54 protein-coding genes and 2 tRNA genes (2 of these 56 only partly in view) are annotated in these 56,231 nt (G+C 65.3%); 26 read left to right on the top strand and 30 right to left on the bottom strand.

All coding sequences use genetic code 11. The annotated features are described in order from the left end of the window. On the bottom strand, positions 1-1,444 hold the 5' portion of the coding sequence (locus KQ307_RS08175) for a YifB family Mg chelatase-like AAA ATPase (protein ID WP_259727616.1). It extends 104 nt beyond the left edge of the window; the window shows 1,444 of its 1,548 coding nt (coding positions 1-1,444); it begins with the start codon at positions 1,442-1,444; its stop codon lies beyond the left edge, outside the window. Positions 1,445-1,501: 57 nt separating this feature from the next. Here KQ307_RS08175 and KQ307_RS08170 point away from each other — a divergent pair, with 57 nt between their 5' ends. Genes KQ307_RS08170 through KQ307_RS08160 form a run of 3 tightly spaced genes read left to right on the top strand, consistent with a single transcriptional unit; the run spans position 1,502 to position 4,120 of the window. Further along, positions 1,502-1,840, top strand: coding sequence for a histidine triad nucleotide-binding protein (locus KQ307_RS08170; protein WP_259703147.1), 339 nt, complete (start codon positions 1,502-1,504; stop codon positions 1,838-1,840). A gap of 58 nt (positions 1,841-1,898) precedes the next feature. Then, on the top strand, positions 1,899-3,905 hold the full coding sequence (locus KQ307_RS08165; RefSeq protein ID WP_259727615.1) for an ABC transporter ATP-binding protein/permease: 2,007 nt from the start codon (positions 1,899-1,901) through the stop codon (positions 3,903-3,905). Continuing rightward, a complete protein-coding gene (locus tag KQ307_RS08160) occupies positions 3,902-4,120 on the top strand; it encodes a chlorophyll a/b-binding protein (RefSeq protein WP_259703145.1) in 219 nt (72 codons plus the stop codon). Before KQ307_RS08165 ends, KQ307_RS08160 begins: the two co-directional genes overlap by 4 nt. Before the next feature lie 20 nt (positions 4,121-4,140). Here the strand turns inward: KQ307_RS08160 and KQ307_RS08155 are convergent, their stop codons facing one another. The 5 genes from KQ307_RS08155 to psbX all read right to left on the bottom strand — a co-directional run bounded on the left by KQ307_RS08155 (position 4,141) and on the right by psbX (position 7,930). Continuing rightward, on the bottom strand, positions 4,141-5,595 hold the full coding sequence (locus KQ307_RS08155; RefSeq protein ID WP_259727614.1) for a DUF2079 domain-containing protein: 1,455 nt from the start codon (positions 5,593-5,595) through the stop codon (positions 4,141-4,143). A 70-nt stretch (positions 5,596-5,665) separates the two neighbouring features. Then, on the bottom strand, positions 5,666-6,148 hold the full coding sequence (locus KQ307_RS08150; protein ID WP_259727613.1) for a hypothetical protein: 483 nt from the start codon (positions 6,146-6,148) through the stop codon (positions 5,666-5,668). Next, on the bottom strand, positions 6,145-6,690 hold the full coding sequence (locus tag KQ307_RS08145; protein ID WP_311133735.1) for a Tol biopolymer transporter periplasmic protein: 546 nt from the start codon (positions 6,688-6,690) through the stop codon (positions 6,145-6,147). The genes KQ307_RS08150 and KQ307_RS08145 overlap by 4 nt, the downstream gene beginning before the upstream one ends. A gap of 34 nt (positions 6,691-6,724) precedes the next feature. Continuing rightward, complete coding sequence (locus KQ307_RS08140; RefSeq protein ID WP_259727612.1) at positions 6,725-7,699, bottom strand: Ycf66 family protein; 975 nt, start codon at positions 7,697-7,699, stop codon at positions 6,725-6,727. A 108-nt stretch (positions 7,700-7,807) separates the two neighbouring features. Continuing rightward, entirely contained in the window at positions 7,808-7,930 is a 123-nt protein-coding gene (gene psbX, locus KQ307_RS08135) for a photosystem II reaction center X protein (protein ID WP_259703141.1), read from the bottom strand. 76 nt (positions 7,931-8,006) lie between these two features. Here psbX and KQ307_RS08130 point away from each other — a divergent pair, with 76 nt between their 5' ends. Beyond that, the gene (locus KQ307_RS08130; protein WP_259727611.1) at positions 8,007-8,333 is read left to right on the top strand and encodes a YggT family protein; all 327 of its coding nucleotides are present in this window, start codon (positions 8,007-8,009) and stop codon (positions 8,331-8,333) included. Positions 8,334-8,335: 2 nt separating this feature from the next. Here KQ307_RS08130 and accC read toward each other — a convergent pair whose 3' ends face one another. Next, the gene (accC, locus tag KQ307_RS08125) at positions 8,336-9,685 is read right to left on the bottom strand and encodes an acetyl-CoA carboxylase biotin carboxylase subunit (protein ID WP_259727610.1); all 1,350 of its coding nucleotides are present in this window, start codon (positions 9,683-9,685) and stop codon (positions 8,336-8,338) included. 141 nt (positions 9,686-9,826) lie between these two features. Between accC and KQ307_RS08120 the strand changes: the two genes are divergently transcribed. From KQ307_RS08120 to msrB, 3 genes are all read left to right on the top strand, one after another. Next, a tRNA-Leu gene (locus KQ307_RS08120) sits at positions 9,827-9,908 on the top strand. Between the two features lie 120 nt (positions 9,909-10,028). Continuing rightward, on the top strand, positions 10,029-11,297 hold the full coding sequence (locus KQ307_RS08115) for a glycosyl transferase (RefSeq protein WP_259727609.1): 1,269 nt from the start codon (positions 10,029-10,031) through the stop codon (positions 11,295-11,297). 32 nt (positions 11,298-11,329) lie between these two features. Further along, positions 11,330-11,758, top strand: a complete 429-nt coding sequence (gene msrB / locus KQ307_RS08110) for a peptide-methionine (R)-S-oxide reductase MsrB (protein WP_259703137.1) — start codon at positions 11,330-11,332, stop codon at positions 11,756-11,758. A 12-nt stretch (positions 11,759-11,770) separates the two neighbouring features. On the opposite strand, the gene KQ307_RS08105 is transcribed toward msrB, so the two are convergent. Together KQ307_RS08105 and smc are read right to left on the bottom strand one after the other, a co-directional pair. Continuing rightward, positions 11,771-12,961, bottom strand: a complete 1,191-nt coding sequence (locus KQ307_RS08105) for a PRC-barrel domain-containing protein (RefSeq protein WP_259727608.1) — start codon at positions 12,959-12,961, stop codon at positions 11,771-11,773. Positions 12,962-13,022: 61 nt separating this feature from the next. Further along, entirely contained in the window at positions 13,023-16,634 is a 3,612-nt protein-coding gene (smc, locus tag KQ307_RS08100) for a chromosome segregation protein SMC (RefSeq protein WP_259727607.1), read from the bottom strand. Positions 16,635-16,711: 77 nt separating this feature from the next. On the opposite strand from smc, the gene KQ307_RS08095 reads away from it, so the two are divergent. After that, complete coding sequence (locus tag KQ307_RS08095; RefSeq protein WP_259727606.1) at positions 16,712-17,146, top strand: DUF883 C-terminal domain-containing protein; 435 nt, start codon at positions 16,712-16,714, stop codon at positions 17,144-17,146. Next, positions 17,143-17,541, top strand: coding sequence for a phage holin family protein (locus tag KQ307_RS08090; protein WP_259703133.1), 399 nt, complete (start codon positions 17,143-17,145; stop codon positions 17,539-17,541). The genes KQ307_RS08095 and KQ307_RS08090 overlap by 4 nt, the downstream gene beginning before the upstream one ends. 16 nt (positions 17,542-17,557) lie before the next feature. On the opposite strand, the gene KQ307_RS08085 is transcribed toward KQ307_RS08090, so the two are convergent. The 4 genes from KQ307_RS08085 to KQ307_RS08065 form a co-directional block, all read right to left on the bottom strand. Further along, positions 17,558-18,331, bottom strand: coding sequence for a Coq4 family protein (locus tag KQ307_RS08085; RefSeq protein WP_259703132.1), 774 nt, complete (start codon positions 18,329-18,331; stop codon positions 17,558-17,560). Positions 18,332-18,383: 52 nt separating this feature from the next. Beyond that, on the bottom strand, positions 18,384-20,018 hold the full coding sequence (locus KQ307_RS08080; RefSeq protein ID WP_259727605.1) for an alpha-amylase: 1,635 nt from the start codon (positions 20,016-20,018) through the stop codon (positions 18,384-18,386). A gap of 60 nt (positions 20,019-20,078) precedes the next feature. Further along, positions 20,079-21,242, bottom strand: a complete 1,164-nt coding sequence (locus KQ307_RS08075; protein ID WP_259727649.1) for a class I SAM-dependent RNA methyltransferase — start codon at positions 21,240-21,242, stop codon at positions 20,079-20,081. Positions 21,243-21,626: 384 nt separating this feature from the next. Further along, the gene (locus KQ307_RS08065; protein WP_259703129.1) at positions 21,627-21,782 is read right to left on the bottom strand and encodes a hypothetical protein; all 156 of its coding nucleotides are present in this window, start codon (positions 21,780-21,782) and stop codon (positions 21,627-21,629) included. 48 nt (positions 21,783-21,830) lie between these two features. Between KQ307_RS08065 and KQ307_RS08060 the strand changes: the two genes are divergently transcribed. Continuing rightward, entirely contained in the window at positions 21,831-22,499 is a 669-nt protein-coding gene (locus tag KQ307_RS08060; RefSeq protein WP_259727604.1) for a Coq4 family protein, read from the top strand. Between the two features lie 21 nt (positions 22,500-22,520). Here the strand turns inward: KQ307_RS08060 and KQ307_RS08055 are convergent, their stop codons facing one another. Then, positions 22,521-22,976 (bottom strand): thioredoxin, encoded by a 456-nt coding sequence (locus tag KQ307_RS08055; protein WP_259703127.1) that lies wholly within the window; start codon positions 22,974-22,976, stop codon positions 22,521-22,523. Positions 22,977-23,113: 137 nt separating this feature from the next. Between KQ307_RS08055 and KQ307_RS08050 the strand changes: the two genes are divergently transcribed. The 5 genes from KQ307_RS08050 (at position 23,114) to KQ307_RS08030 (ending at position 29,294) form a co-directional block, all read left to right on the top strand. Continuing rightward, positions 23,114-24,118: a J domain-containing protein gene (locus KQ307_RS08050; RefSeq protein WP_259727603.1), complete on the top strand. Its 1,005-nt coding sequence runs from the start codon at positions 23,114-23,116 to the stop codon at positions 24,116-24,118. 91 nt (positions 24,119-24,209) lie between these two features. Beyond that, positions 24,210-25,289, top strand: coding sequence for a hypothetical protein (locus tag KQ307_RS08045; protein WP_259727602.1), 1,080 nt, complete (start codon positions 24,210-24,212; stop codon positions 25,287-25,289). Positions 25,290-25,368: 79 nt separating this feature from the next. After that, complete coding sequence (gene hemB / locus KQ307_RS08040) at positions 25,369-26,370, top strand: porphobilinogen synthase (RefSeq protein WP_259727601.1); 1,002 nt, start codon at positions 25,369-25,371, stop codon at positions 26,368-26,370. Between the two features lie 75 nt (positions 26,371-26,445). Next, positions 26,446-26,874: a VOC family protein gene (locus tag KQ307_RS08035; RefSeq protein ID WP_259727600.1), complete on the top strand. Its 429-nt coding sequence runs from the start codon at positions 26,446-26,448 to the stop codon at positions 26,872-26,874. Next, complete coding sequence (locus KQ307_RS08030) at positions 26,871-29,294, top strand: endonuclease MutS2 (RefSeq protein WP_259727599.1); 2,424 nt, start codon at positions 26,871-26,873, stop codon at positions 29,292-29,294. Before KQ307_RS08035 ends, KQ307_RS08030 begins: the two co-directional genes overlap by 4 nt. 9 nt (positions 29,295-29,303) lie before the next feature. Here KQ307_RS08030 and KQ307_RS08025 read toward each other — a convergent pair whose 3' ends face one another. Continuing rightward, entirely contained in the window at positions 29,304-30,563 is a 1,260-nt protein-coding gene (locus KQ307_RS08025; RefSeq protein WP_311133736.1) for an ABC transporter ATP-binding protein, read from the bottom strand. 66 nt (positions 30,564-30,629) lie between these two features. Here KQ307_RS08025 and cgtA point away from each other — a divergent pair, with 66 nt between their 5' ends. Then, complete coding sequence (gene cgtA, locus KQ307_RS08020; RefSeq protein ID WP_259703309.1) at positions 30,630-31,622, top strand: Obg family GTPase CgtA; 993 nt, start codon at positions 30,630-30,632, stop codon at positions 31,620-31,622. 51 nt (positions 31,623-31,673) lie between these two features. Here cgtA and KQ307_RS08015 read toward each other — a convergent pair whose 3' ends face one another. The 4 genes from KQ307_RS08015 to KQ307_RS08000 all read right to left on the bottom strand — a co-directional run bounded on the left by KQ307_RS08015 (position 31,674) and on the right by KQ307_RS08000 (position 35,659). Continuing rightward, complete coding sequence (locus tag KQ307_RS08015) at positions 31,674-31,892, bottom strand: Calvin cycle protein CP12 (protein ID WP_259703121.1); 219 nt, start codon at positions 31,890-31,892, stop codon at positions 31,674-31,676. An 89-nt stretch (positions 31,893-31,981) separates the two neighbouring features. Next, positions 31,982-33,988, bottom strand: coding sequence for a ribosomal protection-like ABC-F family protein (abc-f, locus tag KQ307_RS08010; RefSeq protein ID WP_259727598.1), 2,007 nt, complete (start codon positions 33,986-33,988; stop codon positions 31,982-31,984). Then, a complete protein-coding gene (locus KQ307_RS08005) occupies positions 33,985-34,659 on the bottom strand; it encodes a DUF2301 domain-containing membrane protein (RefSeq protein WP_259727597.1) in 675 nt (224 codons plus the stop codon). The genes abc-f and KQ307_RS08005 overlap by 4 nt, the downstream gene beginning before the upstream one ends. 31 nt (positions 34,660-34,690) lie before the next feature. Next, positions 34,691-35,659, bottom strand: a complete 969-nt coding sequence (locus KQ307_RS08000) for a glutathione S-transferase C-terminal domain-containing protein (RefSeq protein ID WP_259727647.1) — start codon at positions 35,657-35,659, stop codon at positions 34,691-34,693. Positions 35,660-35,741: 82 nt separating this feature from the next. On the opposite strand from KQ307_RS08000, the gene KQ307_RS07995 reads away from it, so the two are divergent. Then, positions 35,742-36,707 carry an aspartoacylase gene (locus KQ307_RS07995; RefSeq protein ID WP_259727596.1) on the top strand — a complete coding sequence of 322 codons (966 nt, stop codon included), beginning with the start codon at positions 35,742-35,744 and terminating at the stop codon, positions 36,705-36,707. On the opposite strand, the gene KQ307_RS07990 is transcribed toward KQ307_RS07995, so the two are convergent. Continuing rightward, entirely contained in the window at positions 36,667-37,092 is a 426-nt protein-coding gene (locus KQ307_RS07990) for a hypothetical protein (RefSeq protein ID WP_259703117.1), read from the bottom strand. The two genes, KQ307_RS07995 and KQ307_RS07990, sit on opposite strands and share 41 nt — an antisense overlap. A gap of 38 nt (positions 37,093-37,130) precedes the next feature. Next, a complete protein-coding gene (locus KQ307_RS07985) occupies positions 37,131-37,487 on the bottom strand; it encodes a carbohydrate porin (RefSeq protein WP_259703116.1) in 357 nt (118 codons plus the stop codon). A 377-nt stretch (positions 37,488-37,864) separates the two neighbouring features. Between KQ307_RS07985 and KQ307_RS07980 the strand changes: the two genes are divergently transcribed. Further along, on the top strand, positions 37,865-38,527 hold the full coding sequence (locus KQ307_RS07980; RefSeq protein ID WP_259727595.1) for a trans-aconitate 2-methyltransferase: 663 nt from the start codon (positions 37,865-37,867) through the stop codon (positions 38,525-38,527). A 37-nt stretch (positions 38,528-38,564) separates the two neighbouring features. Here KQ307_RS07980 and KQ307_RS07975 read toward each other — a convergent pair whose 3' ends face one another. Next, on the bottom strand, positions 38,565-39,062 hold the full coding sequence (locus tag KQ307_RS07975) for a DUF1643 domain-containing protein (RefSeq protein ID WP_259727594.1): 498 nt from the start codon (positions 39,060-39,062) through the stop codon (positions 38,565-38,567). A 230-nt stretch (positions 39,063-39,292) separates the two neighbouring features. Beyond that, a tRNA-Thr gene (locus tag KQ307_RS07970) sits at positions 39,293-39,364 on the bottom strand. Positions 39,365-39,411: 47 nt separating this feature from the next. Between KQ307_RS07970 and KQ307_RS07965 the strand changes: the two genes are divergently transcribed. Further along, the gene (locus tag KQ307_RS07965; RefSeq protein ID WP_259727593.1) at positions 39,412-39,669 is read left to right on the top strand and encodes a DUF3493 domain-containing protein; all 258 of its coding nucleotides are present in this window, start codon (positions 39,412-39,414) and stop codon (positions 39,667-39,669) included. On the opposite strand, the gene KQ307_RS07960 is transcribed toward KQ307_RS07965, so the two are convergent. The 6 genes from KQ307_RS07960 to KQ307_RS07935 form a co-directional block, all read right to left on the bottom strand. Further along, complete coding sequence (locus KQ307_RS07960; RefSeq protein WP_259727592.1) at positions 39,586-40,251, bottom strand: low-complexity tail membrane protein; 666 nt, start codon at positions 40,249-40,251, stop codon at positions 39,586-39,588. The two genes, KQ307_RS07965 and KQ307_RS07960, sit on opposite strands and share 84 nt — an antisense overlap. Positions 40,252-40,255: 4 nt before the next feature. Further along, the gene (gene infB / locus KQ307_RS07955; protein ID WP_259727591.1) at positions 40,256-43,546 is read right to left on the bottom strand and encodes a translation initiation factor IF-2; all 3,291 of its coding nucleotides are present in this window, start codon (positions 43,544-43,546) and stop codon (positions 40,256-40,258) included. 63 nt (positions 43,547-43,609) lie between these two features. Next, positions 43,610-43,888 (bottom strand): YlxR family protein, encoded by a 279-nt coding sequence (locus KQ307_RS07950; RefSeq protein WP_259727590.1) that lies wholly within the window; start codon positions 43,886-43,888, stop codon positions 43,610-43,612. Next, positions 43,885-45,246, bottom strand: coding sequence for a transcription termination factor NusA (gene nusA, locus KQ307_RS07945; protein ID WP_259703108.1), 1,362 nt, complete (start codon positions 45,244-45,246; stop codon positions 43,885-43,887). Before nusA ends, KQ307_RS07950 begins: the two co-directional genes overlap by 4 nt. Before the next feature lie 93 nt (positions 45,247-45,339). Beyond that, positions 45,340-45,807, bottom strand: coding sequence for a ribosome assembly cofactor RimP (locus KQ307_RS07940; RefSeq protein WP_259727589.1), 468 nt, complete (start codon positions 45,805-45,807; stop codon positions 45,340-45,342). 194 nt (positions 45,808-46,001) lie between these two features. Continuing rightward, the gene (locus KQ307_RS07935; protein ID WP_259703106.1) at positions 46,002-46,295 is read right to left on the bottom strand and encodes a hypothetical protein; all 294 of its coding nucleotides are present in this window, start codon (positions 46,293-46,295) and stop codon (positions 46,002-46,004) included. 59 nt (positions 46,296-46,354) lie between these two features. On the opposite strand from KQ307_RS07935, the gene KQ307_RS07930 reads away from it, so the two are divergent. The 3 genes from KQ307_RS07930 (at position 46,355) to rpiA (ending at position 49,203) form a co-directional block, all read left to right on the top strand. Beyond that, the gene (locus KQ307_RS07930; protein ID WP_259727588.1) at positions 46,355-47,188 is read left to right on the top strand and encodes a metallophosphoesterase; all 834 of its coding nucleotides are present in this window, start codon (positions 46,355-46,357) and stop codon (positions 47,186-47,188) included. A 56-nt stretch (positions 47,189-47,244) separates the two neighbouring features. Further along, the gene (locus tag KQ307_RS07925; RefSeq protein WP_259727587.1) at positions 47,245-48,420 is read left to right on the top strand and encodes a trypsin-like peptidase domain-containing protein; all 1,176 of its coding nucleotides are present in this window, start codon (positions 47,245-47,247) and stop codon (positions 48,418-48,420) included. 69 nt (positions 48,421-48,489) lie between these two features. Continuing rightward, entirely contained in the window at positions 48,490-49,203 is a 714-nt protein-coding gene (gene rpiA / locus KQ307_RS07920) for a ribose-5-phosphate isomerase RpiA (protein WP_259727586.1), read from the top strand. On the opposite strand, the gene hisD is transcribed toward rpiA, so the two are convergent. Beyond that, complete coding sequence (hisD, locus tag KQ307_RS07915) at positions 49,133-50,503, bottom strand: histidinol dehydrogenase (RefSeq protein ID WP_259727585.1); 1,371 nt, start codon at positions 50,501-50,503, stop codon at positions 49,133-49,135. The genes rpiA and hisD overlap by 71 nt on opposite strands. Positions 50,504-50,607: 104 nt before the next feature. On the opposite strand from hisD, the gene rpsT reads away from it, so the two are divergent. From rpsT to KQ307_RS07895, 4 genes are all read left to right on the top strand, one after another. After that, the gene (rpsT, locus tag KQ307_RS07910; RefSeq protein ID WP_259703307.1) at positions 50,608-50,913 is read left to right on the top strand and encodes a 30S ribosomal protein S20; all 306 of its coding nucleotides are present in this window, start codon (positions 50,608-50,610) and stop codon (positions 50,911-50,913) included. 37 nt (positions 50,914-50,950) lie between these two features. Next, on the top strand, positions 50,951-51,805 hold the full coding sequence (locus KQ307_RS07905) for a TatD family hydrolase (RefSeq protein WP_259703101.1): 855 nt from the start codon (positions 50,951-50,953) through the stop codon (positions 51,803-51,805). Positions 51,806-52,134: 329 nt separating this feature from the next. Beyond that, complete coding sequence (gene rpoB / locus KQ307_RS07900; protein ID WP_259703100.1) at positions 52,135-55,425, top strand: DNA-directed RNA polymerase subunit beta; 3,291 nt, start codon at positions 52,135-52,137, stop codon at positions 55,423-55,425. 52 nt (positions 55,426-55,477) lie between these two features. Further along, a protein-coding gene (locus tag KQ307_RS07895; RefSeq protein WP_259703099.1) for a DNA-directed RNA polymerase subunit gamma crosses the window boundary here: on the top strand, positions 55,478-56,231 show its start. The gene runs 1,151 nt beyond the window's last position; only the first 754 of its 1,905 coding nucleotides appear in the window; its start codon is at positions 55,478-55,480; its stop codon lies beyond the right edge, outside the window.

Raw genomic sequence — 56,231 nt, 5'->3', positions numbered from 1 at the left:
CGATGCTGCGTGCCACTCTCAGCAATCGCTCCGCTGAGCGGGCACTCAGCCGCCTCGCCTGAATCGCCTGACGCCAGAGGGCCAGTCCATCCGCCGACAGGCGGCAGTAGCTGTTCAGTGCGCCGCTGGCCAGCACGGCGTTGGCGCAGCCGCCGGGATTGCGCGCCATCATCCGCTGCCGGGCTGCGGCAACCCTGCCTGCCACCACCTCCGTACGGCACGGCGAAGCTGCCGAAGCAGGAGCGAACCGCTCCAGCAGATCGTCGGCCTCCAGCCGCCGCATCACCACCTGCAGATCGATGCGATCCAGCAGAGGGCCCGACAACCGCGACCAGTAGCGCTGACGCAGGGCTTCACCACACTGGCAGGCCCGCTGGGGATCCCCGAACCAGCCGCAGGGGCAGGGGTTGGTGGCGGCCACCAGGGTCACCCGGCAGGGGAAGCGGCTGCGGTCCCGGCTGCGGCTGATCCACACCTCCCCTTCCTCCAGGGGTTGACGGAGCTGATCGAGCACCTCGCGGCGGAACTCAGTCAACTCATCGAGAAACAACACGCCGTTGTGGGCCAGCGACAGCTCTCCTGGCCTGGGAATCGCACCGCCACCGATCAGGGCGGAGCCCGTGCAGCTGTGGTGCGGCGTTCGGAACGGACGCTGCTGAAGCAGGGCCGTGCTCGGCCCGAGCAGACCCGCCACCGAGTGCACCTGGGTGGTTTCGAGGGCTTCGGCGTGGAGAAGCGGTGGCAGCAAACCGGCCAGACGCCTGGCCAGCATCGTTTTTCCGCTGCCGGGCGGCCCCACCAGCAGGAGGTGATGGTTGCCAGCCGCAGCGATCTCAAGGGCTCGACGGCCATGGGCCTGCCCCCGCACATCGGCCAGCTCAAGCGGTGTGACAGCGGTGGCGGCCGTGATCGGGCGACAGGGGCTGGCCTGCTGGGGGTTCACCAGCAGCTCACTGACCTGGGCCAGCCGATCGGCGGGCCAGACCGCCAGCCCCTCGATCAACATCGCTTCGGCCCCATTGGCGGCGGGCACCACCAGAGCCCTGGCACCGCCGCGCCGGGCCGCCAGGGCCAGGGCCAGCACGCCGCGCACGGGCCGCAGGCTGCCATCGAGGCCCAGCTCTCCGGCACTCCAGACCCCTTCCAGCCGCTGCGGGGCCAGCTGACCACTGGCGAGCAGCAGGCCGAGGGCGATCGGCAGGTCGAAGGCAGGCCCTTCCTTGCGCAGATCGGCGGGCGCCAGGCTGATCACCACCCGGGTGAGCGGCATGCGGAAGCCGCTGTTGCGCAAGGCGGCGCGCACCCGCTCGCGGGATTCGCGGCCGGCCGCATCAGCCAGGCCGACGATCTGCAGTCCGGGCAAACCCGGGGCGATGTCCACCTCCACGCTCACCTCGGAGGCCTCAAGGCCCCGGAGAGTGGCGCTGCTGCACCGTGCCAACATCAGACCAACCGCCCGGGGACAGATCACCAGTTCCCCGCCTGTCCCACCCCACAGCCAGTGACCACAACGATCTTCGGGCGCATCCTGCAGGGGGAGATTCCCTGCGATCAGGTCTATGCCGACGATCTCTGCCTGGCCTTCCGGGATGTCCAACCCCAGGCGCCCGTGCATGTGCTGGTCATCCCACGCCAGCCCCTGATCAACCTGGCCGACGCCGCCGAACCCGATCAGGCCCTGCTGGGCCATCTCCTGCTGGTGGCCGCCAAGGTGGCCCGCCTGGAGGGGTTGAGCGCCTGGCGCACGGTGATCAACACAGGAGCCGAAGCCGGCCAGAGCGTCTTTCATCTGCACCTGCACGTGATCGGTGGCCGTCCTCTCAGCTGGCCGCCCGGGTAGCCCGAGCACTCACCACCTGGCCGCCCAACGGCGACAATGGCGCCAGATGGATCGGTTCATGGGTGTTCTTAAGGGGTTCCGCGATCAGCTCGGCAAGCTGCAACGTCTGGCCCAGCCCTATTTCCTGCCCCTGGAGGAGAGCAGCTCCTGGCAGTTTCTTCTGCTGGTTGTCTCCACCCTGGCCGTGGTGGTGGGCTTCACCCTGCTGCTGCTGACGGCGGCGGTGGCGATCAGCGGCAGCCTGATTCCCGAACTGCGTGACCGCTTTCTCCCCGGGGTGCCCGAGCAGGTTGCCGCGCTCTGGAGCGGTCCGATCGGTGTGGTGATCATGGCCCTGTTCGCCGGTGGCCTGGTGGCGTTCGGCAGCCTGCGGAGCAAGTTGCGCCAGGGCCGCTGGCTCCCCTGGCTGCTGATGGGGGTGATCACGCTGCTGATCCTGGTGATCAACGGCATCAACGTGGGGATCAGCTTCATCGCCCGGAATGTCGACAACGCCCTAGTGGCCTACGACCAGGACGGCTTCTGGAAGATCGTGGCGATCTACGCCTTCTGCCTGGTGCTCGCCCTGCCGATCCGGGCGATCCAGAGCTACCTGATTCCGAAACTCGGCCTGCTCTGGCGTCAGTGGCTGAGCACCCGCCTGTTGGGCCGATACCTCTCGAACCGGGCCTATTACATCCTCAATCCCAACGACGAATCGATCGAAGAGATCGACAACCCGGACCAACGGATCTCCCAGGACACGGCCAGCTTCACCAGCACCAGTCTGAGTGTGACCGTCGAGATTCTGGCGGCACTGCTCACCTTCGTGAGCTTCGTGATCGTGCTTTGGACAATCAGCGTGAATCTCGCGCTGCTTCTGCTGGTTTATTCCGTTGGGGGAACAGCTTTGATCGTGTTTGCCAGCCGCAAGCTGGTGGCACTGAACTATCAGCAACTCAAGCTGGAAGCGGATTTTCGCTACGGGCTGGTCCACATCCGTGACAACGCTGAGTCGATCGCGTTCTATCGCGGTGAAAATCAGGAGGGCAAGGAAGCTGAGCGGCGGCTCGGTGGGGCGATCCTCAACTACGACCGACTGATCATCTGGGAAGCCCTGATCCAGGTGATCCAGCGCTCCTACGACTATTTCTCCCGCTTCCTCCCCTGGCTGGTGATTGCTCCGGTCTACTTCGCCAAGGAGGTGGATTTCGGCGTGTTCGGACAGGCCAGCATCGCATTCTCCCAGGTGCTGTTTTCAGTCAGCTACATTGTCAACAACATCGACAGACTGGCCGCCTTCTCCGCCAGCATCAGTCGCCTGGAAGGATTTCAGGTGAAGGTGGATGAAATCAATGCCGAATCCGAAGGCCTCAAGGAAGCCTTCAAAGGTAAGTTCAGCGTCGATGAAGCAAGCGAGGCTGATGCCCACGACAGCATTCAGGTGATCCATGCCGACCTGGTACCGCCCCGGAGCAGCCGCCGCCTGATTCATGACCTCAGCCTGGAGGTGGCCGCCAACCAGCGACTCCTGGTTGTTGGACCCAGTGGTTGCGGCAAGACCTCCTTCCTGCGACTGGTCAGTGGGCTCTGGCCACCGGCGGCTGGTGAGATCAAGCGCCCTCCCCTGAACGAACTGCTGTTCATTCCACAGAAGCCCTACATGATCCTGGGCAGCCTCAGGGAACAGCTCTGTTATCCCCTGCAGCCAGAGCGATTCAGCGATGCCCAGCTCCGCAACGTGCTCGAGGAGGTGAAACTGGCAGAGTTGGTGAGCCGTTACCCTGACCTCGCGATCAAGCAGGATTGGCAGCGAATCCTTTCACTGGGAGAACAGCAACGCCTCGCCTTCGCCAGGCTGCTTCTCAACTCGCCCCGTTTCGTGGTGCTCGATGAGGCCACCAGCGCCCTGGATGTCAACACCGAAAAGCACCTCTATACCCTGCTCACCGAACGCGAAATCGCCTTTGTGAGCGTCGGCCACCGCCCCACCCTCGCCGCCTTCCACGACACGGTGCTTGAACTCGACGGCATCGGTGGCTGGCACCTGCTGCCGGCTGCCGGCTATGACTTCTCCCGAACATGAAACCAGTGAAAACCCCTGCCGGCTCCAATGATCCAGCGGCCAGCAGCGAACCGGAACAGGTTCGAGCCAAGCTCCCCCAGGATCAGCCCTTCGGCTGGAGCGCCTACGCCGAGCGGATCAACGGCCGGTTCGCCATGCTGGGCTTCACAGCCGTGCTGGTGATTGAAGTGCTCAGCCGCGACACCTTCCTGCATTGGGCGGGTCTGGTGCCTTGAGCGCAGGGAAGCAGGAAGTTTCAGGAAAACACATCCACTGATTTCATCAGCGAAGGCGACCATGGCAAGGGCTTGACCGTACGGAAAAGCAAGAATTCCGATGAGGAGTAAATCCGTTCAAACAGTTGATCTTCCCCCAGCCTTTCCCTGAGAATCCGATCCTTCCTGGAGCGGCCGTTGATCAAAATATACTCATAATGCCGCATGAAATTCGTTGACATGAACACTTCGCCTTCACTGTGAATCCGTTTGCCGATCACCTTCCGATGGGAAAGATGTGGTGCGAGGTTGATGGGAGCCAAGGTCGCCGCATCCGGAGGAATCATCTGCAAAACCTGCTGAGCTTCAGCGACCCGCTCGAAAGGGGCGTGATCAGTCATGATCCGGATGTATTTTGTCAACGCAAGAACACAGACCAGCGCCCACAGGATCAAACGGTTGGCCCTGATTCGGGGAAATCCATAGGTCCGCGAGGAGATGGCAAACAAGAGGATGAACGGGACGATCGCCAAGCTGTAGTGAAGCATCAGCCCCTTGTGATTGGGATGATCACTGAAAAGATTCAGCAACAAAGCTGGAGTGGCACCGATCAGCTCAGGCAGGGCCTTGATATGGCTGGTGAGCAGAATCGGAAGAACCAGAAGGAAAAGATAGAATGCATTCTCGATGGAGAGCAGGTGTCGGATCAAAACCCACGGATTAAACAGAATGGTATGAATAACCTCCGATCTGGTGTTGCCCAGGTAGCTGAAGAATCTTCCCACCCAATCGTGCTTCGCAACCCCACCGCCAAGCATCGGCGTGAACACCATCACGATGAAGGCGAAGTAAGCGGCGGACATGACAGCAACAGGAATTCCAATCCTGTAGTCACGCTTGGCCAGAAAATACACACCAAGACCTACGCAGGTCAACGCAAGTGCTTGCTTGCAAGCCAGAATCACACCTACTGAACAAAGCACGATCCATAGACTGCCCCTTCGCTGCGCATAAATCGCCATCAAAATAAAGGGAATGGCAATGATTTCTGGATGGAAATCAGAGACGCTGGCATTGATGACCACTGGATACATGAAGTAAATCCAGGCCATCAATCTTGCGTCGGCATTGCCCAACTGATAATCCTTGGCGATCAGATACACGATCGGTCCACCGGCTGCCAGGCTCAGCGCCTGCACTGCGAACAGCCAGACCACCGATGGGAATAGCCTATAGAGCAGACTCAGAGGGTAAAAGATAAAGGAGGCATGGTCGCCCAGAATATGAAATCCCAGATAGGAGGATATCGGGGGCTCGCCTCTGCTGATCAGATAAATCGCCTGATCAAAGATTCCGAGATCAAAGGCACTGGAAGAAAGGGTGAAATGCCTCCAGGTGGCACTCAGAAAAAAAACAATAAAAAGAGCCAGTGAAACCAGCCACAGATAGCGCGGTACACGCTGATCGGAAGCAGCGGCAGGATCAGCTGAATGCATGGGCTTCATCCGGTGGGGTTCGTCGATTTCACTTCAACCGTCGGGCCTTATGTCTTTGGCTGAGTCCGGCTCAGGGCAGATCAAGAAGATCCACCTGCCAGAGTCCGCCGCGGCTCACCTGCACCGCCAGCAGTCGTCCGTCCCCACTGAGGCTCACCTGATTCGGCACACCGGCTGGCTCCAGCGGCAGCGATTGCAGCCCCTGAATCGAGCGACGGTAGAGGGCCAGTTCAGTACGGCCGTCCCGCTGACGCACCAGGGCGAGACGCTCGCCGCTCCGATCGACACTGACGCTGATCGGCTTGGCATCGGGGCGGTTCAGACCTGGCAACGGCACCGGACGGTTCTGGCGGAGATCCACCAGCACCACCTGCTCACGGCCCTGCCGGCCACTGATCATGGCAAGCCACTCGCCGCTCAGGGAAGGTTCACGACCGACGCCGGCCTGCTCAAGGGCCCGGTTGATCGGCTCGAGTGGACGCAACGAGACCGGGCTGCAACCGAGCAGGCTGAGCGGCAGCAGAACGGCGATCAGGAATGGCCCTGGCTTCATCGCGGCTGGATCGGCAGTCCAGGCGCCAGATCCGCTTCGAGCTGGCCGCCGAGGTCAAACAGTTCCACCCGCCGAACCCCGTCCCTGGTCAGTTGAACGGCAAGGCGACGACCATCTGGAGCCAGGCTGAGTCGCTGGGGCTCCTGTCCTCCCGGCAGGAGCAGCGGGTGGGGGCGACCGGTGGCACGGTCTTCGATCATCGCCAGACGACGCTCGCCACGCTGAACGATCAAGGCCAGGTACCGACCATTCCAGCTCAGGGAGGGGGAGCTGTGGGGTTGCTGACCGTTGAGGGTGCGCAGGGGCAGCACCTTGCCGCTCAGTCGCTCCTGGAGCAGAACACTGCTGCGGCCATTGCGCTCCACCAGGCTGGCCAGGAGCCGACCATCGCCGCTCAGGGCCGGATCTTCCCGACCTTCCATTCCAAAACCAGACGGTGGTGCCGGGCGACGGCTGACCCCTAGCCAGGAGTTGCAACCGGCCAGGCTCAGGGCGAGCAGCGGCATGGCGATGATCGAGGTGAGCACTGCTGCTCTGACCAAGGCTGGGCCAGCGGCAGCAGCCGGGCATGCCTGCTCAGTTGTCGAAGCGGGAACTGTTGTCGCGGGGGGCGACCCGCCCGGACGCCTGGGCTGTGGAAGGAGCCTGACCAGGGGAAGCAGCACGGCCGGGCGAGGCTGGACGGATCGGAGCGTAATCGGCGTCACTGACGACGCTGCTGGCATCCTGGCCGGACCGGCCATCAAGGCGACTGGAGGTGCTGCTGCCGGATCGGATCGGAGTTCCCTGGGGAACTCCGGATCGGCCGGGAGGGTCGGTGGGATCGGATGGGCGCCGGCTGGAGCGAGGCAGGGAATCGGGGCTGGCGGCCGGCCGGCTGCTGCGGCGGGTGTCCGGGGCGCCATCCCGGTCGCGACGACGGTCACCGAAGGCTGTGGACGAAGGGGAGCTGCTCCCACCGGCGCTGAAGCGGGAGCGGGGCGTCGCTGCAGGACTTGAACCGGGCCTGGGCGCTGAAGCTGTTGCCGGGTCGTCATTCCAGTCTCCCGGGTCGACGGGACGACGGCTGGCGGCCCGCTCGGGAATCGCGGTGCGGGCCGGTTGACGGGGACGGTAGAAGTCGTCGTCTTCGGGGGGGACGGTTTCGCGGGAGCGGATCCGGCGCCTCAGGGGCTGGGGTTCATCGAGCCGGTCGGTATCACCAGCCCAGTCATTGCCACCCATCCGGCCACGCTCGGGAAGCGGTTCGTCGTCGTCGAAATAGGAGGAACGGCGGGCCTGCTCGGTGGTGACGCCCCTGAGCCTCACACTCTCGTAGGCGAAGAAGACGGTGGTGCCCGCCAGCAGGAACTGGCCAAACTGCAGGATCGGATCGAGGCGCCAGCCCTGGAAGAACAGGATGCCGCCGCAGAGCAAACCGATGGCGGCGAAGAAAACGTCGTAGTCGCGGGCGAGGGCTGGCTTGAAGCTCCTCATGAAATAGAGGAAAGCACCACCGACGGCCAGAACGATGCCGACGATGCTCGCCCAGTTCAGGCTGGCATTAACCACGTCTGGAATTCCTCAGTCAGAAGGCCTGGTGATGGTCTCGGTGACGAGAACCTTCCCTGCAGCTTAGGGACCTGGCACGAAGCTGCCAGCGGCTGGCGATGCCGGGTTTCAGAGCTTGCGATCGACCTGATCGGTCTGGCTGATCAGGATCAGGGCCAGGGTGATCGGAACCACCACGATCACGGCGCCCCAACCGAGGCTGCTCAGGAAGTTCGCGAGGGATGGGGTCATGGCGCTGAAGATCCAGATCCGATCCTAGACATCGGCCGCCGCTTCCTACGCTGGAGATTCTCTTGCTTAGGGCTTTGTGACGGCCGCTCCCGCACTGCTGCACCTCCTGCCCGGCCTGAATCAGCTGCTGGGCCTGCTGCTGGCGGCCTGGACGCTGTTGTTCCTGTTCCGGATCGTGCTGAGTTGGTATCCCCAGATCGACCTGAGCCAAGGGGTGATGCGGCTGATCGGCGCTCCAACGGAACCTTTGCTGGGGTTGACGCGCCGGTGGGTGCAGCCGATCGGCGGAGTCGATGTCACCCCGGTGATCTGGGTGGGGCTGATCAGTCTGCTGCGGGAACTGCTGGTGGGGCAGCAGGGGCTGCTCTGCCAGCTGGCCCTGCGCAGCACTGCTGTGGCCTGAAGCTAGGAGCCGAGCATTTCCTGCTCGACGAACCTGGTGTGCACCTCGCCCCGCTGGAATTCAGGCCGCTCCAGCAAGGCGAGATGAAACTCGATCGTGGTGGGAATCCCAGTGATGGCGCACTCGGTGAGGGCTCGGCGCATCCGCTTGAGGGCGGCATCGCGATCCTTTCCCCAGACGATCAGCTTGCCGATCAGAGAGTCGTAGAAGGGGGGAATCTCATAGCCGGTGTAGACGTGGCTGTCCACCCGGACCCCCGGGCCGCCCGGAGGCAACCAGCCGGTGATCCTGCCCGGCACCGGTCGGAAATTGTGCTGGGGATCCTCGGCATTGATGCGGCACTCGATCGCATGACCGCAGAGCTGGATCTCCTCCTGGCGAAGGCTGAGCGGTTCGCCCCCGGCGATCCGCAGCTGTTCGGCGATCAGATCGATGCCGGTCACCATTTCGGTGACGGGATGCTCCACCTGGATGCGGGTGTTCATCTCCATGAAGAAGAAGTTGCCGCTCTTGTCGAGAAGGAACTCCACCGTGCCAGCTCCTTCGTAGCTGATGCTGCGGGCTGCGGCAATCGCCGCCTCGCCCATGCGACGGCGCAGCTCCGGATCCAGGGCCGGGCTGGGCGCCTCCTCCAGCAGCTTCTGATGGCGTCGCTGGATCGAGCAGTCCCGCTCCCCGAGGTGGACCACGTTGCCGTGCCGATCGGCCAGCACCTGGATCTCGATGTGGCGAGGGCGGTCGATGAACTTCTCGATGTACAGACCCGGGTTGCCGAAGGCCGCTTCCGCCTCCCCCTGAGCCGCCTTGAAGAGTCCCTCAAGCTGATCGGCGCTGTGAACGAGGCGCATGCCCCTGCCACCACCGCCGGCGGTGGCCTTGATCATCACCGGGTAACCCATGGTGGCGGCCAGCTCAGCGGCATGGGCAGCCTGCTCGAGCAGCCCTTCACTGCCGGCGATCGTCGGCACTCCCACCCGTTGCATGGTGCTCTTGGCGGTTGCCTTATCGCCCATGGCCCGGATCGACTCGGCTGAGGGACCGACGAAGGTGAGGCCGTGGGCCACACAGATCTCGGCGAAGCGATCGTTCTCGGCCAGGAAGCCGTAGCCGGGATGAATGGCATCCGCGCCCCGGGAGATCGCCGCGGCAATGATGTTGGGAATGTTGAGGTAGCTCTTGCTGCTCGGAGCCTCACCGATGCAGACGGCCTCGTCAGCCAGCTGCACGTGCAGAGCGTTGCGATCCACCGTGCTGTAGACGGCCACCGTGGCAATGCCGATCTCGCGGCAGGTGCGCAGGATGCGCAGGGCGATTTCGCCACGGTTGGCGATCAGCAGCTTGCCGATGGGCATCCGTGCGGAATCCAGGCCGCTGCGGACTGTATCAGTGATGACCCTGGGGCCTGAGCGGCGTCAACGTTCCTGGCGGAAGGGGGGCGGGGCGGGTGATCGGTATATTGGCCAGCCGGAGGGAGCTGCGCTCCTGAAGGCCACGCGGATGTGGTGGAATTGGTAGACACGCACGTTTGAGGGGCGTGTGGCTTCGGCCTTGCGAGTTCAAGTCTCGCCATCCGCATTTCTCTTTTCCGGTCCTTCGGTCTGCTCAAGCTGGCTGAGTCATCAGCCCCATTGATCCGCACTCCGTCTGGCTCGCCACCCCGTTTGCCCCGCCACTCCGTTTGAGCAGACCGTCAGCTTGACCAGGCCGCCAGCCTCCGCCGCGATCCTGCTGGTTTGCAACGGCCCAGGCGAGCTCACCACCTGGGTCAGGCCGCTGGCCGAATGTCTTCACCGTCAACGTCCCTTGCGACCCCTGGTGGCTGAGGCCAGCACCAGCCTCAACCTGATTCTGGTGCCGTGCCCGAATGCCACCGGCGCCGAGGCCCAGGTTGCCGAGCAACTCGGTCTGTTCGAGCGCATCAGTCCGGCGCGGCGCTTCTGGTCGCTGCTCCGGAATCCCCGCCGACTGGGGCCCTGGCCAGCCCGGGGGGTGGTGGTGTTTCTGGGCGGGGATCAGTTCTGGACGGTGCTGCTCTCGGCCCGGCTGGGCTACCGCCATCTCACCTACGCCGAGTGGGTGGCCCGCTGGCCTCGCTGGAATGACCGGATCGCCGCGATGGGACCGGAAGCAGCGGGACGCCTCCCCTCGCGTTGGCGGTCACGCTGCACCGTGGTGGGAGATCTGATGGCCGACCTCTCGGCGGCGGCCCGTCAGGAGGATCCCCTGCCAGCCGGGGACTGGGTCGCCCTGCTGCCTGGCTCGAAGGGCGCCAAACTGCGCGTCGGCGTGCCGTTCCTGCTCGAAACAGCCGACCGTCTGGCAGCCCTGCGGCCCGGCTGCCACTTCCTTCTGCCGGTGGCTCCGACCACCTCGGTGACGGAGCTGCTCCGCTATGGCGGTCCCGCCAACCCCCTCCAGGCGCACTACGGCAGCGGCATCCCCCACCTGGCACCGGTCGATGCAGACGGGCGGCGCTGGATCAGAACCGGACTGGGCACACCGATCCTGCTGATCGAGCAGCATCCGGCCCACGCAGCCCTGAGCCAGTGCGCCCTGGCGCTCACCACGGTGGGAGCCAACACGGCCGAACTCGGGGCCCTGGCGGTGCCGATGATCGTCCTGGTGCCCACCCAGCATCTGCAGGTCATGCAGGCCTGGGATGGCTGGCTGGGGCTGGTGGCACGCCTGCCGTTGCTGCGCTGGCTGCTCGGCGTGGCTCTGACGGCATGGCGGATGCGGCAACGGGGCTTTCTGGCCTGGCCGAACATCAGTGCCGGCCGCAGCGTGGTGCCGGAGCGGGTCGGCTCGATCTGGCCGGAGCAGATCGCCGCAGAGGCCGCCGACTGGCTGTCCCGCCCTGAGCGGCTGGCAGGCCAGCGCGAGGATCTGCGCAGCCTGCGGGGTCAGCCGGGGGCCGTGGCGGCCTTGGCGGGGATGGTGCGGGAACTGCTGCCTGAGGCTTAGCGTGAGATTTCCCCTCCATTTGCCTTCGCTCCATGGCCAGCCCCGATTCCGTACCCAGCGAGCCAACGCTGGCCGCGCCGCCGCTGGCTGAACCCGACTGGCGCTCCAGGCTGACCCCCGAGCAGTACGAGGTGGCCCGCTGTGGCGGCACCGAGCGGGCTTTCACCGGGATCTACTGGAACAACAAGCAGGCCGGCCAGTATCGCTGCGTGTGCTGTGGCTCCGAACTGTTCAGCTCCACCGCCAAGTTCGAGTCAGGCACGGGCTGGCCCAGCTTCTTCGACGGGGTCGATCCGGCCGCGATCACCACGGTGGAGGACCGCAGCCACGGCATGGTGCGCACCGAAATCCGCTGTGCCCGCTGCGAAGCCCATCTCGGCCACCTGTTCACCGACGGGCCCTCCCCCACCGGCCTGCGCTATTGCGTCAACTCGGCATCACTCGACTTCAACCCTGCCTGAGGCCGCCGGCACTCACCAGGGATCCTCGAAGCCGGAACGCTCCGGCCGATCAACGGGAAAGGTTGCCGGCTGAGCTTCAGGCCCGTCGTAGGGCCCTTGATAAGGCTCTTGATAGGGCTCTGGATCGACATCGAGCGGCTCCTCCTGCCGATCAAGCGGGGGACGACGCTGGAGGGAGCGTGGCTGGACGGACCTTGGCAGTGGCCGCTCCGATGCAGCAGGAGTGGCCCTGAACGGCGGCGGATCGAGATCTTCGAAACGGCGATCTTCGTAGCGGCGGTCTTCGTAGCGAGCGTCCTCGTAGCGGCGATCCTGCCTTGAGCGCTCTTCGCTCTCTCCTGGTCCGGATCGGCCTGGCTCCCGCCCGCCCCGAACCGGTTCAGCCTGATCGTCCTGGTCATCGAGGTAGCGGCGTTGGCGCATGGGCTCCTGGCGCCGGCGATCCAGTTCGACGTACTCCAGTTCTTCGTCGCGCTGGGGCTCGAGGGCGCGACTGGTGGCTGGCTGGATGCGGCGCTGCTCCTGGGCGGTGGGCTGGCCCGATGTCAGCTGGTTCTCGACGGGGACCATCGGCTGGCGAAAGCGGTCCCGTTCCTCCTGTTCCCAGCTCGGTCCACCGATGCCGAGCTTTTCGAGCAGGCCGCTGCCGAGCTGCTTGAGTTTCTCTTCAGCGCCCTCGTACACGATGATCCGATCCGGGCCGCTGCTGACGATCTCCTCGACCGCGAGTTCCCAGGTGCTCAGCACACCCTCACCGAGCAGGGGCACCCCAAGGGCGCCGAGCACCAGCGTGGTGAGTTCACCGGTCTCGATGTCGAAGCTGAACCCAAGCACCCGGCCGAGCTGCTCGCCCGATTCCGAGACCACCTGGCTGTTGATCACCTTGCTGTAGCGCTCGGGATTGAAGCTCTGGGTGAGTGAATCGACCGAATCCACCAGGATCACATCGCCCACCTGGCGGATCCGATCGAGCGGCATCCAGCGGGGCAGACCTGGAAGAAAGCGGGTGAGTGGGTTATCCCGCAGGCCGAGGGCCATCACTTCGCGACGGTCGATGTCCACGACCACCTCGCCGACCACCCCGAGCCTCCGGCCGGTGTCGCGGGTGATCACCTGGGTGCCCATCAGCTCGGATCGCAACCAGAGCCTGTCGCTGGGTACGGCCCTGGCTGGATCGGTCGAAGGAGGGATGGAGGAGGTCAATGGCCTGATCCCGCGTGGTGTCGGCGAAGCGGATGTTGTTGGGGTCATTGTGACCCACGGCTCAGGCGGCGGTGGGCAGGCCGACCACCTGGGTGTGGGAGCCTCGGGCCTGGGTCACGCCGATCGTGCGGGTGGCGGCGGCGATCATCGGCCGGCGGTGACTGACCACCAGAAACTGAGCCTGGTCAGCCTGGCTGGCGATCAGGGCTGCCAGCCGCTCGACATTGACACCATCCAGGAAGCTGTCCACCTCATCGAGGGCATAAAAAGGGGATGGGCGGAAGCGCTGCAGGGCGAACAGGAAACTCAGGGCCGTCAGCGACTTCTCTCCACCGGACATCGAGGCCAGCCGCCGCACCTCCTTGCCCTTCGGATGGGCGACGAGGGTGAGGCCACCCTCCAGGGGTTGATCCGGGTTCTCCAGCTGGAGGTGGCCCTCCCCATCTGAAAGGCCGGCGAAGATCTCGCGGAAATGGCCATCAACCGCCTGGAAGGCTTCGAGGAAGGCCTCCTGACGCAGGGTCGCCACGGTTTCGATCCGCAGCAGCAACTCTTCCCGCTCCTTGCTCAGCACATCAAGGCGACCTTCAAGTTCGGCAATGCGCTGCTCAAGCTGGTCAAGCTCCTCGAGGGCCAGCATGTTGACCGGCTCCAGGGCCTCCATGCGCTGCTGGAGGCGGCGCAACTCCTGGTCGAGGCCGTCCAGAGCAAGCTCCCGCACAGAGGCGGGGATCTCAGGCAGCGGGTCGGGCAGTTCCCGGGCCATCGCCTCAAGTCGAAGGATGAGGCTGCGCTCCTGCTCGGCGATGGCCAGCAATTCCTCACCGAGCCGCTGCAACTGCCAGTCGTGCTGCTGGAGAGCCTGGCGCTGGGCAGCGAGCTGGGCTTCGGCTGCATCCCTGGCCCGGCGGCGCTCGCCGAAGCGTTCCTGCAGGTCCTGCTGCTGGATCTCCAGGCCCTTGCGGCGTTCCTGCTCCTGCTGCTGCTGCTGTCGCCACTGCGCGTGGGCCTCGGCCAGGGCAGCCACGGACTGCTGCAGACGCTGTTCCTCAATGGCAACGGAAGCCATCTGGTCGGCGAATCGCTCGGTTGCCAGGGCCCGCTCACGTCGGGCCGCAAGAAGAGCGTCGCGGTGCAGACGCGCCTCACTGAGCCGAAGATCGGCTGTTTCGAGATCCTGCTGCAAGCCCTGCCAGCGGCCGCGATCAGCGGACGACTGGGCGCCGGCCTCCTCGGCTTCGAGGGCCGCCAGTTGCTGCTCCAGGGGATTGATCAGGCTGGCCAGCACCACCAGGCGCTCCTGATCAACCAACAGGGCGGCCTGGAGCTGAGCCAATCGATGCTGCAGCTGCTGCTGGCGCTCCAACTGGGGGCCGAGGGACCGCTGGGCGGCGCCCAGCTCCGCCGCCAGGGCGGCCTGGCGCTGCTGGCGCTGGTTCAGCGCGGGGCGCAGCTGCTCCAGTTGCCGTCCCAGATCAGCTTCCCGCCGCCGCGAGGCCACCAGGCTTTCGCCGAGCTCCAGCAACCGCCGCCGCAATGGCTCCGCCTCGTCCTGTTCGCCACCGCTGCCGAAACCGAGCTGACCGGCGCGGGGCTGCAGGCTGCCGCCGGTCATGGCGCCGCTGCGCTCGAGCAGTTCGCCTTCGAGGGTGACGGCGCGGCAACGACCCAGCTCCCGACGGGCGCTGGCCAGATCCTCAAACACCAGGGTGTCCCCGAAGACGTGGCCGAACACATCCCCATAGACCGGCTCAAAACGGATCAGCTCCACGGCCCGACCGACCAGACCACCACCGCTGCCGGCCGGTCCTCCCCGACCCCGCTCCAGGGCGGCCCCGCCCCGGCCAGGGCCACCGCCCCGGATCTTGTTGAGCGGCAGGAAGGTGAGTCGTCCGGCCCGGCGGGTCTTGAGCAGCTCAATCGCCCGGGCGGCGATGCGATCGTCATCGACCACCACCTGGGAGAGCCGGCCACCGGCCGCCACCTCCAGGGCCAGCCGCAGCCGCTCCTCCACCTCACCGAGCTGGGCGACCGGGCCGTGGATCCCCTCCAGTCCTGATTCCAGCAGCAACCGCAGAGCGCCGGTTCCCCGGCTTTCCTGCAAGGTGTCGCGGCGGCTCTCGATCCGGGCGATCTCCCGTTCCAAACCGACCTGCTCCTGCTCCAGCCGCGTGCGGGTGCGTTGCTGAAGAGCAAGGGCGTCGCTCAGCTCCTGAATCTGCCGGATGTCGCCTTGCAGCTGGAGCTCCAGGGCCTGAGCCTCGGCCTGCAACGCCTGCTGTCCCTGCTGAGACGCCTGGTCGGTGCTGCCGCCATGGGCCAGCTCAGCGCCGAGTTCGACGAGCCGGTCGTGCTCCTGCCGCAATCGCTCCCCACATTGCTGCTGCTCGGCCAGCAGGGGGGTGAGCTGGGCCTGCAGGGCCTGGCGACGCTGGCTGCGTTGCTTCTGCTCCTCCAGCCAACTGCTGGAGCGGCCCGCCACCTCACCCAGCCGGCGACGGGAGAGTTCCACCGCCCCTTCAGCGCTGCGGCAGGCGCGTTCGGCCTGCTCCAGCGCCTCGCCCCCATCCCCCTCGCGGCCTGAGGCCAGTTGCTGGCAGCGCAAGTCCTCCTTCTGCTGCTGGAGCCCGTGGCGCCGCGACTGCAACTGCTCGGCCTCCTGCTGATGGCGCTCGGACTGACGGGCCAGCTCCCGACCACTGGCCTCAAGGCCAGCCAGCTCGGCCTGCACGGCCAGCAGGCTGTCTTCACCCAGGGCCTTGACCTCCGCCTGGAGCAAGGCCAGTCGTGCGGCTCCCTCCTGGAGCGCCGATTCCGCGACGGTCAGGGCGGCCCGATCGGTTTCCTGCTGCCGGGTGAGAGCCAGGCGACGACTGCCCAGCTCGCTGTGCTGCCGCTGGGCGAGCTCAAAGCTCAGGACCTGATGCTGAAGACGACCCTCCAGCAGCCGCTGGCGCAGGTCCTGGTAGGTGCGGGCTTTGGCGCAATCACGCTCGAGCTTCAGGCGACTGGCCAGCAATTCCTGCTCGACGATGCGGCAGCGCTCCTGCCGCTCCTGCACCTCGTCGAGCTTGGCGCGGGACTGCTCGATGCGGGAATCGAACAGGGCAACGCCAGCCAGTTCATCGATCAGGCCACGCCGATCGCGGGAACCCATCGAAACGATCCGGGTGACATCGCCCTGCATGACGACATTGCTGCCCTCCGGGTCCACCCGCAACCGCCGCAGCTGGCCCTGCACCTGCTGAAGGTTGCAGGCGACGCCATCGGCGCTGAACGAACTGCTGTAGGTGCCGCCCGGGGCCAGCCGCAGCCGCCGCGTCACGCTCCACTCCCTCTGACCGGGCTGGATCCACGGCCCCTCCGCTGGAGCTTCCAGGCCCTCCTCAGCGGGGTCGGGTCGCCAGTCGGCGAGATCGAAGCGGACCGTGACGACCATTTCGGCCGCCTTGCCCTGGCGCACCACGGCGCTGTTGATCAGGTCGGGCAACCGCTCCGCCCGCATGCCCCGGCTGGTGGCCAGACCCAGGCAGAACAGAACCCCATCGAGAATATTGCTCTTGCCGGAGCCGTTCGGTCCGGTGACGACCGTGAAGGAGGGCTCCAGCTGGATCGCCATCGATCCGCCGAACGACTTGAAATGAGTGAGCTCGACCTGATTGATGTGAACCAACAGGCCCGCGCGCCGAGCAGATCAAATTTAGCGGATGTGGCCAGAAGCTCAACCCCTTCCCTAACTTGTGAATCAACATGCCGAACCAGCCCGCCATGGAACCGGATCCATCCACCATCAACCACGAACGCTTTCGTGAGCGGTTCGAGGCCCTGTTGCCCACCATCCAGCGTGAGTGGCCCCAGGTGGCCCGCGAAACCCTCGAAGCCACCCGTGGCAGCTTCGATGACGTGGTCGCTGTGATCGCCGAGCAAACCGGTCGCACCGCCACCGGGGTTCAACACCAGCTCGGGGAGCTGCTTCAGGTGGCCACCAAGCAGACCCGCCACCTGGCCGACCAGATCGGGCCGCTGGAAGAACAACTGGAGCATCTGCTCGATGAGCTCAACAGCAGCCTGAGGCCCCGGATCGAGAAGCCGGTGCGCGAACGGCCGCTGCTCGCCCTCGGTGTGGCGGCAGGAGTGGGGATGATTGCCGGCCTGCTGCTGGCTTCGGGGCGGCGCTCGGCATGAGCAACGAGCGCGACCGGGCTGGAGGAGGCGGCGCCACGCGAATGGCAGCGAGCCGGGTGAGCGCCCTGGTCAGCTCGGTGATGGATCTGCACGTACGGATCGCCTTGCAGGAGGCTGACAGTGAAAAACGGCGCCTGATCAGTGGCGGGTTGCTGCTGGGAGGGGGCCTCACCTTTCTGATGCTGGCCACCGTGCTCGGCCAGCTGGCCCTGGTGCTCTGGTTGCATCTGGGCTTTGGCTGGGGCTGGATCAGGGCCGTGCTGACTGTGGTGGCCGGCGATCTCGTGCTGGCAGGGCTGTTCCTGCGGATCGGTGGCCAACTGATGAAGGGTCCCTATCTGCCCCAGACCACCGCAGGCCTCAGCAAAACCACCCGGGCGATTCTGGGGCGCTGAATCGGAAAGCCTCGCCTCAGGCGGCCAACGCCGCGGTGATCGTGGGGTTGCTGTACCAGCTCATCGGGCCTTCCTTCACCGCGACGATGCCGAGCTCCCTGCGGAGCTCCTCCAGGTCCTGCCCCATGCGGTCCTCCCAGAGCACGGGGAACAGAGGTTGGGCCTGCTCAGCCATCTCCAGACCCCTGAGAATCATCCCGAGGGTGTATCGGGCTGTCCGGGCCTGATGCTCGACTGCCTCGATCTGATCCAAGGGAACGTCTGATTTCAACCAGGTCAACAGCAGGATCACCAGATCAAGGAAGCCAAGGCCTGGGTGATTGAACTGGCCCACACTGATACTCACCACACCGATCTCACCACGACCATCAAGGCTGAAACCACTGATGATGTGGTGGATGTCATGGGTGGCAAACACGCGGTAATTGATGTAATCGGCGTCAGTTTCAAGGTTGTTGTAAAAGGTTGGTTCCGGGAAGAAATTGATGTCATAGCCCAGGCAGCCAAGCGCCGTGGCATAGGTGTGGCCGAGAGTTCCTCTGGGGAGTTTCCTGAGGGCATCAGCGTCATACGGACCACAGAGCCGCCGCTGCTTGATCAGCTCGGCGGCGGCGGGATTGCGATTCAGCAGGGTGGTGCAGAGCTTCATCGGGCTGGAGCTGCGCAGGCGATGCGAAAGCAGGAAAACATTGCCCGCATCAGCTCCGCCGCCAACAGCAAGGTCTGTCAGCTCCAGAAACTCCTTCAGATTGGCCTGGGTGGCAATGGAATCGAGGTAGCGGAAACCCATGGGATCGAAAAGGCGGCAAGAATACGGTTCAGCTTCGGCTCAGTTCTGCGGCTCAGTTCTGCGGCAGGCCAGCCGCTTCCACCCAGACGGACACGGAGCCGCCCAGGCAGTGAAACTCGGCCCAGCCGTGTTCATTGGTGGTGATCAACTCGGTGCGATGGCCGGTGAGATCACGGAATTCGGTGAACGCTTTCCCCACTTCCATCCATCGGCTGCCTGCCGGGCCAGCGCTGAGCAGAACTGCCATGGCGCCGGGATGCTCAACACTGCCGAGCCGGGTCCAGCCGATCCTGTGGACGTGATCAAAATAATCGTACTGATCACCATAGGCGAACTGATTCCGAGCAAGCAACAGCTTGTCGAGAATGCTGCGGTGACTGTCCATCCAGATCTCATGGACATTCCCATCCTTGCCTTTGTCGATGTAGTGGGCTCCGTAGTAATCAGGATGGAAGATGCAGGGATAGCCTTCCCGGCGCAGCAGGATGATCGCGTAGGCGAGTGGTTTGAACCAGCTTTCCACCACCGATTCAAGTGCCTGCAAGGGCTGGGTGTCGTGGTTCTCAACGATGGTGACCGCCAGGAGCGGCATCTCCTTCATCAAGGTGCCATCAAGGATGGTGCGCATATCAAACGCTTCGCCACGGCGGCTGGCCTGGTGAAAATTGTTGTGTAGCGGGGCATCAAAGAGGCTGAGCTTGCCGCCTGTGTTGGCTGCGTACCAACTGAGGGTGGCGAGGTTGTAGGTCCAGTACTCCCCGACCACGAACAGATCCCGCTGGGCGTGATCTTCCAGGTGTTGCACCCATTCACCAAAGAAATCACTGCTGATGTGCTTGATCGCATCCAGACGGAAACCATCCACCCCCACATGATCAAGCATCCATTCGCCCCAGTGCTTCAGCTCAACACGCACTTCGGGATGATTGATGTCGAGATCGCAACCCATCAGGTAGTCATAGTTGCCGCTTTCAAGATCCACATTGCCATCGAAGTCTTTGTCTTTCATTCGCCAGATTGCTTTTGTACCTGGATCCAAACTGTTATAATCCACCGCATCAAAATGCCACCAGTGCCAGTCCATGCCGGAGTGAAGCCCGTTACGGGCAGGAAAATTGAAGCCAGTCCAGGAGCGGATCGTACGGGCCTCTCCCATGGCCTCGTAACGATTGGAGGGGTTGAAGGGGATGGCGTCGAAATCTTCTTCGAAATCAGCTGCCATCTTGTGATTCAGCACGGCATCGGCATAAACCTGAATGCCGCTGTCATGGCAGGCCTTGATGGCAGCCATCAATTCAGCCTTGGTTCCATACTTGGTGGCCACAGTTCCCTTCTGATCGAACTCGCCGAGGTCGAAGAGGTCGTAGGTGCCATAGCCCACGTCATTGGCGCCACCGATGCCCTTGTTGGCAGGCGGCAGCCAGAGGCCGGTGATGCCCAGCGCCGTCAGGGCGGGAACTTCGCTGAGCAATCGGCTCCAGTGCTGTCCATCGGCGGGGGTGTACCAATGAAACCACTGCATCATCGTGCCGTTGTATTCCCCAACGCCCTTCTTGGCGAGCAGATCCTCGGTGTGGGTGTCGAGCCATCCCCGCAGCAGGGCGATGGCAGCCTCCGCCGTATCTGTGCCTGGATCCCTTTCCGCTTCGAGCACCAGATCTCGCAGCTCGGTGAAGATGGGGTCCATGGGGGAAGGAATAACCGCTGGCATCTTATCGGTGTTCTGGCAAGCCGGGTTAACCGCAGGTCAACGGATCTCGTATTTCAACCAACGGCAATCGATGCCACCGTTGCTCACCGGAATACGACGACTGGCTTTCATCCGCAGAGCGCCGGTGCGCTCTGCGTTACCACTCAACAGCCAGAGCGTCCAGCCCGAGCAGCGCGCCTTGACCATGGCACCGAGATCGAAGTAAAGCTGATCCAGATCTTCCCCGGCGCCGAGCCGCTCGCCGTAGGGCGGATTGCAGACGAGAACACCTGGTTGCGGGGGTGGTACGAAGTCACGGCAGTCGCCATGGCGCAGCTCCAGCCAGGGGGCCACACCGGCCGCTTCTGCATTGGCGACGGCCTGCGCGTACACCAGCGCCTCCCGTTCCATCCCGATGATCGGCGCGAGCGGAGTGCCGGCCGCAGAAGCATCGCGAGCCAGGGCGGCCGCTGCCGCCCACTCCCGCTCCCAGAGCGCCGCATCGAAATCAGGCCAGCGCCGCAGGGCAAGTTCGCGGCCCGCCAACCCGGGTGCAAAGCCCAGGGCCATGCAGGCGGCCTCGATCAGCAGGGTGCCGGAGCCGCAGAGAGGATCGGCCAGGGGCACGGTTCCATCCCAGCCCGTGAAACCGATCAGGCCGGCCGCCAGGTTTTCCTTGAGCGGAGCCAGACCGACGGCGGCCCGCCAGCCGCGGCGGTGCAGGCTGCCGGCCGAGCCATCGGCGCTCAGCACCGCCTCACTGCCGCGTCCAGCGCTGGCCAGATGCAGGTGCAGACAAAGGTCGGGATCCTCCAGATCGATCGAGGAGCGCTCACCCCAGCGCTGCCGCTGCCAGTCAACCAGGGCATTCTTCACCTGAAGGGCGGTGAAGTGGCTGTGGTTCAGCCCCGGGACGGTGCCGCTCACCTCAACACGGAAGCTGCGCTGGGGCGGCAGCCAGCACCCCCAGTCAGCGGCCCGTTGCACGCCGGCGTAGAGGTCGCCTGGGCTGCTGCACGGGAAGCGATCCAGTTCCCGCAGGATCCGAAACGGCAGCCGGGCCTGCAGATGCAGGCGGTACAGACCCGCGCTGTCGGTGCGGAATGCCACCGCCCGGCGCAGGGGCTGCACCGCCACTGCCCCCAGGGTGTCCAGCTCGGCGGCACCGAGCTCCTCAAGCCCTGGTGGCACGACGGCGATGCAGGCGAACGGGGCACTCATGGGGTTGGGCCGGGGCCGGCGGCAGAGTTCGGGAATGACCACCCTGCCCGGTGGCCCAGCCAACGCCGTTCTGGTGCCACAATGATCAGGTCCGTCCTTGGGCGGACTAGGTGGCTCACACCAGTGCTTCGGACAGCGGTTCGATTCCGCTCAGCTCCACTTCACTCTTCTTCAGGGTGATCATCCAGGGGCTGCAATGGTTTCGACGGGGTAAGAGGAGGGTGACTGAAGCCTGCTCGGTAAGAGCAAATCCGTAACAGCGAACAACATCGTTGCTTTCTCCCGTCAGCCCGCCCCTGTGGCCGCCTGACTCCTTAGGGAGATGGGGTAAGTCAGCCTTATCACCCAATTGACTCACGGGGGCTGGAAGGCCCCCATCTTTGTTCAGAACTTGCGCAACTCCCGGCGCGGATCCCGCTGGGTTCCACCGAGGCCGGAAACGATCTGCACACCCAGCCCGAGCATCAGCACGGCCAGGGCCAGCAGCAGCCAGAGTTTGTGGCGGGAAGGAGCCAAAGCAAGCGTCTGATCGGGATCCATGCTCCCCCGGATCGGTGAGGATCGAACCGTGCTTCCGCATTCTCTGTCGTGTTGTTCAACCTGAAACAACGTCTCCAGTCGCTCCGAATGGTGGCGGGGCTGGCGACGTTTCTGAAGAATCCCGGTGAACTCAACAGCGTGTTTGCGGTGGCTCGCAGCCTTCAGGGCACCCCACTCGCTACCCAGATGCAGCGCCATCTGCTCACGGACCCCCGCATGGCAGATCTGGTGGAAACGAACTGGCGGCCGGCCCCGATCAACCTGGCCCAGCTCGCTTCCCTGCCGGTGGGCAGCCTCGGCCACACCTACGCCCAGCAGCTCCAGAGCCAGGGCCTCACACCCGAGAGCCTGGTCGATCCGACCCCGATCCACTCACCTGCCGCTTACATCACCCATCGGCTGCGGGAGACCCACGACATCATTCATGTGCTCACCGGCTTCGGCACCGATGGTCCCGGCGAGCTGGGCCTGCAGGCCTTCAACCTCGCCCAGGTGCGCTCCCCCCTGGCCGTGATGTTGATCTTCGGCGGGCTGCTCGGCACCCTTCAGGAGGATGAGCCACTCGAACCCCTGCTGCGGGCCCTGATCCGGGGCTTCGAGCTGGGTCTGGCAGCCCCCTGTCTGATCACCTACAAGCTGGAGGAGGGCTGGGAGAGGCCGTTGAGCGACTGGAGGCAGGAGCTGGGCCTGCCGGAGACGCCGGCCGTTGCGGCATGAAGGAAGGCCACAGCAGGGTCTTCATGGAGTGGGGGAGATGGCCTTGAACCCACTCCAGGCCTTGAGTTCCTCCACCGTGAGAACCCCCTCCTTCTTCTCCCCGCCCAGTTCCCAGGTGGGATACGCCCGCACCTGGGCCTCCAGGCAGCGCCGGCGACCCGCCTCCTCACGGTCGCATTCCACATAGGGCAACCGTTCGCCGGCTTCGGTGCCGAACAGATTCTTCTGATAGAAGCAATGGGGGCACCACCAGGCCCCGTAGAACACAGCTCCCCGCAGGAGCAGATGCTCCACCAGGGCCTTCTGCTCCGGCGTGGAGGGAGAAACCGCCTGACCAAGGCCACTCGCCGCGGCGGGGCGGGGCTGGCTCGCCGCCTGGGTTTCCAAGCCGCTGCCGACCAGGGCCAACCCGCCGAGCAGCAGGCCCAAGGCCCAGCCGCCCGTCCGGCTCTGACCAGCAACAAAAGGATTGGCCATCGCGAAACCGGCTGTCAGTGGGGCGAGATTAAGCAGCCGTTCGGGCTTCCGCCCTGCTCGGACCCACCAAAACGTGAACCTGGCTGGGAAACTGAAGGCGTTGCTTCCCGGTCCGGAGTCTCGATGGGTTTGCCTCAATGAGCGCCAACGGCTACCGCGACTACTTCAAGGTGTTGGGTGTCGAGCGCAGCGCTGACGCCGATGCGATCAAGCGCTCGTTCCGCAAGCTCGCCCGCCAGTACCACCCGGACGTGAATCCGGACGATGCCTCGGCGGAGGCCAAGTTCAAGGAGATCAGCGAAGCCTACGAAGTGCTCTCCGATCCGGAGAAGCGTCGCCGCTACGAACAGTTCGGCCAGTACTGGAGTCAGATGGGCGGCGGCAGCGGTGGCGCCCCCGGCTTTGATGTGGATTTCGGCCGCTACGGCAATTTCGACGATTTCATCAATGACCTGCTCGGCCGTTTCGGCGGCCAGGCCGGCCAGGGGGGACCGGCCGGCTTCGGGGGAGCGCCGGGAGGTTTCGGGTTCTCAGGAGGATTTCCGGGGGGGTTCTCCTCCGGGTTCGGTGGGCCCGGCGGAGCCCCTGGCCGCCCGGCAACCCTCAACCTTGATGCCGAAGCCACGATCAACCTGAGTTATGCCGAGGCGTTCCGCGGCTGCGAGCGCACCCTGGCGGTGAACGACGAGCGGGTCCAGGTAAGGGTGCCTGCCGGGGTGAAGAACGGCAGCCGCCTGCGTCTCAAGGGCAAAGGCAACCTCCAGCCTGGAACAGGCCGTCGCGGCGATCTCTACCTCAACTTGAAGCTGCTGGAGCATCCGGTCTGGAAGCTCGATGGTGATCAGTTGCGCGCCGACCTGCCCCTCAGCCTTGATGAACTGGCCCTCGGCGGAGAAGTGCGGGTGGCCACACCGGATGGGGAAGCCACCGTGCAGGTGCCAGCCGGCGTGGCCCTGGGCCGCAGCCTGCGGCTGAAGGGGAAGGGCTGGCCCCTCAAGGAGGGACGTGGCGATCTGCTGCTCAGCCTCTGCCTCAAGCTGCCGGAGCAGTTCAGTGAGAGCGAACGGGAGTTGCTGGAAAAGCTGCGTCTGGTTCGCAGCATCGACCCCCGCAGCGACTGGATGCAGGCCGCCAGGCTCTGAGTGAAAGCAGGCAGCAGCCAATCCACGGATCCTGCAGACTCCCGCAGTGAGAAGTGGTCGGGATTTGGCTAGGCAACGGCTATGGCTGTGGTTGGCCCTTCTGGTGTTCGGGGCTTCCGTGGCGCTGAAGGCGGTGATCCCGCCTCAGAGCGCCCCGCCGGGAGTGCTTGTTCAGGAGAAGTCAAGGTTGGTGGATCCCGCCACCGAACTGCTCAACGCCAACGCCGTTGCGGTGAAGGCCGGTCTGTTCATCGAGAATCTTCACAGCCTCTCGTTGCGGCAGCGGATCTTCAATGCCGAGGGCCTCTACTGGTTGATCTGGCCGCAGGACATCCAGAGAGTGATGGAGGCAGAAGAAATCAGCCCTCTGCAGCTGGTGGAAATCACCAATCAGGTCAACTCCTCCTCAACCCTGATCGAGCCGGATACGGCAGCTCCGGTGGCACTATCAGACGGCAGTTTCTATCAACTGTTTCGCTTTTCAACCAGCCTATACATTTCGAAGATTGATCTGCGCCGCTCACCGTTTCAACGTCTGGTGCTGCCGGTGGTGCTTGAGATTGTCCCCGATGCGTTCTCCCTCTCCCAGAAGAAAGTGCTGCTGGTTGCCGATACCGGTCCGGGCAACAGCACGATTGGGGCTGATGCCTCAATCAACGGTTTTAGCATTGAGTCAACCCGTTATGTGTCGTCACTTCATTCCTACGGCACCACCTGGGGCCTGAATCGGGGCTCCCTGGATTATCCCCGCCTCAGCCTTGAGGTTGTGATGAGAAGTGATTCCTTTTCAAGTTTTGTGACCTGGATTCTGCCACTGCTGATCGTGATGTTGATCGTGATGCTCGCTCCCCTGCTGGATGGGGAGCTGGGCGACCTTCGGCTGGCCATTCCATCCACCGCCCTTCTGACCCTGATCTTTCTCCAGCAGACCTACAAGGCCGAGCTGCCTGCCCTGAACTATCTCACGTTTCTTGATTATCTCTATGCCTACTCCTACATCGTTTCCCTCGTGCTGTTCATCCTATTCCTGTGGGGAAACAATGTGTACTCGAACGCCAATGAGACCAGCAAGCCAGCTGCTGTTCTGAGGATCGCAGGGGTTGACAGGGTATTCCAGATCAGTTCCTTCGTGGGATTCTTCGTGGTGGGCATTCTCGCCTGGATGATATGAGAACTGGCGTGTAAGTACTGGCCCAGGAAGTGATCCTGAAACCCTGGGCCCCTAGGATCGACCCAGTGATTCCTTTTGCATGGAGCTCGCCTACCGTCCTCGCCGCCTGCGCCGCACGCCGGCCCTCAGGGCCATGGTGCGTGAGTTTCAGCTGAGTCCGACTGATTTCATCTACCCGCTCTTCGTCCACGAAGGGGCCAGCAACGAACCGATCGGCGCCATGCCCGGCGCCCAGCGCTGGAGCCTCGATGGCCTGGTTGCGGAGGTGGGCAGGGCCTGGGATCTCGGCATCCGCTGCGTGGTGCTGTTTCCCAAGGTGGCCGATGGTCTCAAGACCGAAGACGGTGCCGAGTGCTTCAACGAGGGGGGGCTGATCCCCAGGGCGATCCGTCGCCTCAAGCTGGAGCATCCAGCGATGGCGGTGATGACCGACGTGGCCCTCGATCCCTATTCCTGCGATGGCCACGACGGCATCGTCAGCGACGAGGGCATCGTGCTCAACGACGAGACGGTGGCCCAGCTCTGCCGCCAGGCGGTGGCCCAGGCTCGCGCGGGCGCCGACCTGATCGGACCCAGCGACATGATGGACGGCCGGGTGGGTGCCATCCGCGAAGCACTCGACGAAGAGGGATTCGAGCAGGTGGGCATCATCAGCTACACCGCCAAATACGCTTCCGCCTACTACGGACCGTTCCGCGAGGCGCTGGATTCCGCCCCACGCCCCACCGGCGCCAAACCGATCCCCACCGACAAGAGCACCTATCAGATGGATCCGGCCAACGGCCGCGAAGCCCTCACCGAGGCCCTGCTTGATGAACAGGAAGGCTCAGACATCCTGATGGTGAAACCTGGCCTGGCCTATCTCGACATCATCCACCGACTCCGCCAGGAAACGGAGCTGCCGATCGCCGCTTACAACGTGAGTGGGGAGTACGCGATGGTGAAGGCGGCCGCCGAGCGGGGCTGGATCGATGAACAGGCGATCGTGCTGGAAACCCTGCTCTGCTTCAAGCGGGCCGGCGCCGACCTGATCCTCACCTACCACGCCTGCGACGCAGCCGCCTGGCTGCGTCAGGGCTGAAGCGCTTCTGGCCGGAGCAACTGCCGCCGCCCGGCCCTGCTCCGATCAGAATGGCTGCATCGATGAAGAGGCCCGATGGCCGTGCAACGTCTGGGCCATGTCGCCCTGCGGGTTCAGGACATGGATCGCGCCAAGGCCTTCTACCAGGCCCTCGGCCTCCGGATCACCTGGGAAGCCGAAGACTGGTCCTACCTTCAGTCGCCCCAGAGCGGCGATGGCGTGGCGCTGCTCAGCCCCGCCTACACGGTGGCGGGGCCCCATTTCGCCTTCCACTTCACGGACCGTCAGGAGGTGGATACCGTGCATGCCCAGCTGCTGGCTTCGGGCCACCGGGTCGGGCCGGTGCACGATCACCGCGATGGCACCGCCTCGTTCTATCTCCAGGACCCGGAAGGAAACTGGCTGGAGATGCTCTACGAACCGCCCGGTGGCATTCCCTCCAACGTGGGTGCCGCTCCGATCCTGCTGGCGACCGGGCCTGAGCAGGTGCAGGGGCTGGCTTGAGGGCAGGCGAGTTGCTGGCGATCGAAACGGAAGCGCTCGAGCTGCTGGAGTGGCCGAGGCTGCTGGGCCAGCTGGCCGCGTTTGCCAGCACGACAGCAGGTGGGCGGCTCTGTCGTCGACTGGAGCTGCCGTCGAGCTGGACTGAAAGCCAGCGGCGGCTGGCTGAAACCACCGAATTGCTCGGGCTGGATGGCCTGATCGACGGCGGCCTGAGCTTCCAGGGCGTCGCTGATCTGGAGGCCACCCTCCAGCACTGCGGCAAGGGGGGGACGGCCAGTGGCGAGGCGCTGCTGCAACTGGCAACCACCCTGTCGGCGGCACGGCGCCTGCGGCGCCAGATCGATGATTCCGAACTGCGGCCGGTCTGCACGGCCCTGGTGGCTGAGTTGCGCACCCTGCCGGAGCTGGAGCAGCGGCTGCTGTTCGCTCTGGAGGAGGGGGGGCGGGTGGCTGACCGGGCCAGCCCTGAGCTGGGAGGGCTGCGCCTGCAGCTGGCCGGGGCGCGCCAGCAACGGCGTGAGCGGTTGCAGGAGCTGCTTCGACATCTGGCTCCGCTCCTGCAGGACACGGTGATCGCCGAGCGCAACGGCCGGCCCGTGCTGGCGGTGAAGGCCGGCGCCGCCTCCCGGGTACCGGGTCTGGCCCATGACAGCTCCGCATCGGGCAGCACGATGTTCATCGAACCCCAGACCGTGATTGCGATCGGCAACCGGATAAGGGATCTGGAGGGACAGGAGCGCGATCTGGAACGGCGGATCCTTGCCGAGCTCAGCACGTTGGTGGCCGCCGAAGCCGAAGACCTGGCCGTGCTGCAGCGGGTGCTGTCCGAGCTGGACGCCGCCCTGGCCCGGGCGCGCTACGGCCAGGCCCTGGGCTCGGTGCGGCCGGAACTGGCCGCCGATCCGGGCGCCCCCTTTCTGCTCCAGGAGCTGCGGCACCCCCTGCTGCTCTGGCAGGAACGCCACGAGGCTGGGCACACTGTCGTACCGGTCACGATCTCCGTGGGACAGGACCTGCGGGTGGTGGCGATCACCGGTCCCAACACCGGCGGCAAGACAGTGACCCTCAAAAGCCTGGGGCTGGCGGCCCTGATGGCCAGGGCCGGGCTGTTCCTTCCCTGCTCGGGGACGCCGCGGCTGCCCTGGTGTGGCCTGATCCTCGCCGACATCGGCGATGAGCAATCGCTGCAGCAGAACCTCTCCACCTTCAGCGGTCATGTCCGCCGGATCGCCCGCATCCTGGCGGCCCTGCCGACCGGGGAGGCCCCGGCGATCGGCGCCAGCCTGGTGCTGCTCGATGAGCTGGGGGCCGGCACCGATCCAGCCGAGGGCACCGCCCTGGCGATCGCCCTGCTGCGCCACCTGGCCGGGCGGGCCCGACTGACGATCACCACCACCCATTTCGGCGAACTGAAGGCGCTCAAGTACGGCGACTCCCGCTTCGAAAACGCCTCGGTGGGCTTTGATCTGGAGACACTCTCACCCACCTACCAACTGCTCTGGGGCATCCCCGGCCGCAGCAACGCCCTGGCCATCGCCAGCCAGCTCGCCCTGGAGCCGGCTGTGATCGCCGCCGCTGCCGAGCTGCTCGTTCCACGCGGCGACGGGGAACTCAACCAGGTGATCCGTGGCCTCGAAGACCAGCGTCGGCGTCAGCAGGAGGCCGCCGAGGAGGCCGCCATCCTGCTGGCCCGCACCGAGCTGCTGCACGAGGAACTGCTGCTGCGCTGGCAGCAGCAGCAGGAGCAGTCAGCCGAATTGCAGGAAGAGCGACGCCGGACCCTGGAGGCCTCGATCCGGGACGGCCAGCAGGAAGTGCGTCGCATCATCCGCCGCCTGCGCCAGGGCCAGACGGATGGGGAGCAGACCCGTCAGGCCGGTCAGCGGTTGAAGCGGCTCCAGGAGCAGCATCGACCCCAGCCCGAGCGGCGCCACCATCCAGGCTGGCAGCCGGTGGTAGGCGAGCGGATCCGGCTGCTGGCGCTGGGCAAGGCGGCGGAGGTGCTGGCGATCAGCTCCGACGGCCGGGAACTCACTGTGCGCTGTGGCGTGCTGCGACTCAACGTGGAGCTGGGAGCCATCGAGAGCCTGCAGGGGGAGAAGGCGGCTCCCCCGGAGGCGCCCAGCGTTCCGGTGGTTCAGGTGCACAGCCAGAAGTCCAGAGTCGGCAGCGGCCCCCAGGTGCGCACCGAGCGGAACACCGTGGATGTGCGGGGCCTGCGGGTGCACGAAGCCGAAGCGGCCGTGGAGGAACAGCTGCGCGGCTCCAACGGTCCGCTGTGGGTGATCCATGGCATCGGCACCGGCAAGCTCAAGAGGGGCCTGCGTCAGTGGCTCTCCAGCGTGCCCTGGGTGGAGCGGGTCAGCGACGCTGAGCAGGGTGATGGCGGCTCGGGCTGCAGCGTGATCTGGCCGATCTGAATAGCGACTTCAGGCCGCTCCACCCAGCTCCGGGAGCAGCACCGCCGTGGCCTCTTGCCTGGCAACGGCGGCCGGCCTCGGCAACGGCAACGCCTCTCCAGCCGCGTCGAAGAAGCGCCAGCCGCAGGGATCCACCTCCAGATGCACGGTCTGGCCAGGCACCACCTGCTGGGACGGGTCGGCGCGCAACTGGACCAGGTGGCTGCCATCCAGCAGACGACAACAAATCAGTTGTTCATTGCCAAGGGCTTCGATGTGGGTCACCTCGGCCGGGATGTTGCGGTTGGTGGCGGGAGCCAGCTTGAGGTGCTCCGGCCGCAGACCGCCCGTGAGCGCAGCCGGGTTGCCCTCCGCGTGGCGGATCAGGGCCTGGCCGCTGGGTCCTTCCACCAGAAAGCGCCTCAGACCCAGCTGGATCTGGTCACCGCCGACGGCAAGCACCGGCAGCAGATTCATCGAAGGACTGCCGATGAACTGGGCGACGAAGAGATTGGAGGGCCAGTTGTAGAGCTGCAGTGGCGTGCCGAGCTGCTGAAGGCGGCCGGCATTGAGCACCGCGATCCGATGGCCCATCGTCATCGCCTCCACCTGGTCGTGGGTCACGTAGAGGGTGGTGATGCCGAGGTTTCGTTGCAGGGCCACGATCTGGGCCCTAGTGCCAGTGCGTAACTTGGCATCGAGATTGCTGAGCGGCTCATCCATCAGGAACACGGCGGGCTCCCGGGCGATCGCCCGGCCCAGGGCCACCCGTTGTTTCTGACCACCTGAGAGTTCCTTGGGCAGCCGATCGAGCAGGGGAGCAAGCTCCAGCTGATCAGCAACGGCAGCGATCCGGGCCTCGATGCGCGCTTCACGCGCCGAGGGCACCCTCAGTCCGGGCGGCAGATGACGACCAAGTCGGTGCAGGCTGTCCTGCAGTTGCCGGGGCAGGCTGCGGGGGCGGCTGCGGCGCAGACCGAAACCGATGTTGTCAGCCACGCTCAGGTGGGGATAGAGCGCATAGCTCTGAAACACCATCGCCACATCACGCTGGGACGGTGGCAGGTCGGTGACCGGGCGATCCCCGACGATCACCGCGCCGCTGCTGGGGGTTTCGAGGCCGGCGAGGATGCGCAGCAACGTGCTCTTGCCACAGCCCGATGGTCCCACCAGCACCAGGAACTCGCCGTCCTGGACGGTGAGATCGAGCTGGCGCAGCACTTCCACCGCAGCGCTTCCCCGCCGGGGTGGGAAGGTCTTGCAGACCTGCTCGAAGCGAACCTCTGCCAAGACTGGCTCTCAGACTCCCCGATCCTAGGGTTGGTCGATCACCTGGCCTGCGTCCACAGCTTTCCCTTGCAGTTCATCGATCAAGCCCGCATCGCGGTCCAGGGAGGCCGCGGCGGCGACGGCATCGTGGCCTTCCGACGTGAAAAGTACGTTCCCGCCGGTGGGCCATCCGGCGGGGATGGCGGCCATGGTGGCGCGGTCTGGCTCCAGGCCGACCCAAACCTGCAGACCCTGCTGGATTTCAAGTACAAACGCCTGTTTGCGGCGCCGGAGGGCCGTCGTGGCGGTCCGAACCGCAGTTCAGGAGCCGGTGGTGACGACCTGGTGATCCGGGTTCCCTGCGGCACGGAGGTCCGTGATGAAAACAGCCATCAGTTGCTCGGTGATCTCACCGAGCCCGGTGATCGGCTGAGGGTGGCGGCAGGCGGAAGGGGCGGCCTCGGCAACGCCCACTACCTCAGCAACCGCAACCGGGCACCTGAAAAATTCACCGAAGGGAAGGACGGCGAAGAGCGCCAGATTCAGCTGGAACTGAAATTGCTGGCTGAGGTGGGGATCATCGGCCTGCCCAATGCCGGCAAAAGCACCCTGATCAGTGTGCTCTCAGCGGCGAAACCGAAGATTGCCGACTATCCCTTCACCACCCTGATTCCCAACCTCGGCGTGGTGCGGCGCCCCAGCGGCGACGGCACGGTGTTCGCCGACATTCCGGGACTGATCGCCGGCGCCGCCCTCGGAGCGGGGCTTGGTCATGACTTCCTCAGGCACATTGAGCGGACCCGGCTGCTCGTGCACCTGATCGATGCAGCCAGCCCCGATGTGGTGGCCGATCTGGTGGTGGTGGAAGCGGAACTTGCTGCCTATGGCCATGGCCTGAAGGACAGGCCCAGGCTGCTGGCGCTCAACAAGATTGAACTGCTCGACGAGGAGGCGCTCAAGGCAGCCGCAGAGGCCCTCGCCCAGCACTGGCACGGTGGGCTTCTGCTGATTTCCTCGGCAACCCGTCAGGGTCTTGATGGGCTGCTGACAGCTGTCTGGAGGGAGCTGGGAATCAGCTGATCGAACGGAACGCCCTGCCGGGATCCGGCCAAGGGCGTTCAGCAGACCAGTTCAATCGTCGTAGACCCGGCACTCAGGGGCTTCCGGGTTGAGATCGCAATACACCTCAAGGGCACTTGGGTCGTGGCTGTCTTCGGGGTGATGCTCCTTGTACTCCTGCAGAGACTTCAGTTCGTCCTCAAGGTGGCCCAACTTGGCCTTGTCGCCGCTGGCCTTGGCCGTTTCGAGTTCGATCTGATCCTTGAGGATGTGCTCGTCGATGGAGTTCATAGGAAGGCCGGGCTGCATCAACCGGAGCTTTTCGTGGCCACCCTAAAGACCCGAATGGACCATTCCGAGCGTTTGTGGGCTGGAGCTGATCAAGCAGGCCGGTCGCTCAGCTCCAGCCAGCGCTCTTCCCCCTCGTGGATGCGGGCCGCCAGGCTGGCCAGCTGCTGGGTGAGGGCATCGAGACGGCCATGGTCACCGCCGGTTCCGGCCGCGAGCTCCCTCTCCAGGCGGCGGCGCTGCTCTTCCCAGTCGGGCAGGCGGTCCTCCAGCTCCGCGAGTTCGCGGTTCTCCTTGAAGCTTCGTCGTCGCTGCGCCCGCTCGGGGAAGACCTGGTCAGGGGGCTCCGGCACCTGCTGGCTCTGCCCAGCGCTGGCCGTCAACTGGCTGGCTGGTTTGACAGGGGGCTTGGTGGGGGACTTTGCCGGGGATCTGGCTGGGGGTTTGGCTGTGACGTCCCGCTCCAGGTAGGCGCTGTAGTTGCCTTCGAAGCGCTTCAGTTCGCCGGCTTCGAAACTGAACAGCCGGTCCACGGTGCGATCAAGGAAATAGCGGTCGTGGGAGACCACCACCACGCAGCCGCGGAAATCCTCGAGGAAATCCTCCAGGACCGTGAGGGTGTGCACGTCAAGGTCGTTGGTGGGCTCATCGAGCAGCAGCACGTTCGGTGCCTGGATCAACAGCCGGCAGAGCGCCAGCCGCCGCCGCTCGCCACCGGAGAGCTTGCTGATCGGGCTGTGCTGCTGGGCTGGCGGAAACAGGAAACGCTCCAGCAGCTGGGAGGCACTCACCTGGATCCCCCCCAGATCAATCTGGCTGGCCGCTTCCTTGACGAAATCGATCACCTTGCGCTCCATCCCCCTGCCAGCCACCAGGTCGCCGCTCTGCTGGTCGAAGTAGGCCAGCTGAACGGTGCTGCCAAGCTCCAGGCGACCTTGCTGGGGCAGGCGCCGCCCGGCGATCAGATCCAGCAGGGTGGATTTTCCCGAGCCGTTCGGGCCGATGATCCCCACCCGGTCTTCAGGGCTGAAGTCGTAGCTGAAGTTGCGCAGCAACGGGCGCCCCTGGGGTGGGCTGTCGACGCCAGCCTCTGGGCTGGGCGCCCAGACCGTGATGTTCTCGGCGGTGATCGCCCGCTTGCCGATCCGGCGGTTGGCCGTGGCCAGGCTGAGTTCCCCCCTGGCCTGGCGGCTCGGGGCCTCACGCATCGCCTCGATGCGCTGAATCCTGGCTTTCTGCTTGGTGCTGCGAGCCTGGGGCCCCCGGCTGAGCCACTCAAGCTCCCGCCGCAGAGCTCCCTTGAATTTAGCGGCACTGGCCGCTTCAGCGGCTTCCTCGCCAGCCTTGATCTGCAGGTAGGCGGCATAGTTTCCCGCGTAGGTGCGGGCCTCACCCCGATCCACTTCAACGATGCGGTTCGTCACCCGATCGAGAAAGTAGCGGTCGTGGGTCACCAAGACCAGGGCACCGCGGTAGCGCGCCAGGTAGCCCTGCAGCCATTCGATGCAGATGGCATCAAGGTGGTTGGTCGGTTCATCGAGCAGCAGCACATCCGGTTCCGCCACCAGGGCCGAGGCCAGGGCCAGCCGCTTGCGGTATCCACCGGAGAGTTCCTCCACCCGCCGCTGGGTGTCGTGAATGCCGAGCCGCTCCAGCACCTCGCGGCACTGCTGCTCCAGGTCCCAGGCATTGGCCCGGTCCATGCCGGCGCTCAGTTCCCCGAGTTCCCTCAGCAGGGCCTCGTGATCGGGATCCTCTGGATTGCCCTGGTGGGCCAGGGCGTCGCTGACGGCGGTGAAGCGCCTCAGCAGGGCCATCTTCTCGCCGCTGCCCTCGAACACCTGCTCCAGCACGGTGCGCTGCGGATCGAGCTCAGGGTCCTGGTTGACCAGAACCACGTTCAACTTCGCCGAGCAGCGCCGTTCCCCCTCGCCCGGTGTTTCAAGGCCAGCCAGCAACTTGAGCAGGGTGGACTTGCCGGCTCCGTTGGGGCCGATCAGACCGAGCCGCTCGCGCTCGCCGACGTGCAGGGTGAGGTCGTGGAAAAGGGTGCGGATGCCGAAGTCCTTGCCGACCCCCACCAGGCTGATCAAACTCACGCGTTGGAAGGACGGCTCTGGCTCTCCAGATAAGCAAACACGCTCTTGTCCCCCACATCGGCTGCCGCCGGCATCGGGAACTTCCGCAGGCAGAGGATCAGCAGCAGGGCCGTCTGCACCGCCAGCAGGCTGAAGCTGGTGGGCCCATCCAGCCAACCAGCCAGTCGGCCCATCAACGCGGCCGGCAGCAGCAGGGTGACGCCGATCGCCTCGGGCCGCTGGAAGCAGAAGAACTCCTTGAAGCCGATCCCAGCCAGGGCGGCAAAGAACGGGCCCACCGCCCAGATCCAGCGGGAATCGGCCGCCAGGGTGGGGAGCATGGCATCAACCCCCACCCGGGCGGCAAGCAGCACAGCGCCGGCGCAGCCCAGCAACCAGAAGAGCTGCAGGGCGCGGTGAAGGGGGCGAAGGTAGATGTGGATCCAGCGCAGGGCGAGCCCCAGCCCGGCCGCCATCACCAGCAGCCAGGGCCAGAGGGGGGTGCCGGCCATGCTTCGCCACTGCCAAAGCAGGGCCGCTTCGCCCAGGGCCACCGCCAGCAGGGCAAGCCGGTAACCCAGCACCTCGCGACGATCGGTGGCATCGATCGTGAACGGCCCGTAGACCCCTTCGAACACCGGATCACCCGGTGCTGGATCGAGGTTCAAAGGGCCGGTGGTCGGAGCGGTCATCGGGTCAGCGCCCCAGGGGTCGTCGCCCCCATCATCGCTGGCTCCCAGGAGGGCATCCTTCCACCAGAGTGGCCAGATCAGGACCGGCCGGAACAATGCCGGAGGGTTGCAGCGGAAAGAGGGAACCGAAGTAGTCGCGCCGCCAGGCGGCGGGAAAGCAGGTGGCAGCAACACCAGCGAGGCGATGGAAACGCCGCCTCCAGTCCCAGAGGGCAGGGAACTGCCAGAGCGGCCGGCGGGAGCAGCCGAACAGGGGGGCATAGACCAACTCCAGACGGATCAGGGTGGGGAACAACACCACATCAGCGAGGCTGAGCCGATCACCGCAGAGCCAGGGGCTGCCACCGGCGAGGCTCAGCTCCAACGCTTCAAATGCCGCGAACAGCTCGGCCTCCGCCCGGTCGTAGGCCGCCTGATGGCGCGCGAAGCCACAGCGGTACACCCCATCGTTGACGGCGCCCTGGAGATGGTCGCGCCAGCGGTCGATCGGCTCAGCCAGCTCGATCGGCTCAAGATCAGGCGCAGAAGCCGGCGCCGGCCAACGATTGAGCAGTTCGATCAGCCGCGCGCTCTCGTTCACGACGATCCTCTGATCAACCCTGTCGTAGAGAAGCGGCACCGTGGCGCGGGCCCGGGGGTCACTGCCGCAGCGGCGGTACAGATCGACCAGGGACAGAGCCCCCTCGAACGGTTCCACGAACCGCCAGCGGCCCGCCTTCGGATCCGGCTCCACCACCAGCAGCTCGATCGACCCCTCCAACTCCCGCAGGGTCCAGACCAGCCAGGCACGATGGGCCCAGGGGCAACTGCGACCGACGATCAGCAGATGACGGCCCGGCTGGCCGGCGCTGGCCGGACACTCGGGGGGAGTGGCGAAGGCTGCCGGCGGGCGGCGGTAGTTTCCCTCGGCATCGGCGGGCCCCAGGCCGCCCATCAGCTGCAGCCACTGCCAGTGCCAGGCCTGCCTGACCGCAGCAACCACAGGGGGTGGGATGGCGATGACGGATTCAGCGATTGCCCTGACTCTGATACGGCATCGACCAGACCTGCCAGGCTGAGCGGGCGGCTGGCACAGGGAGGCGATGGCAGCAGAAGGGCAGGTGGAAGCCGTGGGAGCCGCAAAGGTGCTGCTGGTGGCTGCCACCCATGGCAATGAACGCAACGCCGCCTGGCTTCTGGAGCACTGGCGTCAGCAGCCGGCCGCACTCGAGAGCTGCGGTCTGGCCCTGGAACTGGCGATCGGCAATCCGGCCGCCCTCGCCGCTGGGGTGCGCTACATCCAGCGGGATCTGAACCGTTGCTTCAACCCCGGACTCCTGAACGATCCAGGCAGGGAGGAACTGGAGATTCAGCAGGCCCGCCAGTTGATCGCGGCCCATGGCCCGGCCGGCGCCACCCCCTGCGCCGTGGTGCTGGATCTGCACAGCACCACGGCGGCGATGGGAAACTCCCTGGTGCTCTATGGCCGCCGCCCTGCCGATCTGGCCCTGGCGGCCGGAATCCAGGCTCTGCTGGGGCTGCCGATCTATCTGCATGAGGGGGATGCAGCCCAGAGTGGCTTCCTGGTCGAGCGCTGGCCCTGCGGCCTGGTGATCGAGGTGGGTCCAGTGCCCCAGGGCGTGATCACCGCCACGATCTGCCGTCAGACCCAGCTGGCCGTCGAAGCCGCCCTCAGCGTGCTGGCCATGGCCCAGGCGGGCCGGCTGCGCCTACCGGCTGAACTGGTGGTTCACCGCCATCTGGGCAGCCTCGATCTGCCCCGCCACAGCGATGGCCGACCGGCCGCCTGCCTGCATCCCCTACGCCAGCACCGTGACTGGCAGCCCCTGTTTCCCGGTGATCCGCTGTTTCTCTGCCCGGATGGCACCATGATCAGCCAGGCGCAGAGTGCCCCAGCGGTGCAGTGGCCGGTGTTCATCAACGAGGCCGCCTATGGCGAGAAGGGGATCGCCCTGAGCGTCACGGAGCGGGAGTGCTGGCCCTGCTGTGGCAGCTGGGCCGAAGCGCTCACGGCTGTGGGCGTTGGCCTGGTTCCGAGGGCGTGCTGAGCCGGATCGGCCCGTTGTAGAGGACAGCCAGAACCGTGCGCCCATCCGGGGAAATCCTCAGCTCCGTTTCCACCGTGGCCGCGAGATTCAGCTGCTGCCAACCGGGGGGACCGCCGAGAAAACGGAACAGGATTCCCTGCTCACCCGTTTCAATGATGCAGTTGCCGGCGGCACGATCGAACATGCAGGCGGCTGTCCGATAGACGCCCAGACCGCCATTGAGTTTCTCGGCCTTCATCCGGGCCAGGTTCGTGGCCCGTTGCAGGTTGAAAGGGAAATCCGCCTGGGCCCATGCCGAAGCAGCCCCAACCGAAACCGCAGCCAGCAGGCCAAGGCCGGCGCGACGGACAAGACTCTGGATCGGGGCGGAAAAGCGACGAGACATCAGGTGGGAGCGGTGAAGAAAGGTGGACGAAACGGATCTCAGCCGCAGGCCCAGGTGCCTTGTTCCTTGGTGCAGGGCAGGTTGGTGGTGGTGCCGTCAGCCCAGTAGATCCTCAGCCGATCATCGGAGCTGCCGATGCGGAAGGTGAGTGATTTGACCACACCGGCCGGTGGCTTGCCGGCGGGGTCGGCGGGGTTGGGATCGACAGGACTGGCCAGCCGCTGTTCGACCTGCTGCAGACGTTGCTCCAGCCGCTCGATCCGCTGAACCTGGGGATCTGACCTGCCCCAGCACCCCGTCAAGCCAACCGCCAGGGCCAGCCACCCGAAGGCGATCAGGGGTGAAGCAGCCTTTCTGGCGGCTTTGCGGGCACGAGTTGAAAAAAGCAACGGCATCGCCGCGCCCCGATCAGGGAACCCTGCACTCTTAGCAGCGCGGCTCAGGTGTTGGCCAGCCGCTCACTCCAGTAGACAACCGCTCCCTGCTGCTCAAGCTGAAGGCGACGAACCCTGGCCTGCTGTAGCGGGACCGTTTCTGAAGACCTGGAACCACGCAGATCCCAGCAGATCAACACCATGGGAATCGGGAAGGCGAATGCATAAAAAAACCTTAAGAAGGCATCGCCCCATTCGGGACGCTGATTGGCAAGCCGAGACATATGCCTGGCTCCTTGCCGCTCACGGTGAATCCCGGCCGTGCTGACACTCCACGGCAAGGAGAGCCCGCCATCCCCTCTGGTGCTGTGGAATGAAGCACCCGCCACTGACCCAACGTGCTGCGCGTCTGCGAACCCGAGCTGATGGATGGGGCAGAGCAGGCCAGGCAATACGCCGACGGGGATTTCAGCGCCACGGATCAGGCGGTGATCGATCGAATCGCCTTCCTGTTCCCTGCTGGGCTCGGTGAACGGGTCGTTGATCTTGGCTGTGGTCCGGGGAACATCAGCTTTCGCCTCGCTTCCCGCCACCCCACCAGCGTCGTGCTCGGGCTGGATGGGGCTCAGGCCATGCTGGCGATCGCCGAGGCGAAGCTGCGGAGCGAACCAGCCTGGCCGAATCTCTCCTTCCAACTGGCCAGGCTCCCCTGCCCTGATCTGCCGGTGGCGTGCTTCTCAACCGTGGTGAGCAACAGCCTGCTCCATCATCTCCACGACCCGATGGTGCTCTGGAAAAGCGTGCGGCAACTGGGGGCGACGGGGGCGGCGGTCTACGTGAAGGACCTGCGCCGGCCCGACTCGGAAGCGGCGGTGCAGGCCCTGCTGGCCGCCCATCTGGCAGGAGCGCCGCCGCTGCTGGAGCGTGACTATCTCCACTCCCTGCGCGCGGCCTTCACCCTGGAGGAAGTGCAGGAGCAACTGGAGCAAGCCGGACTGAGCGGCCTGGAGGTGAGGGCCCTGGAAGATCGCTATCTGGAGATCGCCGGGCGACTGGTTTGACACCAGGCTGGGGGGTGGTGCCAGCCGGGCTTCAGGCTCAGGTCCAGGGGACCGGCCTGCGGGTCCGGGGCAGATAGAGAGGATGCAGAGGACTGGCCGTCTTGCCCAGGCCGAGCACCTGCAGGGGCGGCAGCATCCGCCTGACCGCCTGGTCGCGCTCAAGCCAGCCGCCGCGTCGTCCCCAGGCGGCAACGACCAGCCTGGATCCGGCACAGCAGGCCTGAAGCCATCGGTCGTTGTCCGGGCCCACCGGGTCGGCCGCTTCGACCAGATCGGCCGGTCGTGTGGCACGGAACGCGAAGAGGTTGATCATGGTCAGGCCGCTGAAGCCCCAGTCCCTGGCAAAGGCGATGCAACGCCGCACGGTCGGATCGTCGGCATGCTCATCGGCCGTGCTGGGGTTCAGCCCCACCACGACGGCGCCATCAGCTGGCTCCCCCCAGCGGCGCCAGAGGGCATAGCGGTAACGCCGACAAGGGCTGAAGACGGCTCCCCGCTCGCCGTCCAGCTCCCGGAGGGTCGCCGACGGCAGCACGGACTCAGCGGAAGCAGCCGGTGGCCATTCACTGTGACGATGCGGATCAACCATCCGATTCAAGTTCCGGTTGATGATCCGGTTCGAGTTCCGGTTCAAGATCCGGTAGAGCAGGCAGCAAGAGCAGCTTGAGAAATCAGAAGAATGAGCGCAGGATCGAGCTCAGTTTTGCTCTTGAAATCGATTGTTGAGGTTTCCAGGAGGCAGTTAATCACCTGGAATTGTGTGAAAGCCGGTGATCGGATTTGAACCGACGACCTACTGATTACGAATCAGTTGCTCTACCACTGAGCTACACCGGCACCGCCATGAAATTAGCATTCAGCCATCCTCTGCACAGGTTCCGCCGATGCCTCCATCTGATCCGAAAAGCCTGGATCCAGCCCTGAGGGCCAGGCTGCTGCAGGAGGCAAAGGCTCCCTGGCGCGGGCTGCGCCGGGCCCTCTGGATCGCTCTCTCCGCCTCGGCGGCCATTGGCCTGGCCACGATGGCCCTGCGGGTGGCGGCTGGCGGTGAGCTGGCCTCAGTGGATCTGCTCATCCAGGTCGGAGCCCTGCTGCTGTTCGGCTTGCTGCTCTGGCGCGACCGGGCTGGAAGCAGCGATTAGCTGCAGCGAACCGGGCAACAGCAACGGCAACCCCAGGTTGAGCAGGTCATGGCCGGTCTGCTCAGCCTGGGGAAGGTTGCCTGCGGCAAGCTGCTGCACAGGACGCCTCAGCATCCAGCCAGCCTGAAGCAGCTGGTGCCACTGCCAGACCACCAGGCTGAGCAGAAACGCAGCCAGCAGCAGGTCCACCAGCCTTGAGCTGTTGGCGAGCGGAGAAAGATCAGCGGCCAGGCCGGCGCGGCTGTCGAGGATCCAGAGCAGTGGCAGCAGCGCTGCCACCCCGGCAGCCTGGGCCAACTTCAGCGGCAAGGGATGGGCCAGGCCGCTCAACCGGTTCTGCAGCTCTCGGCGGCCCTTGACGGGGGTCTTGAGCAGCAGCAGCGACCATGGATCGGCCGGGTGGCGCCAGAGCAGCACGGCCGGCGCCAGACCACCGAGGGCAAAGCAGAGCAACCTTTCAAGCAACGGAAAGGGACCGGCATCCGATCCCGCCAGGATCAGGAAGAGCAGGAGAAGCTCAAGTGGAGCGGCGGCCAGTCCCACCAGTTGCACCCAGAGCAGGGGTTCGCTGCGGGGGTTCACCGGATCAGCTCGTGCTGAGGGTGCGTCGCTGGGTCACCAGCTTGTAGGCCTCGACGCGGTCCCGGTCCTGCCAGTTGGCGAACCGATCGCAGCCGATGCCGCACTCGAAGCCGGTGGCCACCTCCTTGACGTCGTCCTTGTTGCGGCGCAAGGAGTCGAGATCGCCCTCGAACACCACCTGCTTGGCGCGATGCACGCGCACCTTGCAGTTTCGCTGGAGCTTGCCACTGGTGACATAGCAGCCGGCAACCGCCGTCTTGCCGATGCTGAACACCGCGCGCACCTCGGCTTCGCCCAGGGTCTCCTCGACCATCTCAGGCTCCAGCAGGCCCTCCATGGCCAGCTGGATGTCTTCAAGCAGCTTGTAGATCACGTCGTAGTCGCGCACATCGACGCCGGTGGCGTCGGCGGCCTTCTTCGCTCCTGAGGCCATCGAGGTGTTGAACCCGACGATCACCGCACCGGAGGCGGCCGCCAGATCCACATCGGTTTCGGTGATCTCGCCTGGGGCCGAAAGCAGCACACGCACCTGAACCTCGCCCTGGGGCAGTTGCTCCAGCGAGCCGAGGATCGCCTCGACGCTGCCTTGAACATCGGCCTTGAGAATCAGGTTGAGCTCCTTGAGCTCACCCTCGCTGGCCTTGCCTGACATCGAGGCCAGGGAAACCCGGCGGGAGGCCATCTGCTGGGCCAGGCGGGTGGCCCTGGCATCGTTGGCTCGATCGCCGACCACCGCCCGGGCGGCCTTCTCATCGGCATAGACCTCGAACTCGTCGCCGGCGGTGGGCACCTCACTGAAGCCAAGGGCCTCAACGGCGCAGGACGGACCTGCCAGCTTCACCCGTTTGCCGGTGTCATCCACCATGGCCCGCACCTTGCCGAGAACGGGGCCGGCAGCCAGCACATCGCCGGCCCGAAGCGTGCCGTTCTGAATCAGCAGCGTGGCGACCGGACCCTTCGCCTTGTCGAGGTGGGCCTCGATCACGGTGCCCTTGGCCATCCGGGCCGGATTGGCCTGAAGATCCTCCACCTCCGAGACCAGCAGGATCATTTCCAGAAGCTTGTCGATGTTCTCCCGCTTGATGGCGCTCACAGGCACCATCACCGTGTCGCCACCCCAGTCTTCAGCAACGAGCTGCTGATTGGAGAGTTCCTGCTTGACCCGGTCGGGCTGGGCTCCCTCCTTGTCGATCTTGTTGATCGCCACCACGATCGGCACCTGGGCGGCGCGGGCGTGGCTGATCGCCTCGAGGGTCTGGGGGCGCACGCCGTCGTCGGCCGCCACCACCAGCACAGCCACGTCGGTGACCTTGGTGCCCCGGGCACGCATGGCGGTGAACGCCTCGTGGCCAGGGGTGTCAAGGAAGGTGATCCGGCGCTGTTCACCACCGTGGGGAATGTCCACCTGGTAGGCACCGATGTGCTGGGTGATGCCACCGGCCTCGCCGGCTGCCACCCGGGTCTTGCGGATGGCATCGAGCAGGCTGGTCTTGCCGTGGTCGACGTGGCCCATCACCGTGACCACCGGTGGCCGTCGGATCAGGTGGGCACGATCGCTTTCCTCGATCATCTCGACCGTCTTCTTGGCGGCCTCCTGGACATCGTCTTCGAGAACGGGAACACCGAACTCCTCGGAAACCGTCTCGATCGCCGAAAGGTCGAGGGTCTGGGTGACGGTGGCGATGATCCCCTTGAAAAAGAGGGATTTGATGATTTCCGAACTCTCGACCGCCAGGCGGTCGGCGAGTTCCTGCACCGTGAGGTTTCCCTCCGGAACGATCAGCATTTCCGGCCGGGTGGCCTTGGCCTCGCGGGCAGCCCGCAATTCCATGGCACGGCGCCGCTGGCGCTGGCGGGTGGTTTCCTTCTTGCGTTTGCGCATCGCCACCACCGGCTTGGCGCCGGGGGCCGCCTGCCGGGTCCGCGGTTTGGCCGGCCTGGCCAGGCTGGCCTGGAGGATCAGCGCCTCCTGCTCACCCGCGTAGCCGCCCGTTTCGGCGGTGAGCGCATCGTCGTTATCGCCGATGATGTGAACTTTCTGGCGCTGCTTCTGGGGCGACTTGCTGCGCAGGGCCTCAAGCTTGGCGGTGTCATCCCACTCGGGCCGCCGGGCCCTGGTTGCCGGCTGCGGAGTGCGGAAGCCCGGCCGCTTCGGAGCCGCGGGAGGCGTGGCCGTGGGGCGTGCCGCATCGGGGCTGGTGCCGATTCCGGCCTCGGGTCGCCGGGGTGGGGCGGCCGGAGAGCGGCTTGAAGGGTTCTGGAGCTGCATCAGCTCGCCAGGGGCGACGGGCTTGCGCATGCCCTGGGGCATGCCTCCCACCCGCACCGGTGCGCCGGCCCCGGCGCGGATCGGAGCGGCCGGAGCGGCGGCGTCGCGGCGGATCGGTTTGCCGACCAGCTCCAGGGGGCTGCGGGTCTGGAGCTGACGAACGGCCGGCGGTGCAGGGCGCTGGGGGGCGCTGCTGGGCCGTTGACTCAAGGTTGGGCGACCCGAAGGGGGCGCCGGTCGGCTGCTGGTTCCAGTGGGTTGGCCCGACTGGGGGCGACCAACCAGCTGGGGTTGTCCCTCGCCGCTGACGCTGCGGATCGGGGAGCCAGGCCGTTGCGGCGGGGCCGGGCGCGGCGGAGGCGCGCTGCCCCTTGGCACCGGGCGAGGGCTGGTGGCTGGCCGCGGGCTGGGGGTGAGCGGGGGCTCCGCGGGCTTGCGGGCTGGAGCCGGGGGCGGTGATTTGATCAGCACGGGCGCGGCCGGCGCCGGCCGGGCCGGAGCGGCGAGCGCCGGCTTGCTCGGAATCGGAGCGGGCGCGGCGACGGGGCGCGGCGACGGAACGCTGCGAGCCGGCGTGGGCGATGGTTGGGCCGGGGCCGGAATCGCTGGCTTCACCACCAGCACAGGGGGGGCGGGCTGGGGCTTGGCGGCTACCGGCGCGGCCTGGGGCTTGGCGGGACGGGGAGCGGGGGCAGCGGCGGCTGGAAGGGCTGGTGGGGCCGGCGCTGGGGGTGCCGGCGCTGGGGGTGCCGCTGCCTTCTTCACCGAAAGGATCGCTGTGCCGGGATCCCTGCTCGGATCCTGTGCCATTGCTGGAGCCGGCCTTGGTGGGGTCACGGGCCTGGCCGCTCCGCTGCCATTGGGTCGGATCAGGCTGCGAATGCGGCTGGCCTCGTCGTCGCTGATCGAGCTGCTGTGGCTCTTGGCGGCAATCGACAGTTTCTCGGCGGCATCAAGCACGTCCTTGTTGTCGAGTCCAAGGTCCCGGGACAGCTCATAAATTCTGACTTTGCCGCTGCTGGTCATTCAGGTCTCCAATCGGTCGGGGCAACGGGTGCCGCCGAGCCCCACGCACGGTGCGGCCACTGTTCATCTTGCCTCAGAGGCTGCGATGGGTGCCTCCACCAGGCGCTGATCAAGGGCGGCGTAGATGGAGGGAACCACCTCACAGCGCAGGGCTCGCTGCAGCCGCCTGTGTCGTTTGGCATCGGCAAGGCAGCTGCTGGCGGGACAGAGGTAGGCGGAGCGGCCCATGCCGTGATCCAGGACGACCTCCCGTCCCGGCAAGCGGATCACCCTCCAGAGCAGGCGTCGATCCCGCAGTTGCCGGCAGCTGACGCAACGACGCAGGGTGGGAGCGGGGTTCACCGGTCCAGTGCCTCGGCGGTCGGGGCAGGAGCATCAATCCCCTCCTCCATCTCCTCCTCCAGGTCGTCTTCCGGCAGGGGATACAGCTCGCGAAGCCGGGCATCCTCCTCGGCCCGGATCGCCTGCTCCGCCTCAAGCCGCGCTTCGGCCTCGGCCTGTTCCCGTTCATCCTCCTCGCGAAGGCCGATCAGCTCGGCCGCCTTGGCATCTTCCGCCACCTGGTCGTACTCGAGCGCATTCTTGATATCGATCTTCCAGCCGGTGAGACGGGCCGCCAGCCGCACATTCTGGCCCTCGCGACCGATCGCCAGGCTGAGTTGATCGGGCGGCACCAGCACGTGGGCGTGATGCCCTTCGCGGTCCACCAGCCGCACCATCTCCACCCTGGCCGGACTGAGCGAGTTGGCGATGTACTGGCCGGGATCAGGCGACCAGCGAATCACGTCGATCTTCTCGCCGCGCAACTCATTGACCACCTGCTGGATGCGGGAGCCACGGGCGCCGATGCAGGCTCCGACCGGATCCACCTCCCGCTCGACGCTGTCAACAGCCACCTTGGTGCGTGGACCGACGGAACGGGAGGGTGGATTGGCTTCCCGCGCCACAGCCACGATTCGCACCGAGCCTTCCTGGATCTCGGGAACTTCATTTTCGAAGAGATACACCACCAGGCCGGCATTGGCCCGCGAGACGAACAGCTGGGGACCGCGGCGCGCCACCTCGGACACCTCCTTGAGAAAGACCTTGAAGGTGGCGTTGGCACGGTAGTTGTCGTTGGGGAGCTGGTCGCGGCGGGGCAATTCAGCTTCCACCTCCGGGCGCCCCAGGCCTGAACTCACCGCCATGATGATCGACTGACGTTCAAAGCGAATGACCCTGGAGGTGAGAACGGGGTCTTCGAGATCAGCGAACTCCTCCTGAATCATGCGTCGTTGCTGATCCCTGAGTTTCTGCGCCAACACCTGTTTTGTGGTGGAGGCGGCCATGCGGCCAAAGTCGTCCTTTTCCGGGGTGACATCCAGCACCACCGTGTCGCCGATCTGGGCATCTTCCGCCACTTGCTGAACCTCGGCGAGGGCGATCTGGTGGTCGTCACTTTCCACCTCTTCCACGATGATCTTGCTGGCCAGAACCCGATAGCCCTCCTCCTCGAGGTCCAGGCCAACATCAAAGTTGCTGAAATAATCCTCTTCAAACGGATCTTCACTGATACCGAGATAGAGGGTGCGGCGGTAGCGCTCATAGCCCTTGAGCAAGGCTTCCCGCAGGGCGGCCTCCACCACCTGGGTGGGCAGCTTCTTCTCATCGCTGATGTCCTCGATCAGATTCTGCAATCCAGGGAGAAGAACAAGGGCCATGGGGTGAAACGGGAGGGTGAGTGAGGTGAGGTGAAAGGAGCTGATCTGAGCAGGGAGGAAAGAACCCACGGGCTGCTCAGGCCTGGGGCGTGATCAGCCCTCGGGAGTGGTCAGCCGAACACCCAGCACATCGGCGCGGGGAATGCGGCTGGTGCGTCCGTGCAGGTTGAGGCAGACGAACTGCTCGTCCCGCTCCAGCAGCAGGCCTTCGCGGGCGACGACGGCACCAGCCCCATCCAGAAAGCGAACTTCCACGGGAAACCCGCGAAAACTGCGAAAGTCCCGGTCATCGAGGAGTTCCTCGCCGATGCCCGGGCTGCTGATCTCCAGAACATAGGGCTCGCTCAACAGGTCGCTGCTGTCGAGACGCTCGCTGATCGCCCCGCTGAAACGGGCACATTCATCCAGGTTGACGTCACCACCATCGGACCGTCGAACCTGAATCAACAGGCTGAGGGGGAGGCGGTTGCTCTGAATCTGGACGTCCACCACAGAGAGCTGGGCGTCAGCGGCCTGCTGGCAAGCCAGTTGCCGTAGATCAGCGATCAGGGGGTGGGTCAACGCCGGGAAGGGGAGCGGTTCGAGAAGCCCGACCGGCTCCTGCAGAGAACTGCCCCTGATCCGTCCTGAAGCAGGAAGAATTCGGGTGATGCCCGCCGGGCACAAGTTCAGCGTAGGTGATTCCCTGTCTGCAGCCGATCGCGCCGGTTGCTGCCGACTGGTGACCTTGCACGCCGGGCTGGAAGCGATCCGGCTCAGGCCGGCGGCGCCCCACCCAGGGACTCACCAGCGGAGGCCGAACCGATCGGCCCGAGACCGGGGGGCTCCCCGTAGAAATCGTCGACACCCACCTCGCCCCGCAGGGAGGCCTCCTGGTTGATGCAGCGCTGCGGCTCCTTGACGAACTGACAGACCCGTGCCCACAGCTTGGCTCGGGTGCCCGGTGCCCCCTGACTGAACACCACCTGGTCGTTTCCACCCACCATCCCGCGGATCTCCACCCGACAGAGATCGCACCGTTTCAGGGTTCCAGGTGGAATCGAGGCCATGACGGTGGCTGCGTTGTGGGGGCAACCTAAGCTCTCGACAAGGGAGCTGATCCCAACTGTTGCAAGCCCTTCAAGTGCTCCCGATGCCGGCCCTGCCCGAAGGCGTGTCCGGGAACCTGCACGTTCTTCAGCTGAGTGATCCCCACCTGCTGGCAGATCCTCAAGGCGTTTACAGGGGTGTCAATCCCTACGAACAGCTCCGGCATGGGCTGGAGCAGGCCATCGCCCAGCTGGAGCGGCCACCGGACCTGCTGCTGATCAGCGGCGATCTCTGCCAGGACGAAAGCCTGGCCGGCTATGGCCATCTGTGTGATCTGCTCACCCCTCTGAGGATTCCCCTGGCCCTGCTGCCAGGCAATCACGACAACCCGGCGCTGATCCGCCAGGCGCTGGGCGGGCTGGCCGCGCTGGCACCGGCAGCGCTCCAGCTGGGCCCCTGGCGCCTGATCCTGATCTCCAGCCATCGTCCCGGCAGCCCGGCCGGCTGCTTGGACGATCACCAGTTGCGATGGCTGCGAGGGCAACTGGCTGGATCGAGCGCCCCCACCTGGCTGGCCATCCATCACCCCCCCGTGCCGATCGGCAGCCCCAGCCTCGATGCGATCGCTCTCCAGCATCCGGAACCACTGCTGGAGCTCCTGGCGGCGAGCCCTTTGGTGCGTGGGGTGCTGTTCGGCCATGTCCACCAGCACTGGCAGGGCCAGCTTCCCGGCAGCCCGGAGGTGCCGCTGTTTGCCTGCCCCTCCACGCTCTGCGCCTTCCCGTCGTCACAACCCTGCCCGCTTGGCCGGCCGCAGGACCCCGGCGGTCGCTGGTTGGAGCTGCGGCCCGATCGCTCCTGGGCACAGCGACTGCTGCGCTGGTCGGCTTTCTCACCAGGTGAAAGGGCTTGAACGCTGAACGGCCAACTGGATTCCCCCTAGCCTTGATCTGATTCAGCCCTGTTGCCGTGCCCCTTGAACGCTCGCTGTCCCTCCGTCTCCTGGATCAGGTGCGGCATGGCCTGCTGGCGATCCTGCTGCTGGTGCTGCTGATCGGCGGGGCGGCTCTGCCCCTGGCGGCGGCCGAAACCGAGCTCAGCGGCGACGGCAAAGCTCTGCCGCAGGTCCCGACCCACAGCTTCGTCGCCCAGGCGGCCCGGCGGGTCGGTGCATCGGTGGTGCGGATCGACACCGAGCGCAGCGTTTCCCGTGAAGCCTTCGATCCGGCCTTGCTTGATCCCCTGCTGCGGGATCTGTTCGGCGATCCGGCCGGCAGCAGCCGGGAGAGGGGTCAGGGGTCCGGCGTGGTGATTGATGCCAGCGGCCTTGTCCTCACCAACGCCCACGTCGTTGATCGGGCCGATCTCGTCGAGGTGACCCTTGCCGATGGCCGCCAGGTGGACGGCAGTGTGGTGGGCGCCGATCCCGTCACCGACCTGGCGGTGGTGCGCATTCCCAAGCTCAGCAGCCTGGAGGCGGCCCCGCTCGGCGATTCCGAAGCCCTTGAAGTGGGCGACTGGGCGATTGCCCTGGGCAGTCCCTATGGACTTGAGCGCACCGTCACCCTCGGCATTGTCAGCAGCCTCCACCGCAACATCAACAGCCTCGGCTTCTCCGACAAGCGGCTCGATCTGATCCAGACGGATGCGGCGATCAACCCCGGCAACTCCGGCGGCCCGCTGATCAACGCCGCCGGCGATGTGATCGGCATCAACACCCTGGTGCGCTCCGGCCCCGGCGCCGGGCTCGGATTCGCGATTCCGATCAACCTGGCCCGGGGTGTGGCCGACCAGCTCCGCCTCGGTGGGCAGGTTGTCCATCCGTACCTCGGCCTGCAGCTGGTGCCGCTCACGGCCCGCCGGGCCCGTGACAACAACCGCGATCCGGATGCGGTGCTGCAGCTGCCGGAGCGGGATGGCGCCCTGGTGCAGAGGGTGTTGCCCGACAGCCCGGCCGAGCTGGCCGGGCTGCGACGCGGTGATCTGGTGGTGTCCGCTGCCGATCAGCCCGTCAAGGATCCAGCCAGCCTGCTGCAGCGGGTGGAGGCATCTCAGGTTGGTGAGCTGCTGCCGCTCAAGGTGGTCCGGGGAGCGCGGGAACTGCAGCTCAGCATCAAGCCCGCAGCCTTGCCCCACCCGGCCTGATCCATCGCGCCGAAGGGGGGGGCAGAGATCTGCCTGTTGCTACGGTCACGGCGTTTTGCAGGCCTTGCCATGGCTGATCTTCAGGGCCGCATGAAGCAGGCGGTGGCCGCCGCCGCCGTCGAGCAGATCCAGGACGGCATGGTGCTGGGCCTGGGTTCCGGCTCCACTGCCGCTCTGATGATCCAGGCGCTCGGCGCCAAGCTGCGCTCCGGCGAGCTCTCCGACATCACCGGTGTCACCACCTCGTTCCAGGGGGAGGTGCTGGCCGCCGAGCTGGGCATCCCGCTCCAGAGCCTCAACGCGATCGAGCAGATCGATCTGGCCATTGACGGCGCCGACGAGGTGGACCCCGGCTTTCAGCTGATCAAAGGCGGCGGTGCCTGCCATGTGCAGGAAAAGCTGGTGGCTCGCCGTGCCAGGCGGTTCGTGGTGGTGGTGGACAGCTCGAAGCTGGTGGAGCGGCTCAATCTCGACTTCCTGCTGCCGGTGGAAGTGCTGCCGGGTGCCTGGCGCCAGGTGAAGGCGGAACTGGAGGCGATGGGAGCCGAAGCGCAGCTGCGCATGGCTGTTCGTAAGGCCGGGCCGGTGGTCACCGACCAGGGAAACCTGGTGCTGGATCTGCGCTTCGCCGATGGAATCGCTGATCCAGTCAGCCTGGAGCCCCGGATCAACAATCTGCCGGGTGTGCTGGAGAACGGCCTGTTCGTCAACCTCACCGACCAGGTGCTGGTGGGGGAGATCGTCGATGGTGAACCGCGGGTGCGGGATCTGCAGAAGCGCTGAGCCGAAGCCGCACCGATTCGGCATGGCTGTGCAGCCCTTCACTCTCGGCCAGGGTGAGTACGGCGGGGCCGGTGGCTTCCAGGGCACGGCGGTTGAACTGGATCAGGCTGGTGTTGCGCAGAAAGGTTTCCACGCCGAGAGCTGAGCCGAAGCGGGCGGTGCCGGAGGTGGGCAAGGTGTGGTTGGGCCCGGCCAGGTAGTCACCGACCGCTTCCGGGCTCCAGCCGCCCAGGAAGATGGCACCGGCATGCTGAATGCGCTCCGCCATCGGCTCCGGCCGCTCCACCAGCAACTCCAGGTGCTCAGGGGCGAAGCGGTCACTCAGGCCTGCCGCCGCTTCGAGATTCGGGCAGACCACGATCAGGCCCCAGTCCTGCAGGGCGGCCCGGCAGACGGCAGCGCGGGGGTGGGATTTCAGCTGGGCCTCAAGGGCGAGCGGCACCGCCTCGGCAAGGGCCGAGCTGGTGCTCAGCAGAATCGCGGCGGCCAGGGGGTCGTGTTCGGCCTGGGCCAGCAGATCAGCGGCCACCTGGTCGGGGTCGGCCGTGTGATCGGCAATCACCAGAACTTCGCTGGGACCGGCTAAGGAATCAATCCCGACCCTGCCGTAGACAGCCTTCTTGGCCAGGGTCACGTAGAGATTGCCCGGACCTGAGATCACATCAACGGCTGGGATCGATGCCGTTCCATAGGCCAGTGCGCCGATCGCCTGGGCCCCACCCACCCGATAGACCTCGTCCACCCCGGCCAGATGGGCGGCCGCCAGCACGGTGGAATTGGGCATCCCTCCAGCCCCCGGAGGGGTCACGATCACCACCCGGCCAACGCCGGCCACCTTGGCCGGTACGGCATTCATCAGAACGGTGCTGGGATAGGCGGCTCTGCCGCCGGGGATGTAGAGCCCGGCCCGTTGAACCGGCCGCCAGCGGCGACCCAGCCGTTCACCATGCACCCCGACCACACTGATGTCCTGGGGCTTCTGACGCTGGTGAAAATCGAGGATGCGCCGATGGGCCAGCTTCAGCGCTTCCCGGAGGGGGTCCGGGCACTGTTGCCAGGCGGTGGCGAGAGCATCGGCAGGAATGCGCAACGGGTCGGGACGCACCCCGTCGAACTGTTCGGTGAGCTCCAGCAGGGCCCGATCACCCTGGCGTCTGACCCGATCGAGGATCCCATCGACCTGCTCCCTGGCCAGCTGGCTCTGGCCGTCGCTGGTGCGCGCGGCAATCGCATCGAGCCGCAGCCCCGCCGCATCGAGATCGCGCAGAATCGGCACGGTCGGCAGGGGGGGCGTGGCCAAGGCGTTGGGGAAAAGAACCAGGATCTCAAGCTAGGCCGTTGACTGAGCGGCAGGAACGTGAAGCGGTAAGCTTCAGAGTCGCCTATTCAGCGCCAAAACAGCCTGTGGCCAATAACAAGTCATCGAAGAAACGCATCGAGGTTGCCGAGCGCAACTGGCTGCTCAACCGCTCCTACAAGTCGGCCGTGCGCACGCTGATGAAGCGCTGCCTCACCGCCGTCTCCGACTACACCCAGAAGCCTGGTGACGACACCAAGACAGCCGTCCATTCCAGTTTGAATGCGGCGTTCAGCAAGATCGACAAGGCCGTGAAGCGCGGCGTTCTGCACCGGAACACCGGCGCCAATCAGAAGTCCCGCCTCAGTGCGGTGGTCAAGCAGGCGATCGAGCCAGCCTCCACGCGGGCCTGAACCGCCGCCAACGCCTCAGGCCCCCACGGACACGGAGATGGCAGCCCCCAGCAGCCCAGCCCAGCCCACCGGTGCGGAGCTCGCTCCTTTGCCGGCTCTGATCGACAGCCACTGTCACGTCGTCTTCCGAAATTTCGAAGCCGATCTTGATCAGGTCGCCCTGCGCTGGCGGCAGGCTGGCGTGGTTTCCCTGCTCCACTCCTGTGTGGAGCCTGGGGAGATCCCGGCGATTCGCGCCCTGGCCGATCGTTTCCCCGAGCTGCGCTATTCAGTCGGCGTCCACCCACTCGATCCCCAGCACTGGCAGGCCGACACCCCCGCCGTGCTGCGAGAGGCCGCCCGTCAGGACTCCCGCGTGGTCGCCATCGGCGAGCTGGGCCTTGATCTCTTCAAGGCAGCGAACCTGGAGGAGCAGAGAGCCATGCTCCTCCCCCAGCTGGCGCTGGCTGTGGAACTTGGCCTGCCGGTGATCATCCACTGCCGGGATGCGGCGCAGCCCATGCTCGAAACCCTGCGCCAGCTCCAGGCTGAGGGCCACTGCCCGCGTGGGGTGATGCACTGCTGGGGAGGGACTCCCGAGCAGATGACGGCATTTCTGGATCTTGGTTTCCTGATCAGCTTCAGCGGCACCGTCACCTTCGCCAGCGCTGCGGATACCCACGCCTGCGCCCGTCTGGTACCCGCTGATCGCTATCTGATCGAAACCGACTGCCCCTTTCTTGCCCCGGTTCCCCGGCGGGGGAAGCGCAATGAGCCGGCCTTCGTGCTGGCGGTGGCCGAGCGACTGGCCGCGTTGCGAGGCGAAACCCTCAGCCAGGTCGCCGCTGCCAGCACCGCGAATGCGGTACGCCTATTTGGCCTTCCCAACCAGCTTGGCGATCAATGTGTATGATGTTTTATTGGTTTGGCAGCGCGCGCGCTCCATCATCGACGTCGGCAGCCTTGAGACGAGCTCCATGAGTGCGTGATCACATCCCGGTCTCGTGTCTTCCCCACAGACACGAGGACCCGTGATTCCGGCTGCCCTGCCGGAGATGGCTCACCACTTTCCGATCGCGTTCGTCGCCGCCGCTCAAGCCAAAATCCCCAGGCCTTTGCGCTCAAGGCAATTCTGAACACCGCCATCCTGGCTCCGGCAATGCCCACGACGGACCATCCCCTTCCGATGATTCCGCCTTCGGGCCCCCTCTCACCTTCCCCTTCCGTTCAGCAGGTCCACGCATGAGCAGCGCGATCCAGGTTGCCAAGACCGTCACCTACCTGCCCGATCTCGTGGAGGTGCAACGGGCCAGCTTCAAATGGTTCCTGGAAAAGGGTCTGATCGAGGAGCTCGACAGCTTTTCTCCGATCACCGACTACACCGGCAAGCTCGAACTCCACTTCATCGGCAACGAGTACCGGCTGAAGCGACCTCGCCACGATGTGGAAGAAGCGAAGCGGCGTGATGCCACCTTTGCTTCGCAGATGTATGTCACCTGCCGGTTGGTCAACAAGGAAACCGGGGAAATCAAGGAGCAGGAGGTGTTCATCGGTGAACTCCCCCTGATGACGGAGCGCGGAACCTTCATCATCAACGGCGCCGAGCGGGTGATTGTCAATCAGATCGTGCGCAGTCCCGGCGTCTATTTCAAAGACGAACAGGACAAGAACGGCAGGAAAACCTTCAACGCCAGCCTGATTCCGAACAGGGGTGCCTGGCTCAAGTTCGAAACCGACAAGAACGATCTGTTGCATGTGCGCGTCGACAAGACCCGCAAGATCAACGCCCACGTGCTGATGCGGGCAATCGGCCTCTCCGACAACGACGTGCTCGACAAGCTGCGTCACCCTGAGTACTACCGCAAGTCGATCGAAGCAGCCAACGACGAGGGCATCGCCTCCGAAGACCAGGCCCTTCTGGAGCTCTACAAGAAGCTGCGCCCGGGTGAACCCCCCTCGGTAAGCGGCGGCCAGCAGTTGTTGCACAGCCGTTTCTTCGATCCCAAGCGCTACGACCTCGGCAGGGTCGGGCGCTACAAGATCAACAAGAAACTGCGCCTCACCATCCCCGACGCCACCCGTACCCTCACCGCCGAGGATGTTCTCTCCACGATCGATTATCTGATCAATCTCGAGCTCGATGTGGGCGGCGCCTCCCTCGACGACATTGACCACCTCGGCAACCGAAGGGTGCGCTCGGTTGGAGAGCTGCTGCAGAACCAGGTTCGCGTCGGCCTGAACCGGCTGGAGCGGATCATCAAGGAACGGATGACCGTTGGTGAAACCGAATCGCTCACCCCGGCCCAGCTGGTGAACCCCAAGCCGCTGGTGGCGGCCATCAAGGAGTTCTTCGGCTCCAGCCAGTTGAGCCAGTTCATGGACCAGACCAATCCCCTGGCCGAACTCACCCACAAGCGCCGGATCAGCGCCCTCGGTCCGGGGGGTCTCACCCGGGAGAGGGCCGGCTTCGCTGTTCGCGACATTCACCCCTCCCACTACGGCCGGATCTGCCCGATCGAAACGCCGGAGGGCCCGAATGCCGGCCTGATCGGGTCGCTGGCCACCCATGCCCGCGTCAACGAATACGGCTTCATCGAAACCCCGTTCTGGCGTGTGGAGAACGGCATCGTCTTCAAGAAGGACGACCCGATCTACCTGTCCGCCGATCTGGAGGATGAATGCCGCGTCGCCCCCGGTGACGTCGCCACGGATGCGGATGGTCGGATCAAGGCGGAGCTGGTGCCGGTTCGCTATCGCCAGGACTTTGAGAAAGTACCCCCGGAACAGGTCGACTACGTCCAGTTGTCGCCGGTGCAGGTGATTTCGGTGGCCACCTCCCTGATCCCTTTCCTTGAGCACGATGACGCCAACCGGGCCCTGATGGGCTCGAACATGCAGCGGCAGGCCGTGCCGCTGCTGCGACCCGAGCGTCCCCTGGTCGGCACCGGCCTGGAAACTCAGGTGGCTCGGGATTCCGGCATGGTGCCGATTACCCGGGTGAATGGTGTTGTCACCTTTGTGGACGCCACGGCAATCGTGATCCGCGACGATCAGGGCACCGACCACATCCACCATCTGCAGAAGTATCAGCGCTCCAACCAGGACACCTGCCTCAATCAGCGCCCGATCGTCCGCCAGGGTGAAGAGGTGATCGCCGGTCAGGTGCTGGCCAATGGTTCTGCCTGCGAGGGGGGTGAGATCGCTCTCGGTCAGAATGTGCTGATCGCCTACATGCCCTGGGAGGGCTACAACTACGAAGACGCGATCCTGGTGAGCGAACGGCTCGTTCAGGACGACCTCTACACCTCGGTGCACATCGAGAAATACGAGATTGAAGCGCGTCAGACCAAGCTGGGCCCTGAAGAGATCACCCGGGAGATTCCCAATGTTGCCGAGGAAAGCCTTGGCAATCTCGATGAGATGGGCATCATCAGGATCGGCGCCTATGTTGAATCCGGAGACATCCTGGTTGGCAAGGTGACTCCCAAAGGGGAATCCGACCAGCCACCTGAAGAGAAGCTGCTGCGCGCCATCTTCGGCGAAAAGGCCCGCGATGTTCGTGACAACTCCTTGCGGGTGCCCAACACCGAGCGTGGCCGGGTGGTGGACGTGCGCATCTACACCCGGGAGCAGGGCGATGAACTGCCGCCCGGCGCCAACATGGTGGTGCGGGTCTATGTGGCCCAGCGCCGCAAGATTCAGGTAGGCGACAAGATGGCCGGCCGCCATGGCAACAAGGGCATCATCAGCCGGATTCTTCCCCGCGAAGACATGCCCTACCTGCCCGACGGCAGCCCGATCGACATCGTGCTGAACCCGCTCGGTGTGCCCTCACGGATGAACGTGGGACAGGTGTTCGAATGCCTGATGGGTTGGGCTTCCGCCCACCTCGACTGCCGCGTCAAGGTGGTGCCGTTTGACGAGATGCACGGCAATGAAACGTCGAAGAACACGGTTCAGAAGTATCTGGAGGAAGCCGCTGCCCTGCCTGGCAAGGATTGGGTCTACAACCCTGACAACCCCGGCAAGATTCAACTGATCGATGGACGCACAGGCGAAGCGTTCGACCAGCCGGTCACTGTTGGCTATGCCCACATCCTCAAGCTGGTCCACCTGGTCGACGACAAGATTCACGCCCGCTCCACCGGCCCCTACTCGCTCGTCACCCAGCAGCCCCTCGGCGGCAAGGCCCAGCAAGGCGGCCAGCGGCTCGGTGAAATGGAGGTCTGGGCCCTGGAAGCCTATGGAGCCGCCTACACCCTGCAGGAGCTGCTCACCGTCAAGTCCGACGACATGCAAGGCCGCAACGAGGCGTTGAACGCGATCGTCAAGGGCAAACCGATCCCCCGCCCCGGCACACCTGAGTCCTTCAAGGTGCTGATGCGAGAGCTTCAGTCGCTTGGCCTCGATATCGCCGTTTACACCGACGAAGGAGTCGAAGTCGATCTCATGCAGGACGTCAACCCTCGCCGCAGCACTCCCAATCGCCCCACCTATGAGTCGTTGGGAGTGGCGGACTATGACGACGATTGACCACCCAGCCTGATTCCTTTCGTTTCACTCGACGTCCGCGCGCCTTCCGTTCATGACCAACAGCAACTCCCGCATCGAGAACCACTTCGACTACGTCAAGATCACGCTCGCTTCACCCGAGCGGATCCGGCAGTGGGGTCAGCGCACGCTTCCCAACGGGCAGGTGGTCGGCGAGGTCACCAAACCGGAAACGATCAACTACCGCACGCTCAAGCCAGAAATGGACGGGCTGTTCTGCGAGAAGATCTTCGGTCCCTCCAAAGACTGGGAATGCCACTGCGGCAAATACAAGCGGGTGCGTCACCGCGGCATCGTCTGTGAGCGCTGTGGCGTTGAGGTCACCGAAAGCCGGGTGCGGCGTCACCGGATGGGCTTCATCAAGCTCGCCGCCCCTGTTTCGCACGTCTGGTATCTGAAGGGTATCCCCAGCTATGTGGCGATTCTGCTCGACATGCCCCTGCGGGATGTGGAGCAGATCGTTTACTTCAACTGTTATGTGGTGCTGGACAAAGGTGATCACAAAGACCTCACCTACAAGCAGCTTCTGACCGAAGACGAGTGGCTGGAGATCGAGGATCAGATCTACGCCGAAGATTCGGAAATCGAGAATGAGCCGGTGGTCGGCATCGGTGCCGAGGCGCTCAAGCAATTGCTTGAGGATCTCAACCTCACCGAGATCGCCGAGCAACTCCGCGAAGACATCGCCGGCAGCAAGGGTCAGAAGCGGGCCAAGCTGATCAAGCGCCTGCGGGTGATCGACAACTTCATCGCCACCGATGCTCGGCCGGAGTGGATGGTGCTTGATG

The organism is Synechococcus sp. CS-1326, assembly GCF_025128115.1.
Lineage (GTDB): Bacteria > Cyanobacteriota > Cyanobacteriia > PCC-6307 > Cyanobiaceae > Regnicoccus.
Note: the sequence above shows the minus strand (reverse complement) of the source record. Positions and strands in the feature narration are given on the sequence as shown.

Excerpts from the sequence above, each read along its gene's own strand:
- KQ307_RS08165 (WP_259727615.1), top strand. The coding sequence starts at position 1,899 with ATGGGTGTTCTTAAGGGGTTCCGCGATCAGCTCGGCAAGCTGCAACGT.
- KQ307_RS08160 (WP_259703145.1), top strand. The coding sequence starts at position 3,902 with ATGAAACCAGTGAAAACCCCTGCCGGCTCCAATGATCCAGCGGCCAGC.
- KQ307_RS08155 (WP_259727614.1), bottom strand. The coding sequence starts at position 5,595 with ATGCATTCAGCTGATCCTGCCGCTGCTTCCGATCAGCGTGTACCGCGC.
- KQ307_RS08150 (WP_259727613.1), bottom strand. The coding sequence starts at position 6,148 with ATGAAGCCAGGGCCATTCCTGATCGCCGTTCTGCTGCCGCTCAGCCTG.
- psbX (WP_259703141.1), bottom strand. The coding sequence starts at position 7,930 with ATGACCCCATCCCTCGCGAACTTCCTGAGCAGCCTCGGTTGGGGCGCC.
- accC (WP_259727610.1), bottom strand. The coding sequence starts at position 9,685 with ATGCCCATCGGCAAGCTGCTGATCGCCAACCGTGGCGAAATCGCCCTG.
- msrB (WP_259703137.1), top strand. The coding sequence starts at position 11,330 with ATGGCCAGCCCCGATTCCGTACCCAGCGAGCCAACGCTGGCCGCGCCG.
- KQ307_RS08095 (WP_259727606.1), top strand. The coding sequence starts at position 16,712 with ATGCCGAACCAGCCCGCCATGGAACCGGATCCATCCACCATCAACCAC.
- KQ307_RS08090 (WP_259703133.1), top strand. The coding sequence starts at position 17,143 with ATGAGCAACGAGCGCGACCGGGCTGGAGGAGGCGGCGCCACGCGAATG.
- KQ307_RS08085 (WP_259703132.1), bottom strand. The coding sequence starts at position 18,331 with ATGGGTTTCCGCTACCTCGATTCCATTGCCACCCAGGCCAATCTGAAG.
- KQ307_RS08080 (WP_259727605.1), bottom strand. The coding sequence starts at position 20,018 with ATGGACCCCATCTTCACCGAGCTGCGAGATCTGGTGCTCGAAGCGGAA.
- KQ307_RS08075 (WP_259727649.1), bottom strand. The coding sequence starts at position 21,242 with ATGAGTGCCCCGTTCGCCTGCATCGCCGTCGTGCCACCAGGGCTTGAG.
- KQ307_RS08065 (WP_259703129.1), bottom strand. The coding sequence starts at position 21,782 with ATGGATCCCGATCAGACGCTTGCTTTGGCTCCTTCCCGCCACAAACTC.
- KQ307_RS08055 (WP_259703127.1), bottom strand. The coding sequence starts at position 22,976 with ATGGCCAATCCTTTTGTTGCTGGTCAGAGCCGGACGGGCGGCTGGGCC.
- KQ307_RS08050 (WP_259727603.1), top strand. The coding sequence starts at position 23,114 with ATGAGCGCCAACGGCTACCGCGACTACTTCAAGGTGTTGGGTGTCGAG.
- hemB (WP_259727601.1), top strand. The coding sequence starts at position 25,369 with ATGGAGCTCGCCTACCGTCCTCGCCGCCTGCGCCGCACGCCGGCCCTC.
- KQ307_RS08035 (WP_259727600.1), top strand. The coding sequence starts at position 26,446 with ATGGCCGTGCAACGTCTGGGCCATGTCGCCCTGCGGGTTCAGGACATG.
- KQ307_RS08015 (WP_259703121.1), bottom strand. The coding sequence starts at position 31,892 with ATGAACTCCATCGACGAGCACATCCTCAAGGATCAGATCGAACTCGAA.
- KQ307_RS08005 (WP_259727597.1), bottom strand. The coding sequence starts at position 34,659 with ATGACCGCTCCGACCACCGGCCCTTTGAACCTCGATCCAGCACCGGGT.
- KQ307_RS07995 (WP_259727596.1), top strand. The coding sequence starts at position 35,742 with ATGGCAGCAGAAGGGCAGGTGGAAGCCGTGGGAGCCGCAAAGGTGCTG.
- KQ307_RS07990 (WP_259703117.1), bottom strand. The coding sequence starts at position 37,092 with ATGTCTCGTCGCTTTTCCGCCCCGATCCAGAGTCTTGTCCGTCGCGCC.
- KQ307_RS07985 (WP_259703116.1), bottom strand. The coding sequence starts at position 37,487 with ATGCCGTTGCTTTTTTCAACTCGTGCCCGCAAAGCCGCCAGAAAGGCT.
- KQ307_RS07965 (WP_259727593.1), top strand. The coding sequence starts at position 39,412 with ATGCCTCCATCTGATCCGAAAAGCCTGGATCCAGCCCTGAGGGCCAGG.
- infB (WP_259727591.1), bottom strand. The coding sequence starts at position 43,546 with ATGACCAGCAGCGGCAAAGTCAGAATTTATGAGCTGTCCCGGGACCTT.
- nusA (WP_259703108.1), bottom strand. The coding sequence starts at position 45,246 with ATGGCCCTTGTTCTTCTCCCTGGATTGCAGAATCTGATCGAGGACATC.
- KQ307_RS07935 (WP_259703106.1), bottom strand. The coding sequence starts at position 46,295 with ATGGCCTCGATTCCACCTGGAACCCTGAAACGGTGCGATCTCTGTCGG.
- rpiA (WP_259727586.1), top strand. The coding sequence starts at position 48,490 with ATGGCTGATCTTCAGGGCCGCATGAAGCAGGCGGTGGCCGCCGCCGCC.
- KQ307_RS07905 (WP_259703101.1), top strand. The coding sequence starts at position 50,951 with ATGGCAGCCCCCAGCAGCCCAGCCCAGCCCACCGGTGCGGAGCTCGCT.
- rpoB (WP_259703100.1), top strand. The coding sequence starts at position 52,135 with ATGAGCAGCGCGATCCAGGTTGCCAAGACCGTCACCTACCTGCCCGAT.